This window comes from Pseudomonas syringae pv. tomato str. DC3000, from assembly GCF_000007805.1.
Taxonomy (GTDB): domain Bacteria; phylum Pseudomonadota; class Gammaproteobacteria; order Pseudomonadales; family Pseudomonadaceae; genus Aquipseudomonas; species Aquipseudomonas avellanae.
This window is the reverse complement of the sequence record NC_004578.1, coordinates 1593230-1650900: the sequence shown is the minus strand read 5'-3', so window position 1 is coordinate 1650900 and position 57671 is coordinate 1593230. Positions and strand designations below refer to the sequence as shown.

Annotated in this window: 45 protein-coding genes (2 of these 45 running past the window's edge); 15 read left to right on the top strand and 30 right to left on the bottom strand. The window is 58.7% G+C overall.

What is annotated here, in order from left to right; translation table 11 throughout:
• The 3 genes in view from PSPTO_RS07845 to PSPTO_RS07835 are tightly spaced (at most 7 nt apart) and all read right to left on the bottom strand, a layout consistent with a single transcriptional unit that may run on beyond the window.
• Positions 1–382 carry the 5' end (the start) of a CheR family methyltransferase gene (locus PSPTO_RS07845; protein WP_011103578.1) on the bottom strand. 899 nt of this gene lie to the left of the window's left edge, so 382 of the gene's 1281 nt are visible here — the first part of the coding sequence; its start codon is at positions 380–382; its stop codon lies beyond the left edge, outside the window.
• Complete coding sequence (locus PSPTO_RS07840; RefSeq protein WP_003377717.1) at positions 379–915, bottom strand: chemotaxis protein CheW; 537 nt, start codon at positions 913–915, stop codon at positions 379–381. The genes PSPTO_RS07845 and PSPTO_RS07840 overlap by 4 nt, the downstream gene beginning before the upstream one ends.
• Positions 916–922: 7 nt before the next feature.
• A complete protein-coding gene (locus PSPTO_RS07835; RefSeq protein WP_005765904.1) occupies positions 923–2545 on the bottom strand; it encodes a methyl-accepting chemotaxis protein in 1623 nt (540 codons plus the stop codon).
• Between the two features lie 269 nt (positions 2546–2814).
• Between PSPTO_RS07835 and PSPTO_RS07830 the strand changes: the two genes are divergently transcribed.
• Positions 2815–8769 carry an NEL-type E3 ubiquitin ligase domain-containing protein gene (locus tag PSPTO_RS07830; protein WP_011103577.1) on the top strand — a complete coding sequence of 1985 codons (5955 nt, stop codon included), beginning with the start codon at positions 2815–2817 and terminating at the stop codon, positions 8767–8769.
• A gap of 57 nt (positions 8770–8826) precedes the next feature.
• Here PSPTO_RS07830 and PSPTO_RS07825 read toward each other — a convergent pair whose 3' ends face one another.
• Positions 8827–9573 (bottom strand): tellurite resistance TerB family protein, encoded by a 747-nt coding sequence (locus tag PSPTO_RS07825; RefSeq protein WP_005765900.1) that lies wholly within the window; start codon positions 9571–9573, stop codon positions 8827–8829.
• Between the two features lie 293 nt (positions 9574–9866).
• Here PSPTO_RS07825 and PSPTO_RS07820 point away from each other — a divergent pair, with 293 nt between their 5' ends.
• Positions 9867–11954 (top strand): response regulator, encoded by a 2088-nt coding sequence (locus PSPTO_RS07820; protein WP_011103576.1) that lies wholly within the window; start codon positions 9867–9869, stop codon positions 11952–11954.
• Between the two features lie 63 nt (positions 11955–12017).
• Here the strand turns inward: PSPTO_RS07820 and PSPTO_RS07815 are convergent, their stop codons facing one another.
• The 3 genes from PSPTO_RS07815 to PSPTO_RS07805 all read right to left on the bottom strand — a co-directional run bounded on the left by PSPTO_RS07815 (position 12018) and on the right by PSPTO_RS07805 (position 15564).
• On the bottom strand, positions 12018–13124 hold the full coding sequence (locus tag PSPTO_RS07815) for an NADH:flavin oxidoreductase/NADH oxidase (protein ID WP_011103575.1): 1107 nt from the start codon (positions 13122–13124) through the stop codon (positions 12018–12020).
• A 114-nt stretch (positions 13125–13238) separates the two neighbouring features.
• The gene (recJ, locus tag PSPTO_RS07810; RefSeq protein WP_011103574.1) at positions 13239–14948 is read right to left on the bottom strand and encodes a single-stranded-DNA-specific exonuclease RecJ; all 1710 of its coding nucleotides are present in this window, start codon (positions 14946–14948) and stop codon (positions 13239–13241) included.
• A gap of 73 nt (positions 14949–15021) precedes the next feature.
• Positions 15022–15564 (bottom strand): YaeQ family protein, encoded by a 543-nt coding sequence (locus PSPTO_RS07805; protein ID WP_003377703.1) that lies wholly within the window; start codon positions 15562–15564, stop codon positions 15022–15024.
• Between the two features lie 333 nt (positions 15565–15897).
• On the opposite strand from PSPTO_RS07805, the gene PSPTO_RS07800 reads away from it, so the two are divergent.
• Positions 15898–16737, top strand: coding sequence for a TIGR02285 family protein (locus tag PSPTO_RS07800; protein ID WP_005765892.1), 840 nt, complete (start codon positions 15898–15900; stop codon positions 16735–16737).
• A 172-nt stretch (positions 16738–16909) separates the two neighbouring features.
• Here the strand turns inward: PSPTO_RS07800 and PSPTO_RS07795 are convergent, their stop codons facing one another.
• On the bottom strand, positions 16910–17206 hold the full coding sequence (locus tag PSPTO_RS07795) for a DUF3509 domain-containing protein (RefSeq protein ID WP_007245377.1): 297 nt from the start codon (positions 17204–17206) through the stop codon (positions 16910–16912).
• 287 nt (positions 17207–17493) lie between these two features.
• Between PSPTO_RS07795 and PSPTO_RS07790 the strand changes: the two genes are divergently transcribed.
• Positions 17494–18156, top strand: coding sequence for a response regulator transcription factor (locus PSPTO_RS07790; RefSeq protein WP_005765888.1), 663 nt, complete (start codon positions 17494–17496; stop codon positions 18154–18156).
• On the opposite strand, the gene PSPTO_RS07785 is transcribed toward PSPTO_RS07790, so the two are convergent.
• From PSPTO_RS07785 to xerD, 6 genes are all read right to left on the bottom strand, one after another.
• Positions 18129–19460: an EAL domain-containing response regulator gene (locus PSPTO_RS07785; protein ID WP_161797770.1), complete on the bottom strand. Its 1332-nt coding sequence runs from the start codon at positions 19458–19460 to the stop codon at positions 18129–18131. The two genes, PSPTO_RS07790 and PSPTO_RS07785, sit on opposite strands and share 28 nt — an antisense overlap.
• A gap of 81 nt (positions 19461–19541) precedes the next feature.
• Entirely contained in the window at positions 19542–23129 is a 3588-nt protein-coding gene (locus PSPTO_RS07780) for an ATP-binding protein (protein ID WP_046463398.1), read from the bottom strand.
• Positions 23130–23303: 174 nt separating this feature from the next.
• Positions 23304–24713 (bottom strand): threonine synthase, encoded by a 1410-nt coding sequence (gene thrC / locus PSPTO_RS07775; protein WP_011103569.1) that lies wholly within the window; start codon positions 24711–24713, stop codon positions 23304–23306.
• Between the two features lie 104 nt (positions 24714–24817).
• Positions 24818–26122 (bottom strand): homoserine dehydrogenase, encoded by a 1305-nt coding sequence (locus PSPTO_RS07770; protein WP_005765880.1) that lies wholly within the window; start codon positions 26120–26122, stop codon positions 24818–24820.
• Between the two features lie 146 nt (positions 26123–26268).
• Positions 26269–27009: a bifunctional protein-disulfide isomerase/oxidoreductase DsbC gene (gene dsbC / locus PSPTO_RS07765; RefSeq protein ID WP_007245372.1), complete on the bottom strand. Its 741-nt coding sequence runs from the start codon at positions 27007–27009 to the stop codon at positions 26269–26271.
• Positions 27010–27154: 145 nt separating this feature from the next.
• Complete coding sequence (gene xerD / locus PSPTO_RS07760; RefSeq protein WP_005765876.1) at positions 27155–28051, bottom strand: site-specific tyrosine recombinase XerD; 897 nt, start codon at positions 28049–28051, stop codon at positions 27155–27157.
• A gap of 152 nt (positions 28052–28203) precedes the next feature.
• On the opposite strand from xerD, the gene PSPTO_RS07755 reads away from it, so the two are divergent.
• Positions 28204–29628, top strand: a complete 1425-nt coding sequence (locus PSPTO_RS07755; RefSeq protein ID WP_054082654.1) for an IS1182-like element ISPsy6 family transposase — start codon at positions 28204–28206, stop codon at positions 29626–29628.
• A 133-nt stretch (positions 29629–29761) separates the two neighbouring features.
• On the opposite strand, the gene rplS is transcribed toward PSPTO_RS07755, so the two are convergent.
• The 5 genes from rplS to ffh all read right to left on the bottom strand — a co-directional run bounded on the left by rplS (position 29762) and on the right by ffh (position 33342).
• A complete protein-coding gene (gene rplS / locus PSPTO_RS07750) occupies positions 29762–30112 on the bottom strand; it encodes a 50S ribosomal protein L19 (protein ID WP_002552524.1) in 351 nt (116 codons plus the stop codon).
• A gap of 44 nt (positions 30113–30156) precedes the next feature.
• On the bottom strand, positions 30157–30909 hold the full coding sequence (gene trmD, locus PSPTO_RS07745) for a tRNA (guanosine(37)-N1)-methyltransferase TrmD (protein WP_005765874.1): 753 nt from the start codon (positions 30907–30909) through the stop codon (positions 30157–30159).
• 5 nt (positions 30910–30914) lie between these two features.
• Positions 30915–31454, bottom strand: a complete 540-nt coding sequence (gene rimM / locus PSPTO_RS07740; RefSeq protein WP_005765872.1) for a ribosome maturation factor RimM — start codon at positions 31452–31454, stop codon at positions 30915–30917.
• 5 nt (positions 31455–31459) lie between these two features.
• Entirely contained in the window at positions 31460–31717 is a 258-nt protein-coding gene (rpsP, locus tag PSPTO_RS07735) for a 30S ribosomal protein S16 (protein WP_003377687.1), read from the bottom strand.
• Between the two features lie 248 nt (positions 31718–31965).
• Positions 31966–33342, bottom strand: coding sequence for a signal recognition particle protein (ffh, locus tag PSPTO_RS07730; RefSeq protein WP_007245370.1), 1377 nt, complete (start codon positions 33340–33342; stop codon positions 31966–31968).
• A 215-nt stretch (positions 33343–33557) separates the two neighbouring features.
• Here ffh and PSPTO_RS07725 point away from each other — a divergent pair, with 215 nt between their 5' ends.
• The 3 genes from PSPTO_RS07725 to PSPTO_RS07715 all read left to right on the top strand — a co-directional run bounded on the left by PSPTO_RS07725 (position 33558) and on the right by PSPTO_RS07715 (position 37077).
• Entirely contained in the window at positions 33558–34370 is an 813-nt protein-coding gene (locus PSPTO_RS07725; RefSeq protein WP_005765867.1) for a cytochrome C assembly family protein, read from the top strand.
• A gap of 12 nt (positions 34371–34382) precedes the next feature.
• Positions 34383–35630, top strand: a complete 1248-nt coding sequence (locus tag PSPTO_RS07720) for a CNNM domain-containing protein (protein ID WP_007245369.1) — start codon at positions 34383–34385, stop codon at positions 35628–35630.
• Positions 35631–35760: 130 nt separating this feature from the next.
• Entirely contained in the window at positions 35761–37077 is a 1317-nt protein-coding gene (locus PSPTO_RS07715; RefSeq protein ID WP_011103567.1) for an MFS transporter, read from the top strand.
• Positions 37078–37189: 112 nt separating this feature from the next.
• On the opposite strand, the gene purT is transcribed toward PSPTO_RS07715, so the two are convergent.
• The 5 genes from purT to PSPTO_RS07675 form a co-directional block, all read right to left on the bottom strand.
• Positions 37190–38371 (bottom strand): formate-dependent phosphoribosylglycinamide formyltransferase, encoded by a 1182-nt coding sequence (gene purT / locus PSPTO_RS07710; protein ID WP_005765861.1) that lies wholly within the window; start codon positions 38369–38371, stop codon positions 37190–37192.
• Positions 38372–38474: 103 nt separating this feature from the next.
• Entirely contained in the window at positions 38475–38942 is a 468-nt protein-coding gene (locus tag PSPTO_RS07705) for a preQ0 transporter (RefSeq protein ID WP_005765859.1), read from the bottom strand.
• 631 nt (positions 38943–39573) lie between these two features.
• Positions 39574–39792: a DUF1289 domain-containing protein gene (locus tag PSPTO_RS07685; protein ID WP_005771683.1), complete on the bottom strand. Its 219-nt coding sequence runs from the start codon at positions 39790–39792 to the stop codon at positions 39574–39576.
• Entirely contained in the window at positions 39792–40316 is a 525-nt protein-coding gene (locus tag PSPTO_RS07680; RefSeq protein WP_005615845.1) for a gamma carbonic anhydrase family protein, read from the bottom strand. The genes PSPTO_RS07685 and PSPTO_RS07680 overlap by 1 nt, the downstream gene beginning before the upstream one ends.
• A gap of 58 nt (positions 40317–40374) precedes the next feature.
• Positions 40375–40971, bottom strand: a complete 597-nt coding sequence (locus PSPTO_RS07675) for a CoA pyrophosphatase (protein ID WP_011103566.1) — start codon at positions 40969–40971, stop codon at positions 40375–40377.
• A 150-nt stretch (positions 40972–41121) separates the two neighbouring features.
• Here PSPTO_RS07675 and PSPTO_RS07670 point away from each other — a divergent pair, with 150 nt between their 5' ends.
• Positions 41122–41673 (top strand): NUDIX hydrolase, encoded by a 552-nt coding sequence (locus tag PSPTO_RS07670; RefSeq protein WP_011103564.1) that lies wholly within the window; start codon positions 41122–41124, stop codon positions 41671–41673.
• 59 nt (positions 41674–41732) lie between these two features.
• Positions 41733–42296 carry a L,D-transpeptidase family protein gene (locus PSPTO_RS07665; protein ID WP_005771689.1) on the top strand — a complete coding sequence of 188 codons (564 nt, stop codon included), beginning with the start codon at positions 41733–41735 and terminating at the stop codon, positions 42294–42296.
• Positions 42297–42434: 138 nt separating this feature from the next.
• Here the strand turns inward: PSPTO_RS07665 and PSPTO_RS07660 are convergent, their stop codons facing one another.
• Positions 42435–42746, bottom strand: coding sequence for a Nif3-like dinuclear metal center hexameric protein (locus PSPTO_RS07660; RefSeq protein ID WP_005771691.1), 312 nt, complete (start codon positions 42744–42746; stop codon positions 42435–42437).
• Between the two features lie 5 nt (positions 42747–42751).
• Complete coding sequence (gene purL, locus PSPTO_RS07655; RefSeq protein WP_011103562.1) at positions 42752–46648, bottom strand: phosphoribosylformylglycinamidine synthase; 3897 nt, start codon at positions 46646–46648, stop codon at positions 42752–42754.
• A gap of 212 nt (positions 46649–46860) precedes the next feature.
• Here purL and mltF point away from each other — a divergent pair, with 212 nt between their 5' ends.
• A complete protein-coding gene (mltF, locus tag PSPTO_RS07650; RefSeq protein WP_080546580.1) occupies positions 46861–48354 on the top strand; it encodes a membrane-bound lytic murein transglycosylase MltF in 1494 nt (497 codons plus the stop codon).
• Here the strand turns inward: mltF and tadA are convergent.
• From tadA to PSPTO_RS30200, 4 genes are all read right to left on the bottom strand, one after another.
• Positions 48351–48860, bottom strand: a complete 510-nt coding sequence (tadA, locus tag PSPTO_RS07645; protein ID WP_007247479.1) for a tRNA adenosine(34) deaminase TadA — start codon at positions 48858–48860, stop codon at positions 48351–48353. The genes mltF and tadA overlap by 4 nt on opposite strands.
• Positions 48860–50233 (bottom strand): multicopper oxidase family protein, encoded by a 1374-nt coding sequence (locus PSPTO_RS07640; protein ID WP_011103560.1) that lies wholly within the window; start codon positions 50231–50233, stop codon positions 48860–48862. The genes tadA and PSPTO_RS07640 overlap by 1 nt, the downstream gene beginning before the upstream one ends.
• A gap of 329 nt (positions 50234–50562) precedes the next feature.
• Complete coding sequence (locus PSPTO_RS07635) at positions 50563–53286, bottom strand: AAA domain-containing protein (protein WP_046463912.1); 2724 nt, start codon at positions 53284–53286, stop codon at positions 50563–50565.
• Positions 53287–53645: 359 nt separating this feature from the next.
• Complete coding sequence (locus tag PSPTO_RS30200) at positions 53646–54407, bottom strand: hypothetical protein (protein ID WP_226992684.1); 762 nt, start codon at positions 54405–54407, stop codon at positions 53646–53648.
• Between PSPTO_RS30200 and PSPTO_RS07625 the strand changes: the two genes are divergently transcribed.
• The 4 genes from PSPTO_RS07625 to PSPTO_RS07610 form a co-directional block, all read left to right on the top strand.
• Complete coding sequence (locus PSPTO_RS07625) at positions 54367–55356, top strand: dipeptidase (RefSeq protein ID WP_011103558.1); 990 nt, start codon at positions 54367–54369, stop codon at positions 55354–55356. The genes PSPTO_RS30200 and PSPTO_RS07625 overlap by 41 nt on opposite strands.
• 417 nt (positions 55357–55773) lie before the next feature.
• Complete coding sequence (locus PSPTO_RS07620) at positions 55774–55965, top strand: Com family DNA-binding transcriptional regulator (protein WP_172679556.1); 192 nt, start codon at positions 55774–55776, stop codon at positions 55963–55965.
• A gap of 11 nt (positions 55966–55976) precedes the next feature.
• Positions 55977–57272 carry a glycoside hydrolase family 68 protein gene (locus PSPTO_RS07615; RefSeq protein ID WP_011103557.1) on the top strand — a complete coding sequence of 432 codons (1296 nt, stop codon included), beginning with the start codon at positions 55977–55979 and terminating at the stop codon, positions 57270–57272.
• Between the two features lie 219 nt (positions 57273–57491).
• Positions 57492–57671: the 5' portion of a glycoside hydrolase family 10 protein gene (locus tag PSPTO_RS07610; RefSeq protein ID WP_011103555.1), read on the top strand. It continues 1002 nt past the right edge of the window; only the first 180 of its 1182 coding nucleotides appear in the window; the start codon lies at positions 57492–57494; the stop codon falls past the right edge of the window.

The following is a 57671-nucleotide window of genomic DNA, read 5'->3' as shown; positions in this document are numbered from 1 at the left end:
GCCGGGCATCGACCCCCGCATCGAACAACGCCATGGCGATGGAGTAAGGCTCCTCGCCGGTCGAGCACGGCAGACTGAGAATGCGCAGCGGGCGCACGCCGGCAAGGCTTGCGATGCGCTCACGGGCGAGCATGCCCAATGTCACGAAAGATTCAGGGTAACGAAAAAACCAGGTCTCGGGCACGATCACTGCTTCGATCAGCGCCTGCTGCTCTTGCGGCGACGAGATCAGCAGGTGCCAATAGTCGTCACTGTCAGCGCAGTTGGCCGCCTTCGCGCGCTGGCGCAAGGCGCGCTCGATGATCGCCTCGCCGACCGAGGTCACGTCCAGGCCGATGCGGTCCTTGAGGAAGCTGAAAAAGCGCGAGTCATCGGCTTTCATGACGCGTCCTCAAGCAGGTCGAGGTCGATTGGTGGCACCGGGTACAGCAACTCGCGAACCGGCTCGCTCAACAACTCCTGAACGTGAATCCATTGCAGCAGGCCCTGTTCGTCCTCGCGAACCGGCCCCAGATAAGGCGACAGTCGATTGTCCAGCCCGTATGCCTTGAACTGCGCGACCGGGCAGCGCAGGGTTTCGGTCGCCTGTTCGAGGATCAGCCCGAGCAACTGCGCCGGATGCGCATCATCATACCGATAGTGCACCAGCACCATACGTGTGCTGGTGCGCAAGCGCGCGGGCTGACCGGAGTTAAGCGCGCTGATGTCAATGACCGGCACGATCTCGCCGCGATGGGCGAAGATCCCCGCCACCCAGTGCGGAGCCCGGGCAATCGCCTTGAGCTTCACACGCGGCAGGATTTCAGCGATCTCGGTCGCGTCCAGTGCATAGCGGTCTTCGCCGATACAGAACAGCAGGAAGAGTTTGCTTGCAGTCAGTGGCGTGCCGTTGCGCCTCGGCGATTGTTCCGTCATGGGTGTGTCAGACCTTGAAACGCGACACGCCACCGCGCAGCCCGACCGCTACCTGACTCAACTCGTCAATGGCGAAGCTGGCTTGACGCAGTGAGTCGACGGTCTGGCTGCTGGCATCGGCCAGTTGCACCAGCGCCTGATTGATCTGCTCGGCGCCCGTGGCCTGCGCCTGCATCCCTTCATTGACCATCAGCACGCGCGGTGCCAGGGCCTGAACCTGATGAATGATCTGCGACAACTGTTCGCCGACCTGAGTGACCTCGAACATGCCGCGGCGCACTTCTTCGGAGAACTTGTCCATGCCCATCACGCCTGCGGACACCGCTGACTGGATCTCACGCACCATCTGCTCGATGTCGTAGGTGGCGACAGCGGTCTGGTCGGCCAGACGGCGCACCTCGGTGGCCACCACGGCAAAACCGCGACCGTATTCACCGGCTTTCTCGGCCTCGATGGCCGCGTTCAACGACAGCAGATTGGTCTGGTCGGCCACCTTGACGATGGTGACGACCACCTGATTGATGTTACCGGCCTTCTCGTTGAGGATCGCCAGTTTGGCGTTGACCAGATTGGCCGCGCCCATCACCTGATGCATGGTGTCTTCCATACGCGCCAGGCCCTGCTGGCCGGAACCGGCGAGCACCGAGGCCTGATCGGCCGCCGAGGTAACTTCGGTCATGGTGCGTACCAGGTCCCGCGAAGTGGCGGCAATTTCCCGCGAAGTTGCGCCGATCTCGGTGGTGGTTGCGGCGGTCTCGGTGGCCGTGGCCTGTTGTTGACGGGACGTCGCGGCGATTTCGGTAACTGACGTGGTGACCTGTACCGACGAACGCTGCGCCTGGGCGACCAGCGTGGTGAGGTCGGTCATCATGTCGTTGAAGCCGGTCTCGACCGCATTGAACTCGTCCTTGCGGGACAGGTTCAAGCGCGTGCTCAGGTCGCCGGTACGCATGATGTCGAGGATCCGCACGATCAGTTGCATCGGTGCCATGATCGAACGCATCAGCAGCAGACCGCAGGCCGCAGCCGCCAGCACGGCGACCAGCAGCGACAGGATCATGCTGATCTTGGCAGCCAGTACGGCGTTGACAATGTTGGCGGTAGCCTGATCAGCCAGCTGTTTATTGGCCACGATGAGCTCATTGAGCTGTTTGCGGCCGGCGAGCCAGACCGGGTTTACATCGCTATAGAACTCGGCGCGTGCGCCAGCGTAGTCGCCTCGATCATACTTGGAGTGAACCTCGGCAAGCATGCGCGAATAAGCCTCGCGGCGCTTCTCGAAAATTGCGAAGCCGTCTCGGTCTTCATCAGTGAAGATAGACTTCTTGTAGCCATCCATCTGTGCCTGCAGGTTTTCGTCAAAGCTCTGAAACTGGTCTTTTTCCTGCTTGGTCAGCGGACGCCCCTGCCCTTCGGCAATCAGCTCCAGCGTGCGGATGTAACTTTCACCCCACGCGCTGCGCACCAGCGTGCTGTAGTAAACACCGGGCAACGCATCGAGACGGACATCTTCCTCGCTGGACTCGATGGACAACAGTCGTGAATACGACACAACCACCATCAGCAGCATGATTGCGATGATGACGGCAAAACTCGCCAGAATCCGTTGGCGCAAGGTCCAGTTCTTCACAGTCAGCCCTCAAGAGTTCAACGACGGCGTCGGGCCGTGTTCAAGAAGCGGACCGACGAACGGTCCAAGCGGCGTGAGTATAGCCCAGCCATTGGCAGGCAAGCGGTCCATACACAGATGAACATCATGCGCCTGCCGATAACCGAGCCTCACTGCCCTTTTTGTCGGCCAGCGCCAACACTACTTGAGCGCCCATACATAGTTACCACTTGCAGGCCGGATCACAAACGTAAGCTTTGTCGACTATTCATTCATGACAAGGCAGTCCAATGCTAGATCCATCCCTGGCGGGCATTGCTCCAGCAAACCCGCACGTGCAACTTATAGAAGACCACTCGCCTGACTGGCTGCTTGAGGCAGAACCCGCCACTCATGCGGCCTTGCGCAAGGCGTCCGCTGTCGCGCCGCAATGGCTGGCCAACGCACGCGAGTCCAGCCCCGAACAGGGCGCGGCATTGCAACGCCTGTACGCCGAACACCGCGAGAACGAACAAAAGGTCCGCCCGACGCTCGATCGTCTGTCCACGCTTGAAGACTTTGCCAGGCCCTTGCTGACGGCAGCCATCAACGAGCGCTTCGGCGTAGACGTGGATGTTGACAAGACCTGGCTGTTCCATGCGGGCCGGGCAACGGTCGACCAGTCGTTCATTTCGGCCTCCAAAGACCCGCTGGCCCAAGCCAGCATCGCCCTGAGGGCCGCCACCCAGAGCCTGCTCAAGGCGGCGTTGCAAAATTTCGAGGCCTGGGAAACAGCAAACGGCGCGATGGACTCGGACTCCGGCATCAAGGCCGCGGTGTTTTCCGCATATGAAATCATCGGTACGCAGATGACCGGCAAGTCGGTACCGATCTCCCCCACCGGGTTTGCAGCGCTGTGCCGTGAACTGGACCTGGGCGGCAAGTATCAGACGCACCTCGAATCCGCATTCAGTACGCCTGCGACACTAGGAGAAACGGCCGACAGGATCCGAGACAACTTCATACAACTGGAGTCGTCATCCATCAGGCTTCAGTTACAAATAGCCACGTTGAAGGGGCTGATCAGCCAGCCGCTACATGACGCGGTACTGGACATTGTTGCGGGCAAGCGCAACGTTCAACTCGATAACCTGCCCGTGAAGTGCAGCGTGCTGCGCTTATGGGATGTCGAACTGACCGGCATTGTGGTGTTTGGCAAAGATCGCGAGGTGGCCACTCAGGTGGAAAAAATCGTCGTTTATATACCCGACGATCCCATTGCGCCGCTGAAAGAATATGACTCGGCTGAAGCATTCCTGAGTTCATTGCGCGACCGGATGTTCGTTGACGGGTACCTGAACTTCTTCCAGCGTTTCATTCCGGCGCGACACCGAAGTACGCTGTATGGAAAATTGCTTGAACGCCTGCACCCCAAGGTCAAGAAAGGCGGTTTCTTCGAGGGCCAGTGGTTAGAACAGGAAGCAGACCGAAACGCCCGGCTGGACCTGAGAGAAACCCCGCTCGGCGGCGTGTTGCTCGACAACCTGCACGATCGCAAGCTTGCCGCCCTGCGCGACGACGCATTGTTCCACGGCGTGCCCACTGCGTCAGAGGACCAAAAGACCTTCGATGAGCGTGTGCAGTATTTCAAGGACACTGCATTCAATGTGCTGAATATCGCAGCCTTCGTCGTCCCCGGGCTGGGCGAAGTCATGCTGGCCGTGACAGCCGCGCAACTGATCCACGAAGTGTATGACGGCGCACAAAGCTGGGCGCATGGCGAACGACAGCAGGCCTTTGCCTACCTGTTCGATGTAGTAGAGAACATCGCATTGATGTCAGCCCTGGGCGCAGCCGTGGCCAGTGGTTCGGGCATTCCAGCCGTGCAGGTGCCTGAGTTCGTCAGCAGTCTGCAGGCGGTGGAGCTGCCGGACGGCGCGACGCGGCTTTGGAAACCGGACCTGTCACCGTTCGCCCATGACATCGTGCTGCCGAAGGGTTTGCAGCCCGATGAACTGGGCCTCTACCACTGGCAAGGCAAACAGTGGCTGCCTGTCGACGGGCAGACCTATTCGGTCAAACCGGCGGCAACCGACGGCGATTATCTGATCGAGCACCCTACCCGGACCAACAGCTATCAGCCGGCCTTGCGGCATAACGGCGCGGGAGCCTGGTTGCATGAACTTGATCGGCCACTGGAGATGGAGGGCCTGACCCTGTTTCGGCGGCTTGGGTACTCCAGGGACGCGTTTTCCGATGTCACGGCGCGACGCATCCTGCGCGTCAGTGACACAACCGAATCAGTCATGCGCCGCGCACTCCATGAGCAACAACCCGCGCCTGCCCTGCTGGAAGACACTGCACGCCGGTTCAGGCTGGATCAGCAAATCGATCGCGTCATCGAACAGATGGAAGCCGGTGACATCCACGCGGACGCCTCCCTCCAGCTGGATTTGCTGAGTCAGGAACCCGCCTGGCCCGGCAATCGTGCGCTGGTGCTGGTGGATGGCGACGGCAACACCCTCGGTACATTTCCACCGGCACGCCAGGCTACTCCCGATAACGTTCTGCGCATTCGTGCCGACCAGCCGGACGCGCTGCGCCAGGCGCTTGAAGGCTTAAGCAATAACGAGATCAGAACCCTGCTCGATGAAGAGTTCGGCGCAGGCCAGCTCGGCATGTCGCCCAGGTTGACCACGCTGCGGACCCGCCTGGTTGCCAGCGCCCGAAGGAGCAGAGCCTGGCTGTTTGAATCCCGTTACCGCACACTGAAAATCGGCGATGTGGACGGCACTCCAACCCTCCAGAAAGCCTTTGGCGGGCTGCCTCCCATGGTTGCGCAAGAGCTTGCCAGCCACGCATTGCCTGCGGAACGGGTTCAGCTTGTAAAAGATCACCGCGTACCGTTGCGAATGGCCGAGGAAGCCACTGTTTATCTGCAAAAGACACGTTTGGCACGTGCCTACGAAGGGCTTTACCTGACGTCGGTTTCCAGCGCCGATAGCGAGTGTCTTGCCCTTCACAGCCTTGAGGCCCTGCCGCAATGGCCAGCACAGGTCCGACTGGAAGTCCGCAATCGTTATTTCAGCGGTGCATTGATCGACAGCATCGGCCCGCAGGACGCTCCGATTCGCAAAGTGCTGATCAGCGATGGCAGCCGTTATGAAGTCCGTGACGCTGACGATCAGCACCTGCATGGCCTGGACGACCTCTATGCGTCCGTACTCCACGCCTTGCCGGATGCCCAGCGCAGCCAGTTGGGTTTTCCCCATGCAGGTCAGGGGCAGGACCTGAAGAGACTGGTTCAGGAAAATCCTTTATCCCGTCAGAAACTCGCACCCTTGCTGAAAATGCAGGCTATCAAGCCTGGCTCCAGATCGCCCATGCGCCTGGCCGACGGCCGCCTGGGTTACCCGTTGAGCGGACGCGGCAGGATCGACTGGTACACGACCGACGAAAGCCTGCTGGACAAGATCCGCACGCTGGAGCTGGAAGATGCCTTCCCGGAAGACATTCTCAACCGCCTGCGCCACACCGGCTGGGACAACAGGGCCATCGATGATCGACTCAACACGCTGCTGGGCGAACAGCTGGATCTGCGTGCAAGCCTTATCGTCTGGACCGATGAAGTCACCACATTTCTACAGATGAGCCAGGCACATGTGGACAGTCGAGAGCGCATCAGTGAGGCCATCTGGAGCCACTGGCGCCTCAACAATCTGCCCGAGATCGGGCGTACGTTCGAGCCGCTGCGTTTGCAGTACGTGTCCCTGACAGATTTCCCCCGACACTTGCCGGACTTTGTCTATAACCGCGTCACCGCGTTGCACCTGGAAAACATCTCGATTGAAACCCGAGTACGTCCCGGTGTTGAGAGCACAACGCCTGCCGAGCCGAATCTGCCCCGGCAATTGACCAACACGTTCGAGCTGGGGCATTTCCTGCGACGCTTCCCGCAGGCGCAATCACTGAACCTGGTCAGTGAGCCCAGCGCAGGGCTCGACCCTGAAACCTCGACATTCATCAACCTGCCCCAGCAAATATCCAGCGTGCTGCCACAGCTCACCGAGCTGGGGCTGATCAATCAGGGCATCTTTCTCGATCAGCCGCAGATGAGTCACTTTCGCGATATGCCTGCTCTTAGAACGCTGGACCTCAGCGGCAATCGTCTGGTCAGCCTGTTGCCTATGGACCTTGGCTGGCTGCGTCTCGATCGACTGGTGCTTGAGCGGGTCGGTATGTACCGTTGGCCTTCATGGCTGACTGACATGATCCCGAGCAATATTCGTGAGCTTTCGGTGGCTCACAATAACCTGACCGAACTGCCTGGCTGGATTCTCGACAACCCGCCCAGCCTGGAACATCAGACGCTGATCGACTTGCGCGGTAACAGTCTGTCCCGGCACACCGCAATACAGGCGCGCATCAACGAGGCAGTTTCCGGCCGCGCCTTCAGGTTTGTCATGGACACCCCGCTCGCGGTGCAGGCCGCGGTGAACATGCAACTGCAGCAGGGCGCCGAGTTGGTAGTGGCGCTTGATCAGTGGACAAATGCGTCAAGCTCACTGGCGATACCGAGCGAGCAGACAATAGCGGCGCGACGCCAGATCGGTTTGCTGCTGATTGATCACTGGCGCACGTTCAGCCTGGGGCATATCCATACGCCGCTGCGCCTGGTCGATATTGCCCTGGCGGATTTTCCCCGACAGTTGCCGGACTTCTTCTGTCGTCAGGTGCGCTACCTGCACCTGAGCAGAGTCACCGGAACAGCGTCTGACCTCGACCAGTTGCTGCGGCGCATGACTGATCTGAATTCGCTGGAAATGAGCGGCCATGTGATACCGCTGACCCGGCTGCCGGAAGCGCTGCTGGAACTTCGCGCACTGCGTTCGTTGTGCCTCAACGATCAGGGCCTGCTTCTCGAGCAACAACACATCGATTTTTTCAGCCGTATTCCGACGCTTGAACGGCTGGAACTCGATGGCAATCGGATAGGTGCCATTACCGACCTCTCCAGCCTCAACTACACCGCCCTCAACTGGCTGTCGCTGAACAATGTCGGGCTGAGCGAATGGCCAACCTGGATCGATGAAATGATTCCGTCGCCCCTGAAAACGCTTCTGCTGGAGGGCAATCTGATCACTGACTTGCCGGAAAACATTCTCGCCAATCCCGCTAGCCAGCATTCGCACACGGAAATAAGCCTGCTGAACAACCCGCTTTCCGAAGCAACCATGCGCAGTGCGCAGATGTCGGAGCGTTACGGACGTGCCTTCACCTTCGACATGGACCTACCGCCCGAACTCAGCGGCATGGACTGGACAGAAAGCCGTGACTCCGACGGGTCAATATCGGATTACATGCCTTCCGACGAGAGCCGCTCTTCCACCCCGGAGCCCGTTACTGTCGAGCCTTGGCTGGAAGAATCGCACCCCATGAGCGCAGAGCGCCTCCAGATCTGGGAGCAACTGGAAGCCGGTGAACACACACGCAATCTTCTGGAGCTGATCGATTCACTGCGTCTCAGCGCCGATTACCGCAACATGGCCAGTCGATCAGCATTACGAGAGCGTGTCTGGACAGTGCTCGCCACCGCGAATCAGGACCCACAGTTGTGCATGACCCTCAACGCTATTGCCGAAGAGCCGCTCAGGCTGTTTCACGATAACGCTACCTGCTCGGACGGCATCGTTCTGGAGTTCAATCAGATGGAGGTGCTGATCTTCACTCGCCAGTCCTTGCAAAACGTCGTTACCGAGCAGCGCGGTGCAACGCTTTATCAGTTGGCTGTCCGGCTTTATAGGTTATCCGAGCTGGACGCGGCTGCTCGCGAACAGGCTGGAGACAGAGACGAGGCCGAAGTCCGCCTGGCGTATCGCGTGCACTGGGCAAGTGCACTGAACCTGCCCGTGCCGCCGGAGCACATGCTGTTCGAGGTCCACGCGCGTATTCGACCGGGGGAACTCGACACTGCCCTGCTTCGCGTGCGGACCGGCGAACAGGGCGAGCCGTTCCTGAGTTTTGCGGCGCAACAGGATTTCTGGGTCAGTTATTTGCGGGAAATTCATGCAGGCCGTTTTGAGGCACTTGAACGCGTCTATCGAACCGACCTGACCCGACTTACCGACGAATTCGAGCGACGTAATATCAGCCTCGACAACCCGGAATACGAAAATCGAATTCAAGAGTTCGAAGCCCGGTTCAAGCAGCAACAGGCCACGCTCATCCGTGAGCTGACCAATGCCGAGGGGCTGGAACACCCTTGACCTGGCATTGTCTCGATAACACGAGAACTGTCCGCAAGCCGATCAGGTACCTGCAGATCACTCGGTGTCTCTGACCTGCCCCTCCAGTTCGGCCTTGAGGCCCGGATCCAGTTTCAATTGGCGCGCCAGCTCATCGAGATAGGCGCGCTCCATGAAATGCTCGTCATCAACCAGCATCACGCTGGCGATGTACATTTCCGCTGCCATTTCAGGCGTGGTCGCAGCGCGGGCCACTTCTGCAGGGTCCAGCGGTTTGTTCAGTTCGGCCTGAAGCCAGTGCTGAAGCGCTTGGTCGTTATTGAGCTTGCTGAACTCGCCCTCGATCAACGCACGCTCGCGCTCATCGACGTGACCGTCAGCTTTGGCTGCAGCAACAAGCGCTCGCAGAATGGCCTGGCTATGCTGCTCGGCTTCAGCCTCGGGCAAGCGGTCGATGGTCTGCGGTTCGCGCTGACCGGTCAGCCCCTGACTGGCCTGCCAGTTGTTGTACGCTTTGTAGGCCAGTACACCCAACGCTGCCAGGCCACCATACGTCAGCACTTTGCCGCCCATGCCACGCGAGCGTTTGCCGCGCAGCAGGCCCATGGCGCCTGCGGCCAGCGCACCACCTCCTGCGCCAGACAACAAGCCACCCAGCCCGCCCGAAGAAGACCCTTTGCCTTTATTGCCGCCGAGCAAGCTGCCCAGACCATTGATCAATGAATCGCTGCCCGACGATTGCTTGCCGGATTTGCCGTTGCTCTTGTCCTGCAGCATGCTTTGGCCAGACTTGAGCAACTGATCGAGTAAACCACGCGTATTCACAGAGAGCCTCCTACAAGGTTAGTCAGATAAGTCATTGACCCGCAGGTTAAAGAGAAGTGACCTGTCGTCCCCTAACAGTATGCTTCCGAATGTTACAGACCCACGTAACGCCCGCTCATCTCCTTGTCCGTCATATCGATAAAACGTGTGCAACCGGCGCCAGTGAAACAGGGTCAATACAAGTATTCGCAGAGTTACCAACAGAACTCACCCGCATAGATGGTTTGGCCAGGTAAGCACAGTCATATGAATGCTTTTGCATCCAGAAGCAGTCCGTCAGGAGCTTGCCTCACGTGATATCCCCAATTGATTTTCCGGCAGGTGCAAGCAAGGCGGCCGGGATTATTCGATCAAAGGACTGGAGCCCGACGTCACTCGGGCCAATCGAACACTGGCCAGCAGCGCTGAAAAGCACCCTGAATCTGCTCCTCAACTCGCCGGAATCGATGTACCTGCTTTGGGGACCGGAGCTGGTGTTTTTCCATAACGACGCTTACGCACCCATTCTTGGCCCGCGCCAACGTGGGGCAATCGGCTCGCCGGTTGCCGAGCTGTGGGCTGACGTCTGGGATCAGGTCGCACCGCTGGCCGCCGATGCGCTGGCTGGTACGCCGTGTCGCTACGTGGACATGCCCCTGAGCATGGCGCGTTTTGGCGAAGTCGAGCAGACGTGGTGGTCATTTTCCTTCTCGCCGGTGATCGACGAGAACGGTGTTATCACTGGGGTTTTCTGTATCACCAACGAGACCACTCAGCATGTTCTCGACCACCACGCGCTGCGCGACAGCGAACGCAAGCGTCAGGAGTTGATCGACAAGCTGGTCAGGCAGGAACGGCAACAGACTGCAAGGCTGAAACAACGCACGCTGGAGCTGAACACATTCTGGGAGATGTCGCCCGACCCACTGGCAATACTCGATTTCAACGGCATGTTTCTGCGGGTCAATCCAGCCTGGACGGCGATCCTCGGGCGCACGGAACAGGAACTGGCGGGCAGCTCGATCATGACCCTGCTGCACCCGGACGACGTCGGCAATACCCGGAGCGCGCTGAAACGCACGGTGAATCAGGTGCTCCCGCTGTTTGAGAACCGCTATCAACATGTGGACGGGACGTATAACTGGTTCGGCTGGACTGCTGCACCCGGCAATGGAATCATTTTCGCACTGGGCAAACACCTGACCCACGAGAAGCAACGCATCGAGGCCCTGCACATTGCCGAAGAAGCGCTGCGTCAGTCGCAGAAAATGGAAGCCGTCGGCCAGCTCACCGGCGGCCTGGCACACGACTTCAATAATCTGCTGATGGGCGTGACCGGCAACATGGAGCTGCTGCTGTCGAGGATTCGCCAGGAACGCTTTACCGGGCTGGACCGCTACATCAATGCAGCACTGGAGGGCTCCAGGCGCGCGGCGTCTTTGACCCATCGACTGCTGGCCTTCTCGCGCCGCCAGACCCTGGCCCCCAAAGCTACTGATGTCGATGTGCTGATTGCCGGCATGGATGAGCTGATCAGGCGCACCGTAGGCCCGGCCATCGACATGCAGGTGGTTGCGTCACGCGGCCTGTGGTCGACGCTGGTTGACCCGCATCAACTGGAAAACTCGCTGCTCAATCTGTGCCTGAATGCCAGGGATGCGATGCCTGATGGCGGCCGATTGCTGATCCAGACTGCCAATCGCCATCTGAATGCATCTGCGGCGACTCAATACGAGCTGCCCCCCGGCCGGTACGTGGAGTTGTCTGTCACCGATACTGGCACCGGCATGGCGAAAGAGGTTATCGACCGCGCCTTCGACCCGTTTTTCACGACCAAGCCGACGGGCATGGGCACCGGCCTGGGGTTGTCGATGATTTACGGATTTGCGCGACAATCCGGCGGTGGCGTGCGCATCGGCTCGACCCTCGGGGAAGGGTCACGCATATGCATCCTGCTGCCGATGCACGAAGGCGATGCAGAATCGGTCGCACTGGATGACGGTCTGTTGACGATTGCGCCGCAAAGCGCGGGTGACGAGACCATTCTGGTCGTCGATGACGAACCGGCGGTACGCCTGCTGATCGCCGAACTGCTTGAGGACCTGGGTTACGCCGTGTTGCAGGCCGAACGGGGCGCCGACGCCCTGGTCGTCCTGCAATCGAAGGCGGCCATCGATCTGTTGATTACCGACGTCGGCCTGCCGGGCGGCATGAATGGTCGTCAGGTTGCCGATGCGGCCAGAGAGGTACGACCCGACCTGAAAGTCCTGTTCGTGACCGGTTACGCTGAAAACGCCGCGTTAGCCCACGACACCCTGGAACCGGGCATGCACGTGCTGCCCAAACCGTTTGCCATCGCCGAACTGATCGGGCGTGTGACCGAGTTACTGGAAAGCGAGTGACAAAAAACCGAGCGCTTTGCGGCGCTCGGTTTACGGTTGTCACGACATCAGTCAGTTTGATGATCAGTCGCGCAAATCAGACTCATGAATCGGCTGATCGCGATGGGTCGCGCGCTGGTACTGCGCAGGCCACGTCGCCAGGCGTCCACCCAGGTCCTCATCGGCACGCAGCGGCCAGTACGGGTCACGCAACAGCTCTCGTGCCAACAGAATGATGTCGGCCTGGCCCGTACGCAGAATATGCTCTGCCTGGGCAGGATCGGTAATCATGCCCACCGTGCCTGTGGCAATGTCGGACTCCTTGCGCACGCGCTCGGCAAACCGCGTCTGATAGCCCGGGCCTACCGGGATTTCCGCGTTGGCCGACGTTCCGCCCGACGACACATCGATCAGGTCGGTGCCCAGCGCTTTCAAGCGACGCGCCAGCTCGACGGTTTCATCAGCGTTCCAGCCGTCTTCCACCCAATCGGTGGCAGACACACGGACGAACAAGGGCAGCTCTTCAGGCCACACCGCGTGCACCGCTTCGGTCACTTGCAGGGTCAGGCGAATCCGGTTCTCGAACGAGCCGCCGTACTGGTCGGTGCGCTGATTGCTCAAGGGCGACAGGAACTGGTGCAGCAGGTAGCCGTGCGCAGCGTGAATTTCCACCACTTTGAAGCCCGCGGTCAGGGCACGGCGTGCGGACTCGACGAATGCCTCGATCAGTTCCTTGATCTGCGTTTCGCTGAGTTGCACAGGTGCGGTGTGCTGCGGATCGAAGGCAATCGCCGATGGCCCGACCGGCGTCCAGCCACCTTCATTGAGCGGCACACTACCGTGTTTGCCCAGCCACGGGCGCCAAGTGCTGGCCTTGCGCCCGGCGTGAGCCAGTTGAATACCTGCAACCGCGCCTTGGGCATTGATGAAGCGCGTAATGCGTTGCAGCGGCTCGATCTGTTCATCGTTCCACAGGCCGAGGTCTTCGGGCGTGATCCGACCGTCCGGCGTCACGGCCATCGCTTCGCTCATGACCAGCCCGGCACCGCCCACCGCGCGACTTCCCAGGTGGACCAGGTGCCAGTCATTGGCCAGGCCGTCGACACTGGAATATTGGCACATGGGTGAAACGGCAATGCGGTTGCGCAGGGTCAATTGACGCAGCGTGTAGGGTTCTAACAGCAGGCTCATGGCAACCTCTCGTAATGAAAATTCAGGTGTCCAGGCTCTGTTCACACTCTGAACAGGTTTTAACAGCCAGTCTGTTGTCGACAACCCGATAACGAGAGGGGTTCCTGCTGATTGTCAGCGTGGCGCGATGTGCACCACCATCAATTGCACGGTTTCGTTGCCGCGAAACTCGTTGAGGTCGAGTTTATAAGCCAGCTCGACCCAGCGAATATTGGGGTTGGGCCAGATGTCGCGGTCGACGCTGAACGCGATACCGTCCAGCCTCACGCTGCCACATTCGGTCTTGAGCACCATCTTCAAATGTCGTTCGCCCACGACGCGTTGCTCGACCAGCTGAAATACACCATGAAACAGCGGCTCAGGGAAATGCTGACCCCAAGGGCCTGCATTGCGCAGGGCGCGGGCCAGCTCCAGGTGAAACTCTTCGACCGCCAGCGAGCCGTCAGACAGCAGGCGCCCGGTAAGGTCCTGTTCATCCAGCTGGCGGCGCACTTCCAGGTCGAACGCCTCGGCAAACGCCGGAAAGTTATCTTCGGGCAGCGAGAGGCCTGCCGCCATGGCGTGCCCGCCAAACTTGCTGATCAAGTGAGGGTGACCCGCGGCCACGGCGTCCAGCGCGTCACGGATGTGAAAACCCGGCACCGAGCGTGCCGAGCCCTTGAGCACGCCCTCCCCGGCACTGGCAAACGCGATGGTGGGCCGGTGGTAACGCTCCTTGAGCCGCGAGGCGAGAATACCGATGACGCCCTGATGCCACTCCGCATCGAACAGGCACAGCCCGAACGGCATGGACTCCATCGGCAGGTCCTTGAGCTGCGCAAGTGCTTCGCGCTGCATGCCCTGCTCGATGGACTTGCGGTCCTGATTCAGTTCGTCCAGTTGCACGGCCATTTCCCGCGCCCGTGTCGGATCGTCGCAGAGCAGGCATTCGATGCCCAGGCTCATGTCATCCAGACGCCCCGCCGCGTTCAGGCGCGGGCCCAGAATGAACCCCAGGTCCGTTGAAGTGATGCGCGCAGGCTCACGCCGTGCGACTTCCAGAATCGCGCGCAGCCCGGGGCGGGCGCGGCCCGCACGGATACGCATCAGCCCCTGGTGCACCAGAATGCGGTTATTGGCGTCCAGCGGCACGACGTCAGCGACGCTGCCCAGCGCCACCAGATCGAGCAGTTCGCCCAGATTGGGCTGGGCACGCTGATCGAACCAGCCGGTGTCACGCAAGCGTGCTCGCAGGGCCATCAACACGTAAAAGATCACCCCCACGCCCGCCAGCGATTTACTGGGAAAGGTGCACCCTGGCTGATTTGGGTTGACGATGGCGTCTGCCGCCGGAAGCTCGTGACCGGGCAAGTGGTGGTCGGTGACCAGCACTTGCAAGCCTGCCGCCTTGGCCGCCGCCACGCCCTCGACACTTGAAATGCCGTTATCCACGGTGATCAGCAGCTGCGGCTCGCGCTGCAGAGCTACTTCGACGATTTCCGGGGTCAGGCCGTAGCCGTATTCAAAGCGGTTGGGCACCAGATAATCAACGTGCGCCGCACCCAGCAAACGCAGGCCCAGCACTCCGACCGTACAGGCGGTCGCGCCGTCGGCATCGAAGTCGCAGACGATCAGCATGCGCTGACCTTCACGCAGGGCGGTCACCAGCAGGTCTACAGCTGCATCTATACCTTTGAGCTGCTGATAGGGGATCAGTCGCGCCAGGCTTTTGTCCAGCTCGGCCTCGCATGCCACACCTCTGGCCGCGTACAGACGTGTGAGCAAGGGCGGCAGGTCGCCAAGAAACGGCAAAGTGTCGGGCAACGGACGAGGTTCAATGCGCATGCGGGTCAGCTGATTCTCTTGAGGGTGTCGATTAACGTTTTGTCGCCAGGCAGGCGGTCAGCGCGGGCCTTTATCAGCCGCGCTCGCCTGTCAGCCATTGCAATTGCACTTCATGCTGACCACGGTCGTCAGTCACGAACACCGTGCCTTCGCTGATCATCACATCCCATTTGATGACCCGCGGCATGTCTTTGGCGAGCACTTCCAGCACATCCTGCGGCACTGCCGCGATGTTGACGTTTTTCAGGTTCTTGATCGCCGGGATGACCTTGCCTTCCCAGACGCGCAAGCTTCCGTAGGCAAGCAGGCTGGTGCGCTCGGTGCGACGCGAACACCAGGTCAGGCGATCGGCATCCGGCTGCCCGACTTCGATCCAGTGCAGGACGCGATCATCCAGGCTTTTTTCCCACAGTGCGGGCTCGTCTACATCAGACAGACCGCGACCGAACGCCAGTTGTTCGTTGTACCAGAAGGCGTAGGCCAGCAAACGCACGGTCATGCGCTCTTCGGTTTCCGAAGGATGCCGGGCAATGGTCTGCTTGACGCTCTCATAAACCCCACGATCAAGGTCGGTAAGGTTGAGTTCGAATTTGTAGGTCGTGGACGGCTGGGCCATGAACGGGCTTCTAGAGTCTGGAGGGAAGACGGCAAGTCTAACCGATGCCGGGCCTGTGAACGAACTTGCTCACGCAGACGCCGTGATTGCACTGATGTGCAGGAACAGAAAAATCGATAGTCTGAAACAAAATCCTGATACAAATTAGCCCATGCAGCCATCTGCAGCGAGCAACCGGACTCCCGGCAAGGGGTTGACGGGGCATTTGAATGTGACGCCACTGGCGCAGCGCCACTCAAAGACCTGCCTCCCCACTTCAGATTGTTGACCCCTTTTCGAGGATGACACCCGCGAATGCCCCCTCCTGCCTCGCACTGCACAACGGCTCGATTGATGCTCGCCCTGTCGCTGGTGGCCCTGTCGTGTGCCAGCCAGGCAAAGGAGACGCTGACCTGGCTGATGCGCGACATACCGCCTTCGACGATTTTCTCCGGGACGATGCGCGGGCAAGGTGCCATTGATCAGCTCATGCCTCTGCTGACCGCACGAATGCCCGAATACGACCATGTGTTGATGCGGGTCAACCGTGCCAGAAGCCTGCAAATGCTCAACGACGCCTCGTCACTGAACTGCGACCCCACGATGTTATGGACCGCCGAAAGGGCCAAAACCCTGCTTTTCTCGATCCCTATCGTCGCCATAATCAGCAGTGGCCTGATTGTGCGCAAAGAAGAAATGTCGACGTTCGAGCCCTATATGGCGGATGGCAAAATCGACTTTGCGGCGCTGATGGCCAGCAATGCCATCAAATTGGGCGTGGTTGCCGAACGCAGTTATGGGGAGCTGATCGACCACACGCTGCAAGGCGTCAACGAAAACGCTCTGATAGCGCACTACGGTAACGATGCCACCGGCAGCCTTTTGCAAATGGAACGCCTGGGCCGTTTGCAGGCCTTTATCAGTTTCTGGCCGGAAGCGCGCTACCAGGCCATGCAGCAAGGCATATCGCCGGATGAGTTGAGTTTTTTACCGATTCAGGGCAATCCGGCCTATCAATTCATTTACATCAGTTGCAGCCATACGCCCGAAGGCGAGCAGGCCATCGCAAAGATCAATCAGCAAATGCGCGAGCTGCGTGAAAGCAGCCTGATGGACTTTTATGCTCAATGGCTGGACCCCTCCCAGCGGGCGAGCTATCTGGAAGACGTCAAGGCGCTGTTCCAGCAGCACTGAGCTGGCAAAAAGAAACCCCGAACAGAGGGGTGGCTGTCCGGGGTCAATATGACCATGACGGTCAGTACGCCAGCCACTGATCACCGGAGCGCAATGATCAAACCTGACGTAATCAATATGAGTACAACTGTCTCCCCTGGTTCAAATACCGTTGACGGCGGTTAAGCAACTGTTAAGCAAAAGACGGAACACCGACAAACGGGCGACTGATCGCAGCGTTGCGCATTGCAGCGATGACACACGGCTCGATCCGCCCTTCTGCGACCATCAGGTCCCGGCGCAGACCGTCTACCACGTCGGTCAGCTGACGTTTGTCGTTCAGTTGATCAGCGCCAAATTCACGCTCGATCACACGGGCACCCGCTTTATCTTTCAGAGTCACCAAACGTTCACCCCGAGAACCCGCCGGACCAATACTGGCCTGATAGGGCGCCAGCGCTTCGCTTAGCAGTAAGCTGATATTTTCCATCCGGATCACCACTCAACAGTTTGAATGCAAAGGTGCTAATCAATGACCGTTGGCGATAAGAGAAAGTTCTATCTATCGCCTGATCGCAGCACCCGTGTGTTATTTCGAGCATGCCTGCTGAATGTGACAAGGAAAAAACCTGAGGCCGGCGACCATAAAAAGCGGGTTTGTAGGAAAAACCGACATAAATTAGCCACGCGTCCTACAGATGCCTATGATCATGATCGCTGCGTTAAACGCTCCCATCCTCTGCAATACCCGACAGCCCTTTCTGATGGAGCCCGGTCTTGAGCGATTCCACTGATCGACCGTTGCGCGTCATCGTGGCTGACGACCACCCTATTTTCCTGATTGGCCTGCGCGCGGTACTGGAACAGGACGACCTGGCGCACGTGGTTGCCGAAGCCGGCAATCCGGACGCACTGCTGCAGGCACTCGCAAGCCTCGCCTGCGATGTGCTGGTGACTGACTTCATGATGCCCGTCGAGCGTCAGAATGACGGCCTGCGCCTGCTGCAGCGTGTGCGCCGGGATTTTCCGGTACTGCCGGTGATTGTCGTGACGACGTTGAGCAATGCCGGGCTTTTTCAGTCCATGCTCGACCTCGGTGTGCGTGGCCTGTTGAGCAAGGCCAGCCTGGCCGGAGAACTGCCTGCTGCGGTCAGGGGCGCGTTGCGCGGGGAAGTTTTTGTCGCCGATTCCGTGCGTCGGGTTTTGCGCGAGGCACAGCAATACGGGCCTGATGCGCTGCTGGCGGCCGAACGCTTGTCCCCAAGAGAGCTGGAAGTGTTACGCCTGTTCTCGGCAGGCCATACGGTTGGCCAGATCGCGGCGCAACTCAATCGCAGCAAACAGACTGTCAGCGCGCAGAAAGTCGGTGCCATGCGCAAGCTCGGCCTGGCCAACGACGCCGCGCTGTTTATCTATTTGCAGGAAAGCGGCATGTCCTGAACCCCGGAGGCCGTTGACCCGTCTTGCAGACGGGAATCACCACGTTCGGCGGCCCAGCGCAGGAACGCTGACGCGGCCATCGGACGTGCAATGAAATACCCCTGAACCGCAGGGTTGCCCAGCGCCAGCAGGCTGTGGAAGTCATCAATCGTCTCGACGCCTTCAACCACCACCGACATCGACAGGCGCTGCGCCATGAGCATGGCCCCGGCCACCACCGCAGATTTGCGCGCATCGTCGGCCATGCCGCGCACGAACTCGGTGGGTATTTTCAGTTCACTGAACGGCAACTGCAAAAGCCGCTCGATGTTCGAAGCGCCCATGCCAAAGTCGTCGATGGACAATTTGCAGCCCTGCATGCACAACCTCAACAGTGCTTCGAGTTGCCAGGTTTCAGGTCGGGCGGCATCCTGCTCGAGAATTTCCAGCGTCAGGGCACTTGCCGGTACGTCATGACGGTCCAGCGCCTGCATGATCTGCTCGGCGAAATCCGCGTGTTGCAGGACTTGCGGATCGATGTTGACGGCGACTGATAACGCCGTTCCCTGCGCTTGCAAGACCTGTGCAGACAACCGCAGCGCCTGATCCAGCACACGCCAGGTCAGCGCGACGGTCAGGCCTTCGGCTTCGATGGTGTCCATGAACCGCCCGGGTGCCAGCAGGCCATGCACGGGGTGCTGCCAGCGAACCAGCGCCTCGACGCCGAGTACTTCGCCTTGCAGGCTGACCTTGGGTTGAAAATAGGCAATCCACTGCTCGGCGACAGAGCGGGCGCCCGCTGCGTCCTGAGGTCCGCCGCCTGTCACGGCAAACAACTCCCGTGCAGACAGCGCGCCCGGAGCGTTCTTTACCGGCGTTGGCGAGGCAAGCTCGGCCCGACTCGGGCCGTAGGCCTTGAGCAGTTCGCAAAGGGCGGTGGCCGAAGCGGGCTTCTGCAGGTAACCCAGCACGGTCAGCCCTTGATTGAGCGCCAGTTGCGCGACGCCCTCCAGCACACATGCAGCGGAAGCACTGAGGATGATCAGCGCCCTAGCCTGCCCGCTTTCAGCCAGAAAGCGAATCAGCTCCAGACCATCAGGTCCGTCCATCTGCAGGTCGCAGATAGCGATATCGACAGGACCGCGGCTGTGCAAGGACTGCTTCGCAGCCTCGACGCTGTCAGCAGCCAGCACATCGAAGACCTGATTGGCGTTGAGCATCTGGTGCAGCGCCATCAACTGGAACGGGTGATCTTCGAGAATCAGAACCTTGAGTGAGTGCACAGTCGCGCCTACGGAATTGGAGCCATCGGGACAGCAATACATTTACTTTAGTCCCTTGTGCAGACATGCCCCATAAGACGTGTCTTAAAAAGCGTTGGCGATCACGATGCTTTTCTGCAGGACTCAATCGCGAGGGGGCGCAGTTTCAGGCACTGCCACCAATTGCATTTCGATATCAGCGCGCAATCCGGTCATCGCGTTCTCCAGTGCCAGCCAGCGCTCGTGCACATCGCTCATACGCTGCTGCCGAACACTGTCGTCCAGCGCCGCGCACGCTCTGGCCAGAGGCACCGCATCAACCAGGCTGGCCGCACCTTTGAGCCGATGCAGGCTGGCGCTCATGGTCTTCCAGTCATTTGCGGTCACGGCTGGCTCCAGCAAGGCGTGCTCATGGCGCAGGTTTTTCCACAGTTCGCTCAACAAGCGCTGCATCTGATCCGGATTGGCGCGCGTCATGTTTTGCAGCGTGCGTATGTCGAAGGTTGGCTCACGCACCCTATCCGCCAGCTCCCGGGCCAGACGTGCCAGTGAAAGCGGTTTGATCAGCAGCCCGTCCATGCCGGCCTGCTCACATCGCGCGGCCTCGTCAGTCATCGCATTGGCGGTACAGCCAATCACCGGGCAGCGCTGTCGTTGCTCCGTCTCTTCTATCTGGCGAATGGCTTCGGTCAATGCATACCCGCTGATGCCTGGCATGTTGCAATCGGTGATGAGCGCATCGAAAGGCTCTTTGCGCCAGATCGACAGTGCCGCCTCACCGCCTTCGACAGGCACGACCCGATGCCCCAGAAACTCGAGCTGCCGGGTCAACACCAGTCGATTCGCCGACATGTCATCGACCACCAGCAGGTTCAGAATGCGCGTATCAGGGAGTGCATCAAGGGTTGCATCCAGGGCCTCGGCAGAAGGCAAAACCGGTTCGGTCACCCTGGCCAGCGGCACGTCGACGGTGACCCGCGTCCCCTTGCCGGGTTCGCTGTGCAGGCTGATATCGCCCTTCATCAGCTCCACCAGTTGCCGGGTGATGCTCAGCCCCAGGCCACTGCCTCCGTAGCGTGCAGCCGTGTCATCGGCAGCTTGTGTGAACGGCTGGAATATCTGCTGCTGACGTGCCGGTTCAATGCCCACTCCGCTGTCCATGATGCCGATGCGCACCCGTGAAGCGTCCGGCGGGTCATCTGATACCTCAACCTTCACGACCACCGCCCCTTGCCGGGTGAATTTCAAGGCATTGCCCAACACGTTATGCACGACCTGACGCAACCTCAGCGGGTCGAGCCAATAGTCGCCACGCGCCTGTTCGGCAAGTTCTAGCCGCAACTCCAGGCCTTTCTCCCTGGCCTGGGCTGAAAAAAGCGCGAGAACGCCCTCGAAAAAAGTCTGCAGAGGCGTGACAACCAATGACAACTGCATGCCACCGGCTTCGATTCTGGCAAGGTCAAGGCTTTCGCCAATCAGCGCCACCAGCTCCGTCGCGGAACGATGAGCCACCTGCAGGCCTTGCGTCGGTTCTTCACCCCGACGCAAGGCCTGCTCACATTCCAGCTCCAGCAAACCGATGATCGCCCCCATCGGTGTCCGGATTTCGTGGCTCATGCTGGCCAGAAAGACACTTTTGGCCTCGTTGGCCTGAGCCGCCAGGCGTACTGCTTGCTCGAGCTGCTGTTCCAGCAGCTTGCGCTCGGTGATGTCGATCCAGCCCCCCAACAAACCCTGCAACTGCCCATCTGCGGCAAAGAAAGGCACCGTCCATTGCCAGACGTTCATGCGCTTGCCGGACAGTTCGATTGTGCGGTCGGAAAAGACCGGCTGATGGTTTTCCAGCAGTGCGAGGTAATCGGCATGCATCTGTTCGGCCAGCGGCCGCGGGATCACTTCGACATCAAGAAGGCGCCGGCCATTCATCTGCTCGAAACTGACGCCCAGGCTCTGCTCGTAGCTGCGGTTGCAGGAAATCAGGCGTCCCTTGAGGTCGCGCACGTAAATCGGATTGGGAATACCGTCGAGCAGGGCATGCTTGAAAGCCAGTTGATCATTGAGCTGGCGTTCAGCCTTGAGGCGTTGGCGAATCTGCACCTTGAGGCGACTGCTCCAGGCCAGCGACACCAGCCCGGTCAACAACGCGAGGGCCACGACCCAGAACACCCACCGCGGAATACGCCCCCACAACGAGGGCTGAGGCAACGACGACCCCAGCCACTTCAGACGAATCGAACGCAACTCAGCAACCGGAAACTCTTCCAGCGCCTTGTTCAGAATGCCCAGCAGCTCGGGCTGGGTCTTGATCACCGAAAACCTGTCGGGCGACCATTTGCCATCGACGCTGCGGGCCACCTTCAGTTGCCCCGACGGAAACAGGTACGCACCGGCCTCATTTTGAATGGTCGCATCGGCCGCACCGCTTTCAACCAGCGCGCGGGCCTGATCGTAGGTCTCGACCAGCCGTAGCTTGATCAACGGGTACTCTCGCTTGATCATGTCCTCGAGCGCATGCCGGGCAGGCAGGGCGAGTACCTGGCCTGACAGGCTGTCGAGCGATACCTGAGAAGATCGATCGGAGTGCACCACGAACATCCAGCTGTTGCCGCCGAACGAATAGGTAAAGTCCAAAAACTTTCGGCGCTCTGCGTTTTCCGCCAGTGTGGTGTTCATGTCGGCCCGGCCGGCGCGCAACACCTCAATGCTCTGCTGCGTGGAGGCTGCTTCCTTGTGTACGAACTGCAAGCCGGTCATGCGCGAGATACGCGCCAGTAAATCCGCGTTCAACCCCACCCAGTGACCATTTTTGTCTTTGTAGATGTAGGGTGGATGTTGCGTGGTGGAGATCGTCACACTCGGATGCTTGAGCAGCCAGCGTCGTTCTGCGCCGCTAAGGCGAATCCGCTGGCCTTCCACATCCGCGCCAAGGCCGATGGTCCAGCGGACGAGCACCTCACGACCGACCGCAGGATCAATACTGTTCAATGCACGATCAATCAACGCCAGCAAGCGCTGTTCATCCTGGCGAGCCGCAAAGGCAAAACCCACCGGGGGCAACTGGCTTTCGAACTTGATCTGCAACCCGAGGTACGGGCGCAGCGCGATGTAGGCCCGGACAATCACTTCGTTACCGATAAAGATGTCGACTTCACCCTGACTCAAAGCCTCCAGCGCGCTGTAGAGGTTAGGCGCGATAATGATCTCGCTGTTCGGGTAAACCCGGTGCACCACATCTGAATCAGCATAACCATCAAGCAGCACCACCTTTTTATCGGCCAGGCTCGATGGTGGGCTCACGTCGTTGCCACGGCCGACCACCACAGATCGATCAGGCATGTACTCGCTGGAAAACGACAGCCCCCTCACACCTCGCTCAAACCCGTTGGCGCTGGTCAGCAGGTCGATTCTGCCTTCGCGCAGCGCCTCGATGGCCTCATCGCGTTTGGCAAACCCCGTTACCTGCGTCGAAATGTTCAGTTGGTCACTGACCAGCCCAAGGTAGTCGGCGCTGATGCCCTGATAGCGATTGCGATCACTGGTGATATCAATGGGTTCGTAATCGGCAATCGCAATGCCGACCCGAAGCACCTTGCGCTGGTCGAGCCATGCCCGGTCACTGGCATCAAGATCAAGGTCTTGCGACACCACGAAAGGCGCTGTCAGGGTGAACGGCAAGCTTTGCGCGGCATCGATTGACCGGGCGAAAACCAGCGCCAACAGCACCCATACCATGCGCCATGCGCGGCCTCTCATTGTGCTGCCTGTCTCCCTGACTCTGCTTTGCATGCTTGCCTGCTTCACCACAAATGACTCAACGCTCTGGTTTGAAAAACCAGCGAAGTTTGCCACGTAGAAACAGAAAGGCCCGCCAAGTGGCGGGCCCAAAGTTGTTACACGACGCTTCTGTCAGAGCGGTTTGCCGCGATTGCCATGCTGGCTGACAAACGCCTGTATGGCTTTCAGGTCATTTGGCAACACGGTGCAACGTTCGTCACGCTCGAACAAATCAGACAAATGTGCAGGTAGCTCCAGCGCTTTTCCTACACCGGCCTTCTCCACTGACTCAGCGAACTTGACCGGATGTGCCGTCCCCAGAATCACCATCGGGGTGTCAAGGCTGCGACGGCATTCGCGGGCAGCCTTCACACCGATAGCAGTGTGCGGGTCGAGCAGCTCGCCGGTGCTGGCGAACACCTCGGCGATGGTCTTGCAGGTGTCTTCGTCGCTGACCGCCAGCGAGTCGAACAGTTTGCGGGTTTCGGTCCAGCGCTCTTCTTCGACACTGAAACCGCCGCCCTGCCTGAAATTGCTCATCAGATCGGCAATCGCCGAGCCGTTGCGACCGTGCATGTCGAACAGCAGGCGCTCGAAATTCGACGAGACCATGATGTCCATCGACGGCGACAACGTTGCGTGCAGGGTTTCCTTGACGTACTGATTGCCGCTCATGAAGCGGTGCAGAATGTCATTGCGGTTGGTGGCAACGATCAGTTGATTGACCGGCAGCCCCATGTTGCGCGCCAGGTAACCGGCGAAGATGTCGCCGAAGTTGCCGGTCGGCACCGAGAACGATACCGAACGCGCCGGGCCGCCCAACTGCAGCGATGCATGGAAGTAGTAGACGATCTGGGCCATGATCCGCGCCCAGTTGATCGAGTTGACCGCCACCAGACGCGTGCCCTTGAGGAAGCTCTGATCGGCGAAGCTGTCCTTGACCATTTCCTGGCAGTCGTCGAAGTTGCCTTCCACTGCGATGTTATGAATGTTATCGCCAAAGATGGTGGTCATCTGCCGACGCTGAACATCCGATACACGGTTGTTCGGGTGCAGGATGAAGATATCGACGTTATCGCAGCGACGGCAGCCTTCGATGGCCGCAGAACCGGTATCGCCCGAAGTGGCACCGATGATCACCACACGCTCGCCGCGCTTGGCCAGCACGTAGTCCAGCAAACGACCGAGCAATTGCAGGGCAAAGTCCTTGAACGCCAGGGTCGGGCCGTGGAACAGCTCAAGCACCCACTCGTTGCCGTTCAACTGGCGCAACGGCGCGACCGAGCTGTGGGCGAAGACACCATAGGTTTCTTCCAGGATCTTCTTGAAATCGGCGTCCGGAATGCTTCCGGCGACGAACGGGCGCATCACCTTGAAGGCCAGCTCGTGATACGGCAGGCCGGCCCAGGAAGCGATCTCTTCCTGTGTGAAACGTGGCAGGTTTTCCGGCACATACAGACCACCATCGCTGGCCAGACCAGTCAACAGCACGTCTTCGAAATTCAATGCAGGCGCTTGCCCGCGAGTACTGATATAGCGCATGGGATCAAACCTTCGGTTTGAGCTGCAAGCTGGAAGCTGGAAGCTGCAAGTCCAAAACGATCGGCGTCTGACTTGTAGCGTGTAGCTGACCGCTTGCGGCTGCCTTAATTAAGATGTTCGACGCGAATACGGACTACCGGGCCCACCACATCCTGCAACGCTTCGAGCGCCTGAATGGCGTCGTTGATGCGTTGTTCAACGACACGGTGGGTCAGCAGAATCATCGGCACCAGGCCGTCGTGTTCTTCGACTTCCTTTTGCATGATCGATTCGATGTTTATGCCGCGCTCGGACAGGATGCTTGCCACCTGAGCCAGCACGCCCGGATGATCCTTGGCCTGGATGCGCAGGTAATAGGCGCTTTCGCACGCCTCGATCGGCAAGATCGGATGCGCGGACAGCGAATCAGGCTGGAAGGCCAGATGAGGCACGCGGTTTTCCGGGTCAGAGGTCATGGCACGCACCACGTCCACCAGATCGGCCACGACGGAAGACGCGGTAGGCTCCATACCGGCACCAGCACCGTAGAACAGCGTCGAACCGGAGGCATCACCGTTGACCATCACGGCGTTCATGACGCCATTGACGTTGGCGATCAGACGATCGGCCGGGATCAGCGTCGGGTGTACGCGCAATTCGATGCCCTGGGCGGTGCTGCGCGCAACACCCAGATGCTTGATGCGGTAGCCCAGCGCTTCGGCGTAGTTCACGTCCGCCGTCGTCAGCTTGGTGATGCCTTCGGTGTAAGCCTTGTCGAACTGCAACGGAATGCCAAAGGCAATGGAAGCCAGGATGGTCAGCTTGTGCGCCGCATCGATCCCCTCGACGTCAAAGGTCGGGTCGACTTCGGCGTAACCCAGCGCCTGGGCTTCAGCCAGCACATCCGGGAACGTGCGGCCTTTCTCGCGCATTTCAGTAAGGATGAAGTTACCCGTGCCGTTGATGATGCCCGCCACCCAGTTGATACGGTTCGCCGACAGGCCTTCACGAATGGCCTTGATGACCGGAATACCACCGGCAACAGCCGCTTCAAACGCCACGATCACGCCCTTCTCACGCGCCTTGGCGAAGATTTCGTTGCCGTGCACCGCGATCAGCGCCTTGTTGGCAGTGACCACGTGCTTGCCGTTTTCGATGGCCTTGAGGACCAGTTCACGGGCAAGAGTGTATCCGCCGATCAGTTCGACGACGATGTCGATTTCAGGGTTGGTCGCAACGGCGAACACATCGCTGGTGGTAGGCGTACTGCCAATCTGGCAGTTGGGGTTTGGTGTACGAACTGCAATTTGCGCCACTTCGATTCCACGCCCGGCGCGGCGGGCAATCTCCTCGGCGTTACGCTGAAGTACGTTGAAAGTACCGCCACCGACAGTACCCAGCCCACATATGCCTACTTTGACCGGTTTCACTGATGAACTCCCCGAAAAACGGCCGATCCTTGATCAGCCGTGAAATCCGCCGCATGTTGCCATGTGGCTACAAATTTGAAGAGGCGCCAAAGGCCCGGGCCTCGTATCACGCACGCTCCTGTAAAGCATGCTTGAGTGCCAAGGAATTACTTGGCGCCCATTGCCAGTTTGGCAACCTGAGCAGCAGGCTGATAACCCGGAATCACCTGACCGTCGGCGAGGACAATCGCAGGGGTGCCGTTGACGCCGATCGACTGACCGATTTCATACTGCTTGCTCACCGGATTGTCGCACTTGGCAGCTTTGATGTCCTTGCCATCGACCATGCGATCCATGGCGCTTTTACGGTCCTTGGAACACCAGACGGCCTGCAACTGTTCGTCACCCGGAGAACCCAGACCCTGGCGCGGGAAGGCCATGTAACGGACTTCAACGCCCATTTTGTTCAACTGCCCGACTTCTTCATGCAGCTTGTGGCAGTACGGGCAGGTGGTGTCGGTGAACACCGTAATGTGCGATTTGGTCTCGCCCACCGCCGGGTAGACGACCATGTCGGAAAGCGGAATGGCATTGATGGTCTTGGAAATGGCCAGACGCTCGGTCTTTTCGGTCAGGTTGACCGGCTTGCCGTTCTGCACCTGAAACAGATAACCCTGCACCACGAACTGACCGTCGGCGCTGGCGTACAGCACGCGACCGCCCTTGAGTTTGACCTCGTAAAGGCCATTGAGCGGGCTCGGCGAAATGCTCTCGACCGGCAGCTCCAGCTGGAGCGAATCCAGTGTCTTGCGAATGGCCTGATCGGGGGCAGCATCTGCAACGGCAAACATACTGAATGTGCTGGCCAGCATGACAGCGGCGGCAGCGAAAATCTGATGCAAACGCATGAAAACTCCTATGACGGCGGACAGGCTGACGGTTGTCGAAAAAAGGAGAGTCAGCCTGGGTATGCGAAACCGGCAAAGCCTATCACATAAGGCTCGCGGGGCCGACCTGGACTGACGTAAGACTCTTCGCAAAATACTTCAATAATCATCCCCGAGGATGATGCTTCGCGTGCATTTCCTGCAGCCGTGCACGCGCCACATGGGTGTAGATCTGGGTCGTCGACAGATCGCTGTGCCCGAGCAACATCTGCACTACACGCAAGTCGGCGCCGTGATTGAGCAAATGAGTCGCGAAGGCGTGACGCAGGGTGTGCGGTGACAGGGATTTGCCGATGCCGGCAACCGTCGCCTGATGCTTGATACGGTGCCAGAAAGTCTGCCGGGTCATCTGGTCGCCGCGGGTGCTGGGGAACAGGACGTCGCTGGGCTTGCCGCCCAACAACTCGTCGCGGGCACCACGCATGTAGCGTTCGACCCAGACGATGGCCTCTTCACCCATCGGCACCAGCCGCTCCTTGCTTCCCTTGCCCATGACCCGCAGCACGCCCTGGCGCAGGTTGACCTGCTCCAGGGTCAGGCTGATCAACTCAGTCACGCGCAGACCGCAGGCATACAGCACTTCAAGCATGGCACGGTCACGTTCGCCGATGGGCTCGCTCAGGTCGGGAGCAGCAAGCAATGCTTCGACATCGGCTTCGGAAAGCGATTTGGGCAACGGTTTGCCCAACTGAGGCATGTCGATCTGCAGGGTAGGATCGACGGAAATCAGCTTTTCGCGCAGCAGGTAGCGGTAGAAGCCACGCGCGCCGGACAGAAAACGCGCAGTGGAACGTGGCTTGTAGGCATTTTCCACGCGCCACGCAAGGTGATCGAGGATCACTTCGCGCCCGGCACCGGGCAGATCGACGTTGCGCTCCTGCAACCAGCCGTTGAACAGCGCAAGGTCACTGCGGTATGAGTCACGGGTATTATCGGACAGGCCCTTTTCGAGCCAGAGCGCGTCGAGAAACCGGTCAATCAGCGGGTGGTCGATGGCAGCCATTTTTACTCATTACGTGTGGAGATACGACAGGAGCGAATCATCAAACAGCAGGCAACAAAAAGGCAGCCCTGACAGACTGTGTGAAAACCTAGCAATCTGCGCAGCGCTCAAAGAAAATGCTCCGTATCGAAAGATACAGAGCATTTTTCGTTATGGCCTACATCCAAGGTGAGTCCCGCAGCCAGACCAGCCTATTCCCGGTCTCGCTGGAAGAGTTGATCCCCGAGGATCACCTCGTTCGTGTCATTGACCTGTACGTTGCCAAGCTCGATCTGGTGCAACTGGGCTTCGATAAAGCGATTCCAAAAAGCACGGGGCGCCCTGCTTATGATCCCGCCGATCAGCTAAAACTCTACCTCTACGGCTATTTTCAGCGGATTCGCTCATCGCGACGTCTTGAAGCCGAGTGTCAGCGCAACATCGAAGTGATGTGGCTGATCAACCGGCTCAAGCCCGACTTCAAGACCATCGCCGACTTTCGCAAGAACAATAAACCCGCCTTCATCGCGACCTGCCGTGCTTTCGTTCGATTTTGTCGCACAGCAGGCTTGATCGCCGGTGAATTGGTGGCCATCGACGGCAGCAAGTTTCAGGCGGTCGCCTCCTCACGGCGTCATGTGAATTTGAAGCAGCTCAAGCGCCAGGAAGAAAAACTGGATAAGCGCATCGCTCAGTATCTGGCCGAGCTGGATGAGGCCGACAAGGCTGAAACCACAGATTCAATTGATCGCAGCGCAATCAAAGCAGCACTGGCACAGCTTGAGGCTCGACAACAGGATAATCAGAGTTGCCAGGCACTGATGCGTTCGATGGGCATCGAGCAGTTCAACACTCATGAAAGCGATGCCCGAATGATGCGCACGGCCAAAGGGCCACGTGTGGCCTACAACGTGCAAACCGTCGTGGACGCCGAGCATTGCCTGATTTTGCATCATGAGGTCACCCAGGATGGCGATGACCGAAAGCAACTGGAGCCGATGGCCAAGGCCGCCAAAGCAGAGTTACAGCAAGATGAGCTGACGGTCACTGCCGATGCCGGCTACTCCAATGGCAAGCAGTTTCAGGCCTGCGAGGATGCTTCGATTACGGCCTATGTACCGCCCAATCGTTCGAAAAACCCTGGCAGTCATGAAGAGCAGCTCTTTGAGCGAAAAGACTTTATCTATGAGGCCGGACACGATCGTTTCCAGTGTCCGGCAGGCAAATGGTTAACGCTAAAACAGCACAACAAAGGTGATCGGATCTATCAGGCTGAGGTCGATGACTGCGCCAACTGCGCGCTGAAAACGCAATGCACTCGAGCCCAGCGCCGTTATGTCTCACGACATGCCCATGAAGAGGCTTTCGAGCGGATGGAGCAAAGAATGCAGGCGCATCCTGAGATGATGGCCAACCGAAGATCCATCGTTGAGCACCCCTTCGGCAACCTCAAGCAATGGCTATTTGGTAATGGCCGTTTCTTGCTGCGACAACTGGAGGGGACAAAAGCTGAAATGGCCTTGGCGGTGAATGCTTATAACCTGAAACGAGCGATTAAAGTGCTCGGTGTGCGCCATCTGATGGCTTTGATGGGCTGAGCGGTCATTTTTTCGTCTGCTGCCAATACAAAACAAAACGCCCCGAACAAGTCGGGGCGTTTGCTTGGGCCTTCATCAGTGTGTTTTCACACAGTCTGCTGAGGCTGCCTTTTTTATGCATCGAAAAACTGTATCAGGACAGTTTTTCCTTGATGCGCGCTGCTTTACCGGACAGGTCACGCAGGTAGTACAGTTTGGCCTTGCGAACGTCACCGCGACGTTTCACAGCCATGCTGTCGATTTGCGGGCTGTAAGTCTGGAAAGTACGCTCAACGCCAACACCGTTGGAGATTTTACGAACAGTGAAAGCACTGTTCACGCCACGGTTACGCTTGGCAATGACAACGCCTTCGAATGCTTGCAGACGAGCGCGGTCGCCTTCCTTCACTTTAACCTGGACGACGATGGTGTCGCCTGGTGCAAAGGTAGGGATCTCTTTGGTCATCTGCTCTGCTTCGAGGGCAAGAATGATTTTGTTAGTCATGCTGGTGCTCCTAAGGTAATCCGTATGGATCGACCATCGATACGTTAACTATCGTCCCGCTCACGGATGTATTCCGCCAGCAGCTTCTTCTCTTCTCCAGAAAGCGAGCGGCTTTCCAGAAGATCAGCGCGTCGTTCATAGGTCCGCCCAAGGGACTGCTGTAAACGCCAACGCCGGATGTGCGCGTGATTGCCACTTAGCAACACGTCGGGAACACGCTGATCCGCATACACCTCAGGTCGGGTGTAGTGCGGGCAATCCAGCAGACCATCCGTGAAGGAATCTTCCTCCGCGGAGTCCACATGCCCTAAAGCTCCGGGCAGCAGCCGCGTAACCGCGTCAATCAGGACCATCGCCGGCAGCTCGCCACCGGAAAGAACATAGTCACCAATCGACCACTCTTCATCGACATGAGCTTCAATGAAACGCTCGTCAATGCCTTCATAACGACCGGCGATGAGGATAATCGCTTCCTCCTGCGCCAGTTCGCGTACCGCAGCCTGATTCAGCTGGCGGCCTTGTGGCGACAGGTAAATCACCTTCGCCGCATCCCCTGCCGCCTGCCTGGCCTGAACCAGAGCATCTTCAAGGGGCTTGATCTTCATCACCATGCCCGGACCACCGCCAAATGGGCGATCATCCACAGTGTGATGGCGATCAGTGGTGTAATCCCGCGGATTCCAACAAGTCAGCTGCAACAGCCCTTGTTTCACCGCACGGCTGGTAATGCCGTATTCGCTGATGGCGGAAAACATCTCGGGAAACAGACTGATGACTTCTATGCGCAGGCTGGCCATGGCATTCAGAAGTCCGCGTCCCATTCCACCTTCATCTCGCCAGCGGCCATGTCGATTGCCAACACGCATTGCTCTGTATAGGGCAACAGGCGTTCACGATCATCAAGGCTGCCCGCGCAGGGCTTTACAACCATTACATCGTTCGAACCGGTTTCGAGCAGGTGATCGATTTTTCCGAGCAATTGCCCGAGTTGGTCGATGACCTTGAGGCCTTCAAGCTGGTACCAGTAGTACTCGCCGTCGTCCAGATCAGGGAACAGGTTGCGCGGCACGCAGATTTCGTAACCGGAGAGAAGACGGGCTTCTTCACGATCATCGAGACCCTTGAGCTTTACGACCAGAAACTTGCTCTGCAAGCGTCCGCTGACCAGCTCCACCTGTTTCTCAACGCTGCCTTCGCGCCGAAGCGTCCAGGTTTTGTAGTCCAACAGGTTTCCAATCGGATCAGTAAAGGAATAGACCTTCACTTCGCCGCGAACGCCATGAACCGAGTAAATCTTGCCAATGACGATCAGATCGTCGGCAGATGCAGGCGTCGCGTTCATAAGACTCAGGCCGCGGCCTTGGTCTTGTTGTGCTCTTTGAGCAGCTGGGCAACGCGCTCGGAAGTTTGTGCACCCACGCTCAACCAGTAGTTGACGCGCTCTTCGTTAACGGACAAACGGATTTCCTGACCACGGGCAACCGGGTTGAAGAAACCAATTTGTTCCTTGTGGGAACCGTCACGAGCGTTGCGGCTGTCGGTTACGGTCAAGTGGTAGAACGGGCGCTTTTTGGAGCCGCCAAGGGCAAGACGGATGGTAAGCATTGAACATCATTCCTGTAGTCGGTGCTGCAAATCTAAGATGCACAGCGGGCATAGGTGCCCGAAAGGCCGCATATTCTAAGGAATATCCCGACTTTTGCAAATGTCTTTTTCCGGCGCCTATCGGCATGCCTTCCAGATTTGCCAAGAAGCTGTCGGTATGACAGCAGGTAAAAGCCCGCATAGCGCGGGCTGGCCGGGGGGTCACCCCCCAGATGGGCAGCGTGCAAAGTGTCTTGCACGCCACGCAATTACATTTTCGGCATGCCGCCGCCGGGGAGCATTCCACCCATGCCGCGCATCATTTTCGCCATTCCGCCCTTGGCGGAGAACTTCTTCATCATCTTCTGCATCTGTTTGTGCTGCTTGATCAGACGCCCGATATCCTGAACCTGAGTGCCCGACCCCTGAGAGATACGGCGCTTGCGCGAGCCGCTGATCAGGTCCGGGTCGCGGCGCTCGGCTGGCGTCATCGAGTTGATGATCGCTTCCATCTGCTTGAACTGTTTCTCGGCTGCGCCCTGGGCGTTGCCCATCTGCGACAGGTTGACGCCGCCGATGCTTGGCAGTTTGTCCATGAGGCCACCAAGGCCGCCCATGTTTTTCATCTGCTGCAACTGGTCGCGGAAGTCTTCGAGATCGAAGCCTTTGCCCTTCTTGAGTTTTTTCGCCAGTTTGTCGGCTTTGTCCTTGTCGAGGGTCTGTTCGGCCTGCTCGATCAGACTGAGCACGTCGCCCATGCCGAGGATTCGCGAAGCGATACGGTCCGGGTGGAACGGCTCCAGCGCCTCGCTCTTCTCGCCCATACCGATGAACTTGATCGGCTTGCCGGTGATTGCACGCACCGACAGTGCAGCACCGCCACGAGCATCACCGTCGACCTTGGTCAGGATGACACCGGTCAGCGGCAGCGCATCGCCGAATGCCTTGGCGGTGTTGGCCGCATCCTGACCGGTCATGGCATCGACCACGAACAGCGTTTCGGCTGGCTTGGTCGCAGCGTGCAGCGCCTGGATCTCGCCCATCATCTCGACATCGACGTGCAGACGACCGGCGGTATCGACGATGACCACGTCGATGAACTTCAGCCTGGCTTCCTTGATGGCAGCCAGGGCGATGTCCACCGGCTTCTGGCTGATGTCGGACGCGAAGAACGTCACGCCGATGTCGTTGGCCAGGGTTTCAAGCTGCTTGATGGCGGCGGGACGGTAAACGTCGACCGACACCACCATCACGGTTTTCTTTTTGCGCTCTTTAAGGAACCGCGCCAGCTTGCCGGCAGTGGTGGTCTTGCCCGCACCCTGCAAGCCAGCCATGAGGATGACCGCAGGCGGCGTGACATTGAGCACCAGGTCTTCGTTGGCGGCGCCCATCAGGCTTTCGAGTTCGGCCTGGACGATCTTCACGAACGCCTGGCCCGGCGTCAGGCTGCGCGACACCTCGGTGCCGACAGCACGCTCCTTGACGCTGTTGACGAAGTCTTTGACCACCGGCAAGGCGACGTCGGCTTCGAGCAACGCCATACGCACTTCGCGCAAGGTATCTTTGATGTTGTCCTCGTTCAGCTTGGCCTTGCCAGTAACGTGGCGCAGCGTCTGTGAGAGGCGGTCAGTCAGATTTTCAAACATGCGCGATCCTTTCAGGCTCTCATCGAGCCCCGGTTGGTGCGGCCCGGCCCGTTATGCAGAAAATGGCGCTCGGCGAGCCTGCGGCTTGAGCAGGTCGCGGATTATAGCGAAGACTCCGCCGCACGGACACCATGCAGACTGCTTCTGTGGTCTTTCGTGATTTGCCGGTTGTATGCCAAACTCAGCGTCTTTATCAGGCCCGTCCATCAGGATCTATGTCCCCTTTGCCACCCAGCCTGCTTCCCAGCCTCGCCGCCGCCGCTCTTTATGCCGCTGCGACCGCCTATCAAGGTGTGCGTCTGAGTCAGACCGCCCGGCCCGACAAACGGCTACTGTGCCTGCTCGGCGCGCTTGCGGTTATCGCGCACGCCATCGGCCTTTATTCCCAGATGACGCATTCTGTCGGCCTTGGCCTGGACTTTTTCAATTCGGCCAGCCTGATCGCCGCTTCGGTGATTGTCGTGACATTGATCGCCACGTCGCGCATTCCGGTGGAAAACCTGCTGGTGCTGCTCTTCCCGCTCGGGATGATCACCGTGCTGCTCGCCCAGTTCGCACCCAGCGGCACGGTGCAGCCGATCATGGAAGAGCCCGGCATCCTCAGCCATATTCTGCTGTCGCTGCTGGCCTACGGCATGTTCACCATTGCGGTGTTTCAGGCCTTGCTGTTGCTGTTGCAGGACTACCGGCTCAAGCACAAACACCCTTCCGGGCTGATCAAGAACTTCCCGCCCCTGCAAACCATGGAAAGCCTGCTGTTCGGCTTCCTCTGGGCTGGCTGGACGCTGCTCTCGCTGTCGCTGCTTTCCGGCTGGCTGTTCGTCGAAAACCTGTTTGCCCAGCATCTGGTGCACAAAACCCTGCTGGCGTTTCTGGCGTGGGTGGTGTTCAGCGTGTTGTTATGGGGACGCAATCGCCTCGGATGGCGCGGGCACAAGGCTATTCGCTGGACCCTGGGCGGCTTCTGCCTGCTGATGCTCGCCTACTTCGGCAGCAAGCTGGTACGCGAATTCATTCTGCACATCTGACGGGCTATGATCATGGATAATCTGCCCCTTGGCCCACTGCTCGGCGTTCTCGCCCTTCTGACGCTCTGGGCCGGCCTGCTGACAGCAGTGGAAGCTGCGCACCATCAGCTCAAGGCACTGCGCGCCGCCAACCGCCCGGACAAGGCTGCGACGCTTGCTGAACTTGCGTTCAACCTGAACAGCCTGATCCTGGTCAACACACTGATCAAAGTGCTGATCACTGTCATCGCCACGCTCATTGCCGTCAGTTACTGGCTGTACAACGGCGCGACCGTGGCATGGCTTGGCACAGTTGGCGTCATATTGGTGTTCGCCGAATACATACCTAGACGCCTGGCGAATCGCTATCCGGTCTCGACGCTGATGCTGGGCAACGGCGTACTGCGCATCCCGATGAAGCTAGTCTGGCCGCTGGCATACATCTTCAACGCGCTCGCCAAAGCGCTGCTGCGCCCGTTTCTGTCACGCCACGTTCAGCCGCAGGAACAGGCCTTCGATGACGATTCGCACACAGCACAGCCGCGCAGCATCGTCCAGGAGCATCACCCGCGCATCAACGTGCTGTCCGGCATCCGTGCGCTGGACAGCATCACCGTCAATGACATTCTGATCCCCCGCAATGAGGTGGACGGCGTCAACCTCGACGATTCGATCGAGCTGATCATCGAACGCCTGATCATCTCTCGCCACACCCGGCTGCCGGTTTACCACAACGACATCAATCAGGTGCAGGGCGTCATCAATACCCGAGACATCAGCCACCTGCTGCCCAAGGGCACCTTGACCAAAGAACAGCTGCTGGCCGTCTGCTACGAGCCGTATTTCGTCCCGGAGAGCACCCCGCTGCAGCTGCAACTGCTGAACTTTCATAAACAGCAGCGTCGTTTGGGTGTTGTAGTGGATGAATATGGCGAAGTGCTGGGCATTGTGACCCTTGAAGACATCCTCGAAGAAATCGTCGGCGAATTCGAAAGCGAGCAGAAGCTCGACAACCCGCACGTCAAGCCTCAGGAAGACGGACGCCTTGAAGTGGAAGGTGCTGCGTCCATTCGCGAACTGAATAAAAGCCTTGGCTGGCACCTGCCGTGCGATGGCCCGAAAACCCTTAACGGGCTGGTGACCGAAGCGCTGGAAACCATCCCGCAGGCGCCGGTCTGCCTGAAAATCGGGCCTTACCGGCTGGAAATTCTCGAAACCGAAGACAATCGCGTAAAGCGTGTGGCTATGTGGCAGAACACGCTCGTACGCACTTTCAAATAGATTCCTGGCCCCGATTACCTCCCGGCCCATTCGGGTTACTCTGCTCGATGCTGCACCCACAATCACAATAATGAACACTTGCCGGAGCCCGGCACCGGCCGACCGGTGAGACGACAGCCAGGGAATCCGCATGACCAGCACCCCGCTCTCTCGCGAAGATAACGACGCACCCGCACAACCGGTGAACTCGGCGACCCGCGTCGCCACTGCCAGCTTCATCGGCACCGCCATCGAGTTCTACGACTTCTATGTCTACGCCACCGCCGCCGCACTGGTGATCGGTCCGGTGTTTTTCCCGCAGACCTCAGGCACGGCACAAATGCTGTCGTCATTTCTGACATTCGGTATCGCCTTTCTCGCACGTCCACTGGGCTCGGCACTGTTTGGTCACTTCGGCGACCGGATCGGCCGCAAGTCGACGCTGGTTGCATCGCTACTGCTGATGGGGGTCTGCACCACGCTGATCGGCGTACTGCCTGGCTACGCAACCATCGGCGCATGGGCACCGATTCTGTTGTGCGTGCTGCGCTTCGGCCAAGGGCTTGGTCTGGGCGGGGAATGGGGCGGGGCGGCCTTGCTGGCGACTGAAAATGCCCCCAAAGGCCAGCGCGCGTGGTTCGGCATGTTTCCGCAACTAGGGCCATCGATCGGCTTTCTGGCGGCCAATGGTCTGTTTCTGGCGCTGGCAATGATCCTGGATGACGAACAGTTTCGTTCGTGGGGCTGGCGAATTCCGTTTCTGCTCAGCGCCGTGCTGGTCATGGTCATGGTCGGGCTCTACGTGCGCCTGAAACTGGAAGAAACACCCGTGTTCGCCAAAGCGATGGCGCGTCACCAGCGCGTCAGTCTGCCGATAGTTGAAACCGTCAGCCAGCACTGGAAGCCCATGTTGCTCGGCGCAGCATCAATGGTGGTCTGTTATGCGCTGTTTTATATCTCGACCGTGTTTTCGCTGAGCTACGGCGTGTCTACGCTGGGCTATACCCGCGAGATATTCCTCGGGCTGCTGTGCTTCGCGGTGCTGTTCATGGCGGCAGCAACGCCATTGGCTGCGCTGGCGAGTGACCGATTCGGGCGCAAGCCGGTGCTGATTGTCGGCGGCGTGCTGGCGATCCTCTCAGGTTTCACCATGGAACCGCTGTTGACACATGGCAGTACCTGGGCCGTGGCGCTGTTTCTGTGCATCGAGCCTTTCTTGATGGGTGTGACTTTTGCTCCGATGGGCGCCCTGCTACCGGAACTATTCCCGACGCACGTGCGCTACACAGGCGCATCGGCGGCCTACAACCTGGGCGGAATCGTGGGCGCATCGGTCGCCCCCTTCTTCGCCCAGAAACTGGTGGCGATGGGCGGCTTGAGCTGGGTTGGCGGGTATGTGTCTGCCGCGGCGCTGATCAGCGTGCTGGCGGTGCTGAGCTTGAAGGAGACGAGAGATAGGGAGCTTTGAGCTGCAAGCTGCAAGCTGCAAGCTGCAAGCTGCAAGCTGCAAGCCTCAAGCCTCAAGCCTCAAGAAAAAGCGTGGTGCTCTTTCTTGTAGCTTGAGGCTTGCAGCTACCAACCTACAACTCGACGACTACCGCACTGGATGCCCGGGTCGCCTTGGCCCGAGCCGCTTCGATGGACTCGTCTCGTGCCAGGGCTACGCCCATGCGGCGCTGACCGTTGACTTCCGGCTTGCCGAACAGACGCAAGGCGGTGTCGGGCTCTGCCAGAGCAGCGCCAAGGTTGGCGAAAGCGGTCTGCGTGGACTGACCCTCGACCAGAATCACCGCAGAGGCCGATGGCCCGAACTGGCGGATCAGCGGGATCGGCAGGCCCAGAATCGCGCGAGCGTGCAGGGCAAACTGCGACAGGTCCTGAGAAATCAGGGTCACCAGGCCAGTGTCATGCGGGCGTGGCGAGACTTCGCTGAACCACACCTGATCGCCTTTGATGAACAGCTCGACGCCGAACATGCCACGACCGCCCAAGGACTCGGTCACCGCCTTGGCGACGCGTTCGGACTCGGCCAGTGCGGCCGGGCTCATGGCCTGTGGCTGCCAGGATTCCTGATAGTCGCCCTTCTCCTGACGATGCCCCACCGGCGCGCAGAAGGTGGTGCCGCCGATGTGGCGCACGGTCAGCAGGGTGATTTCGTAATCGAAGTCGATAAAGCCTTCAATGATCACGCGGCCCTTGCCGGCTCGACCGCCTTCCTGCGCGTAATCCCAGGCTTTCTGTACGTCATCAGCGCTCTTGAGCAGGCTCTGCCCCTTGCCCGAAGAACTCATGACCGGCTTGACCACGCATGGGAAACCGAGGTCTTCGACGGCCTTGCTGTACGCCTCGAAGGTGTCGGCAAAGTGGTACGGCGAGGTCGGCAGCTTCAACTCTTCAGCGGCCAGACGGCGAATACCTTCACGGTTCATGGTCAGCTGTGCCGCACGCGCGGTCGGAATCACCGTGAAGCCTTCGGCCTCAAGCTCCACCAGCGTAGCGGTGGCGATGGCTTCGATTTCAGGGACGATAAAGTGCGGTTTTTCAAGCTCGATGACAGCGCGCAAGGCAGCACCGTCAAGCATGTTGATCACATGACTGCGATGAGCGACCTGCATCGCCGGCGCGTTCTCGTAACGGTCAACAGCGATCACTTCAACGCCCAGGCGCTGCAATTCGATCACGACTTCCTTGCCCAGTTCGCCGCTGCCGCAGAACAGTACGCGAGTCGCGGTAGGCGACAGTGGAGTTCCGATTCGGGTCATCTCAAGTCCTCGTGAAACAGATATCGAGAGCTGCCTGCTTTATGCGGGCAACCGCTGTGAAGAAAGGCGCGCAATTTACCACGAAGCCCCGCCAAACGGGGGCCTAACCCGGACAAGCGTTGTTGCGCGCACGCCAGGCCATGATCATCCACACAATGCTCACACCGGCGAACTTCGAGGCCAGCGCGGTCACGACGACAGGCGCTGTCAGGGCGTCGATCATGCCGAAGAAGATAAAAGTATCCAGCGGGATGCTCAGCGCCGAGCTGATCCACAAGCGATCACGCAGCGGACGCTTGGTGATGCTGAAGACCAGCCAGTCGATGCACTCGGATACGGCAAACGCCGTGGCGCTGGCCAGGGCAATGGAGGGATCGCTGGTGACATAAGACAGCACCAGCGCCGCCAGCATGGCGAGGATCGCGCCATGACCGAAGCGAATCTGCACCATGTCGCGCAATACAAACACCAACCCGCCCCAGGCAGACCAGATGACGTCCAGATGCGGCGCACTGGAAAAGGCGAAGTTGATCAGCACGACACTGCTGATGTAGACGAGCAGGAAAAACATGACGGGTTACACGCCTGGAGAAACGGATGGCAATGATAACTCAACTATCGTGCGACGCTCCGCGTCGGCATGCCGTTCAGGACGCTCAGCGTCCTCTTTGCGACGCAGAGCGTCGAGAACTGCATTCCCACGCTGGAGCGTAGGGAACGATAATCTCAACTACGACCACTATCGTGCGACGCTCCGCGTCGACATGCCGTTCAGGACGCTATGCGTACTCTTTGCGACGCAGAGCGTCGAGAACTGCATTCCCACGCTGGAGCGTAGGGAACGAGAATCTCAGCTACGACCACTATCGTGCGACGCTCCGCGTCGGGCATGCCGTTCAGGATGCTCAGCGTCCTCTTTGCGACGCAGAGCGTCGAGAACTGCATTCCCACGCTGGAGCGTAGGGAACGAGAATCTCAGCTACGACCACTATCGTGCGACGCTCCGCGTCGACATGCCGTTCAGGATGCTCAGCGTCCTCTTTGCGACGCAGAGCGTCGAGAACTGCATTCCCACGCTGGAGCGTAGGGAACGAGAATCTCAGCCACGACCACTATCGTGCGACGCTCCGCGTCGGCATGCCGTTCAGGATGCTCAGCGTCCTCTTCGCAAACACGTTCGCTCCCACGTGGCCACGTGAACGTCAGCGTGACCCGCCCACCGTCCACATCAATCCGCTGGCCCGTGCGCGCTCGTCGCACAGGCCCAGCACCACTCGGCGCTCGTCGTTGCTCATTCGGCTCCATTGGGTGATTTCGCTCACGGTGCGTTGGCACCCGGTGCAGATATCCTGTTCATCCAGCGCGCAGATGCTGACGCAGGGAGAACGGACTGGTTTCTCAATCGGGGCATCAGTACTCATCAGTCTTCCTGCACGGCCAGGTCACGGGCGTAACGCCGGGCGTTGTGTACGTAATGGGCGGCGCTGGCTTCCAGCATTTTCTTCTGCACGTCGGTGAGCTCGCGCACCACTTTACCCGGCGACCCCATGACCAGCGAGCCATCGGGGATGACTTTGCCTTCACCGATCAGCGAATTGGCGCCGATGATGCAGTACTTTCCGATTCTTGCCCCGTTGAGAATCACCGCATTGATGCCGATCAGGCTGTAATCGTCAACGCTGCACCCATGCAGCATGGCGTTATGGCCAATGGTCACGCCCTTGCCGATCGCAAGCGGCGAGCCCATGTCCGTGTGCATAACTGTGCCATCCTGCACGTTGCTGTTTTCACCGATGTGAATCAGTTCGTTATCGCCGCGCAGCACTGCGTTGAACCAGACACTGGCGCCAGCCTCAAGCTTCACATTGCCAATGAGCACCGCGCTGGGCGCAACCCAGCTCTGCGGATCGGTCTGGACACTGGAATCTCCCAGGCGAAATTTCATGCAGCCTCCTCGGGCCGAGCGTACTCGTAGGTGCGAATTGTTATGTACGCCACTTGAATCAGTTGGTCGAGCGCTCGGGCGGATGGTGCAGGCTGATCCTGGTGTCGTACAGTACGTTGACCAGCTCGACGATCATGATCGCGGTCAGCCCCCAGATCTTGTATTCGCCGTATCGATAACTGGGCACGTACCAGCTGCGACCTTCGTAATCGATACGGTGAGTGTGTTCGCGGGTGTCCTGACGAAAGAACTCCAGCGGCACACTGAACACCGCCGCGATCTCGCCGTCATTGGGCCGGTACTCGACAAAGTCGGGGATAACCCCCACATAAGGGGTGACTTTGATGCCGTGTTTGGAGATCAGCGGGCTAAGCGGTCCGATGACTTCAACCAGCCCCGGAGGCAGACCGATCTCTTCATCGGCTTCGCGCAGGGCCGTGAAGATCAGATCGGGATCACCCGGATCGCGACGACCGCCCGGAAAAGCAACTTCGCCCCCGTGAGTCGACAAGCCACTGGCACGCAAGGTCAGGATCAGCTCGGGCTGCTCACTGCGGGTGACAGGCACCAGAACAGCGGCCTCGGGGAATTGTCGATCCGAGTCCAAGGTTTCTGGCGTATGACTGACTACACGGCGAAGTAGCTCATCCAGCATGGGAAATCTCGATCTGTTGCCTGTCTGGCATCATGCACCAAAGCGGCGGCGCGCCCAACCCCTTGCAGAACAACTCATCAGCTACGAAAGGTTGCCGACCTGCTGCACGACAGGCCAAGATAGCGACTGCGTTCACTACCGACTGACCCCATGAAATTTTGCAGCCAGTGTGGCAACACCGTTATCCAGCGTATCCCCGAAGGCGACAGCCGTCTGCGGTACGTCTGCGAGCATTGCCAGACCATTCATTATCAGAACCCCAATATTGTTGCGGGCTGCCTGGTGACGCTGGGCGACAAGGTTCTGCTGTGCCGCCGGGCCATCGAACCACGCCTGGGTTTCTGGACGTTGCCGGCCGGCTTCATGGAAAACGGCGAAACCATCGAACAGGCCGCGCGCCGCGAAACCCAGGAAGAAGCCTGCGCCACGCTGACTGATCTGCACCTGTACACGCTGATCGACGTGCCGCACATCAATCAGGTGCACGTGTTTTATCGGGCAGAAATGGCCACCGAAGCGTTCGCCGCAGGTATCGAGAGCCTTGAAGTGCAGTTATTCGACGAAGCCGACATTCCGTGGGCAGACCTGGCTTTCATGACGGTCGGGCGTACCCTAGAATACTTCTTCGCGGATCGGCGTCGGCAGGTCTACCCGGTTCATACCAGCGCCCTTCCTCCGTCAAGCCCACTGCTGGACACTTGAAACGGGTTCGCAAACACCATCGGCGCTTTTTATCGAAAAGTACTTTCAGGGATATCGTAATGCGCTGGTTGCTCGCCCTCTTCTATGTGTCGTTCATTCCGCTTTCGCAGGCGGCGTTTACTCAGACCATCGTGCCCAAGGGCAGCGAACAGAAAATCATCAATAATAAAGTCATCAACACCGAAAGTATTGCCAGCAAGAAGATAGACAAGGTGCTGGTGCTCAAATCTGCACGTCAGTTGCAATTGATCAGCGGCGGCGAAGCCCTGAAGACGTATCGCGTCTCGCTGGGTAAAAACCCTACGGGCACCAAGTTGCAGGAAGGCGACCAGCGCACGCCGGAAGGCTTTTACTGGCTCGACTGGCGCAAGCCCAGCAATAACTACAACCTGTCGATGCACATTTCCTACCCGAACATCTCAGACTCGGCACGTGCTCGTCGCGAAGGCGTGAAACCGGGCAGCATGATCATGATTCATGGCACGCCGGTGGATGAGGAGTACCCGGAATGGTATTTCCATACCCTGGACTGGACCAACGGCTGCATCGCGCTGAAGAACAACGACATGCGGGAAATCTGGGATCTGGTGAAAGACGGGACGATGATCGAGATTCGGCCTTGATCATTGCAGCTAGCAGTCAGGATCGGACGCAGAGCGTCCAGAACGGCATGCCGACGCGGGGCGTCGCACGATAGTTGTACACCGTGGGGGCGAGCCGGGCGACGCTTCGCTTGCTCGCGAAGAGACCAATACAGCCCCTCATAAATCTTCCAGCCGCCATACTTCGTAAGCAGGCGTTTCGTAGGGATGGCTCTGCTTGAGCGCCAGCACCGCTTGCTGAATCAGATCATCCGCCACGACCAACTCGACCTTCCACTCCTCCACCGACTCGACCACTCCGCCCTGCCCGATAAATGGCTGACTGCCATTCAGCGGGCGGAACTGACCTTGGCCGAGCACTTGCCACGAGCATTGATCGTAAGCGCCGATTCGCCCTGCCCCAGCAGCGAATACGGCGTTCTTGACCTTGTCCACATGGCTTGGTGGAACAAAGAAGGCAAGTTTGTACATGCGCCTTAGTTAACCCAGGCCCGCGCATTGCGGAACATACGCATCCAGGCAGCGTCTTCGTTCCAGTCCTCAGGACGCCATGAGTTCTGCACCGCGCGGAATACGCGCTCCGGGTGCGGCATCATGATGGTCACGCGACCGTCGAGGGTGGTCATGCCGCCGATACCGCGCGGCGAGCCGTTCGGGTTGGCCGGGTAGCTTTCAGTGACCTTGCCGTGGTTATCCACGAAACGCAGCGCCACAGTACCGGACACGTCCGCTTCAAGCAGTGCATCGTCGTTGCGGAATTCCGCATGCCCTTCGCCGTGAGCGATGGCGATCGGCATGCGCGAGCCGGCCATGCCCTGCAGGAAGATCGACGCCGACTCCTGAACCTGAACCATTGCCACACGCGCTTCGAACTGCTCGGAGCGGTTACGCACAAAGTGCGGCCAGAACTCGCTGCCCGGAATCAGTTCGTGCAGGTTGGAAAGCATCTGGCAACCGTTGCACACACCCAGCGTGAAGCTGTCGGAACGCTCGAAGAAGCCCTGGAACGCATCGCGGGCACGGCTGTTGAACAGTGCCGACTTGGCCCAACCCTCACCGGCACCCAGCACGTCGCCATAAGAGAAACCGCCACAGGCAACCATGCCCTTGAAGTCGTTCAGATCGACACGACCGGCCAGAATGTCACTCATGTGCACGTCAATCGCGTTGAAACCGGCGCGATCAAAGGCTGCGGCCATTTCGACCTGACCATTGACACCCTGCTCACGCAGAACGGCGACCTGAGGGCGCACGCCCGTCTTGATGTACGGTGCGGCGATGTCTTCGTTGACGTCGAAGCCCAGCTTGACGGTCAGGCCTGGATTGTCTTCTTCCAGCAGTGCGTCGAATTCCTGATCAGCGCACTCGGCGTTATCACGCAGACGCTGGATCTGGTAGCTGGTCTCGGCCCACTGGCGTTGCAACAGACGGCGCTGGCCACTGAATACCGGCTCGCCAAGGAAGCTGATCGACACTTCGTCATTGTTGATCGGCTGACCGATGACAGCGACGCAATCTTCCAGCCCGGCAGCGCTGAACTGCGCCAAGACCAGCGGCGTAGCGTCCTGACGCACCTGAATGACCGCACCCAGCTCTTCGTTGAACAGGATGGCGCTCAGCTCGGAAACATTGTCGGCCAGACCGTCGAGGTGCAGGTTCAGGCCGCAGTGACCGGCAAAGGCCATTTCCAGCGTGCTGACCAGCAGACCACCGTCGGAACGGTCGTGATAGGAGAGGATATGGCCATCTGAATTGAGGCCCTGAATCACGGCAAAGAAGGCTTTGAGGTCTTCAGCGTCATCGACGTCCGGTGCCACACGCCCCAGTTTGCCGTGGGTCTGGGCGAGAATCGACGCGCCCATGCGGTTCTGGCCACGACCCAGGTCGATCAGGATCAGGTCAGTGATGCCCTTGTCCATGCGCAGTTCGGGGGTCAGGGTCTTGCGGATATCGACCACTGGCGCAAAGCCGGTCACGATCAGCGACAGCGGCGAGGTCACGCTCTTCTCGGTGCCTTCGTCGCTCCAGCGGGTTTTCATGGACATCGAGTCCTTGCCCACCGGAATAGTGATGCCCAGTTCCGGACACAGCTCCATGCCGACCGCTTTCACGGTGTCATAAAGGCGCGCATCTTCGCCGGGATGGCCTGCCGCCGACATCCAGTTGGCCGACAGTTTGATGTCAGACAGCTTTTCAATGCGCGAAGCCGCGATGTTGGTCAGCGTCTCGCCGATCGCCATGCGCCCGGACGCCGGAGCATCCAGCAGGGCCAGCGGAGTACGCTCGCCCATCGCCATGGCTTCACCGGTGTTGACGTCGAAGCTGGTCGCGGTCACGGCGCAGTCAGCCACAGGCACCTGCCACGGGCCGACCATCTGATCGCGGGCTACCAGGCCCGTGATGCTGCGGTCGCCGATGGTGATCAAAAAGCTTTTGCTGGCAACGGCCGGGTGACGCAAGACGCGCTGTACGCTTTCTTCGATATCCAGTGTGCTCGGGTCGAAGTCGTCGCCGATTTCGGCTTCACGCGCAACCGAACGGTGCATGCGCGGCGCCTTGCCGAGCAAGACTTCCAGCGGCATGTCCACCGGGCTGTTGCCGAAGTGGCTGTCGGTTACAGTCAGTTGCGGCTCGGCAGTGGCTTCGCCGACCACTGCAAACGGGCAACGCTCGCGCTCGCAGATGGCCTTGAAGCGTTCGTAGTCTGCGACACCGACCGCCAGAACGTAACGCTCCTGGGACTCGTTGCTCCAGATTTCCAGCGGGGCCATCCCCGGCTCGTCATTAGGCACGTTACGCAGCTCGAAACGACCACCGCGATCGCCATCGTTGACCAGCTCGGGGAAGGCGTTGGACAGACCGCCAGCGCCGACGTCATGAATGAAGCTGATCGGGTTACGATCGCCCAACTGCCAGCAGCGGTCGATCACTTCCTGACAACGACGCTCCATCTCAGGGTTTTCACGCTGAACCGAAGCAAAATCCAGGTCTGCAGAACTGGTACCGGTTGCCATCGAGGACGCTGCACCGCCGCCCAGACCGATCAGCATGGCCGGGCCACCCAGCACGATCAGCTTGGAGCCGACAGTGATTTCGGCCTTCTGGACGTGATCTTCGCGGATATTGCCCATACCGCCTGCCAGCATGATCGGCTTGTGGTAACCACGCACCTCATCGCCATGCGGTGTGGTAATGGACTGCTCGAAGGTACGGAAGTAGCCAGTCAGCGCCGGGCGACCGAACTCGTTGTTGAACGCCGCGCCACCCAGCGGGCCTTCAATCATGATGTCCAGCGCGGTGACGATGCGCTCGGGTTTGCCGTACGGCACTTCCCAAGGCTGCACAAAACCGGGGATCTGCAGGTTGGACACGGTGAAACCGGTCAGACCCGCTTTCGGTTTGGCACCGCGACCGGTTGCACCTTCGTCGCGAATCTCGCCACCGGAGCCGGTCGCTGCGCCTGGAAACGGCGCAATGGCAGTCGGGTGATTGTGGGTTTCAACCTTCATCAGAATATGCACCGGCTCCTGCACCGCGCCGTACTGGCGGGTGTCAGGGTCCGGGAAGAAACGGCCGGCAACGCTGCCGACGATCACCGAGGCGTTGTCCTTGTAAGCGGACAGAACGCCTTCGCTGTGCATCTCATAGGTGTTCTTGATCATGCCGAACAGGCTTTTTTCCTGGCTCTGGCCGTCGATATCCCAACTGGCGTTGAAGATCTTGTGCCGGCAGTGCTCGGAGTTGGCCTGGGCAAACATCATCAGTTCGATGTCGTGTGGGTTGCGCCCCAGACCGTTGAAGCTGGTGATCAGGTAATCGATTTCATCTTCAGCCAGGGCCAGGCCCAGCTCGACGTTGGCTTTTTCCAGCGCCGCGCGGCCACCACCGAGGATGTCCACAGCGGTCAGCGGTTTGGGCTCGGCGTGGCTGAACAGACCGGCGGCCTGCGCATGGTCGCCCAATACCAGCTGCGTCATGCGGTCGTGCAGGCTGTCAGCAATGGCCTGAGCGTCTGCATCGCTGAACTGGCCTTCTACATAGAAGGCAATCCCGCGCTCGATACGCTGGATTTTAGTCAGGCCGCAATTGCGGGCGATGTCGCTGGCCTTGCTCGACCAGGGTGAAATAGTGCCAAAACGCGGCAACACCAGAAACAGACGGCCGGCAGGCTCTTGAACCGGCACACTCGGGCCGTATTTCAGGAGGCGGTCGAGAACCTGCTGTTCTTCGCCGGTCAACACGTCATTGACGTCAGCGAAGTGGGCGAATTCGGCGTACAGACCACTGACAGCTGAAACTTTTTGTTTCAGTTGTTCCAGCAATTTGCTGTGGCGAAAGGCAGAAAGGGCAGGAGCACCGCGCAGGATCAACATCTTCGGGACAGCCTCGAGAGGGGGGTGTGCTTTGAGGCCGCATATTCTAGCCTAAACCGGGACGTTGATCACCCAAAACGGCGGCATCCCGTGCGCCCAAATGTCGCCCCGCTCAAAAAAACACGAAAAAGCCGCTAAAGCGCCCTCGCCTATCAGACGCAAGCTTCACTGTCGAGATATGGCACCCGGTGCGCTTTGCGTATACTGCACCGATGTTCTTCAGACCAGATTTCCGCCCACGTTGTGCCAAGTGGCTCATCGCAACCGGACTCTTCCTGATGCTCGGCGCCTGTGTGGAGAAACCCACCACACTGGAGCGAGTCAAGGAGGACGGCGTGCTGCGCGTGATCACTCGTAACAGCCCGGCGACTTATTTTCAGGATCGCAACGGTGAAACCGGCTTCGAATACGAGCTGGTCAAGCGTTTCGCCGACGATCTGGGCGTCGAACTGAAGATCGAAACAGCCGACAATCTGGACGATCTGTTCGATCAGATGAACAAACCGGGCGGTCCGGTCCTCGGCGCAGCGGGCCTGATCGAGACGTCAAAGCGCAAGCAACAGGCGCGTTTCTCGCACTCTTACCTGGAAGTCACCCCTCAGGTTGTCTACCGCAACGGCCAGTCGCGCCCCACCGACCCCGGCGATCTGGTGGGTAAACGCATTGTGGTCCTCAAAGGCAGCGCGCACGCCGAGCAGCTTGCGGCACTCAAGGCGCAGACCCCCGCTATCGAATATGAAGAGTCGGACGCGGTCGAGGTCGTCGATCTCCTGCGTATGGTCGACGAAGGCCAGATTGACCTGACGCTGGTCGACTCCAATGAACTGGCGATGAACCAGGTGTACTTCCCCAATGTGCGTGTGGCGTTTGACCTGGGCGAAGCCCGTGAGCAGCGCTGGGCGGTGGCACCGGGTGAAGACAACAGCCTGCTCAACGAAATAAACGCTTACCTGGACAAGGTCGAGAAAAACGGCACGTTGCAGCGCCTCAAGGACCGCTATTACGGTCACGTTGACGTGCTCGGCTACGTCGGCGCCTACACCTTTGCCCAGCACCTGCAGGAACGCTTGCCCAAATACGAGAAACACTTCCAGACATCGGCCAAGAAAGAACAGGTCGACTGGAGGCTGCTGGCTGCCATCGGCTATCAGGAATCGATGTGGCAACCGGCCGTCACGTCGAAAACCGGCGTACGCGGCCTGATGATGCTGACCCAAAACACTGCTCAGGCGATGGGCGTGACCAACAGGCTAGATGCACGGCAAAGCATTCAGGGCGGGGCCAAGTACTTTGCCTACGTAAAGGATCAGCTGGACGACAAGATTCAAGAGCCCGATCGTACGTGGCTCGCTCTTGCTTCCTACAACATTGGTGGCGGTCATCTCGAAGATGCGCGAAAACTGGCTGAAAACGAGGGGCTGAACCCTAATAAATGGCTGGACGTTAAAAAAATGTTGCCGCGTCTGGCGCAGAAGAAGTGGTACAGCAAAACGCGTTACGGTTATGCCCGGGGCGGCGAGCCCGTGCATTTTGTCGCCAACATTCGCCGCTACTACGACATTCTGACCTGGGTCACGCAGCCGCAACTTGAAGGCAGCCAGGTCGCCGATGGCAACCTGCACGTTCCCGGCGTCGACAAGACCCAGCCACCTGCGCCGACCGCACCCGTTGTACCCGCTTCCAGCCCGGAAAAGCCCGCGCTCTAGACGTCGATCCTGCTTTTTCCTGCATCCCTGGCCGCCCGGCGCAGCCTGAAAAACTCGCTCAGCATTGCCCCACACTCCTCGCCCAGCACCCCACCTTCAAACAGTACGCGGTGATTGAGAAAGCCCTGGCTGAAAAACTGCCCCTGGCTCTGGACGATGCCCGCTTTGGGCTCCAGCGCCCCGTAAACTACACGTGCCACCCGCGAATGGACGATCAAACCGGCGCACATGCTGCACGGTTCCAGCGTCACGTAGAGCGTACTGCCCGGCAGCCGGTAATTGCCCAGCGCCCTGGCGGCGTCGCGAATGGCGACCATTTCGGCGTGCGCGCTCGGGTCGCTGCCGCTGATCGGGCAATTGTAGCCACGGCCGATGATCTCGCCGTTGTGCACCACAACTGCGCCGACCGGCACTTCGCCCAGCAGTGCGCCTTGCGCGGCGAGCGCCAGCGCCTCACGCATGAAGTGTTGATCGTTGCTGCGGTCGATGATTAGCGGCTGGCGCATCACGACACCTCAATGGCGGCCATGAGGCCGGTTTCCATATGATCGATCACGTGGCAGTGAAACATCCACACGCCGGGGTTATCCGCCACCAGCGCCACGCGCGCCCGTTCGTTGCGGCCCAGCAGAAAAGTGTCGGTGAAGTACGGAATGATCTTGCGCCGATTGGACGCGATCACCTTGAAACTCATGCCGTGCAAGTGAATAGGGTGCTGATACTGGGTCATGTTTTTCAGTTCGAAGATGTAACTCTTGCCCAGCTTCAATTTGGCGATGGGGCGATCAGCGCAGGTCTTGTCGGTGATGTCCCAGGCTTCACCGTTGATCTGCCACAGGCTCGGCGGCTTGCCGTTGTCGGTGTTGACCGACATGGAGCCGACCCACTCGAAGTTGAAATTGATCTTCTCGGCGTTAGCCATATCGGGCTCGGCCACCGGATTGGCCGGCAACTCAGGTGGCCACTGACCGGGCGCATCGCTGTTGGCAACCGAACGAAAGGTGCCCAGACGCACCGGGCCGTTACGCAACGAGATTTCCTCACCCGCAGGCGGAGCCTTGATCGCCAGGCAGATGCGCATGCCCGGCCCCAGCCAGTACTCGTCACCAAACGGGCGCGGCGTGACCGGGTTGCCATCCAGCGCATAAATCTGCGCCTCGGCATCCGGCAGGTTGAGCCGATAGGTCACGGTATTGTCGAGGTTGAGCAGGCGCACACGAGTGATCTGCCCGGCAGGCAGTTCGATGACTGCCTGAGGCACGCCGTTCAAGGTAGACAACCGCCCTGCCGTGCCTTCGCGCGCTGCTTCACGCAGCACACTGAACTCGGTGAATGCGCCCACGTCATCCACATGCCAGCTTTTCAGACTGACCGTGCGCTCATGGGCAAAACCGGTCGGCTCGCGCTCTTCGACGATCAGCGGCCCGACCAGCCCACGGCCCAGCTCTTCGCTGCTGCTGACGTGCGGGTGATACCAATAGCTGCCGGCATCCGGCACACGGAATTTGTAATCGAAGTATTCGCCCGGTTTGACCGGCAACTGCGACACATACGGCACGCCGTCCATCTCCAGCGGCAGCCGAATGCCATGCCAGTGAATGGTCGTCTCCACGGGCAACTGATTGATGAAGCGCAAGCGCAACCACTCGCCCTGCCGCACGCGCAACTCTGTGCCTGGAGCAGAACCGCCGAATGCCCAGGCAGGTGTCTTGTGACCCGATACCAGCTCTATATCCAGCGGTGCAGCGATCAGCACAAAGTCCGACCCCGCTTCAGACTCGCGGCGCCCCATCCAGTAACGCGAAGCACCGCCCGCGCCCAGGCCGACTACGGCAAGACCGGCGATGCCTGTGAGGATCTGACGACGGGTGAAGGACATGAACGGCGGGACCTCTGATACGAAAACGGGAGGCATCTGCAGGCAGATGCGCGGGGCGAATACGATACACCTGCATTTGCGGAAAGATAAGGGTCGATACCACGAACTGAAGTCGAGGCGTAAAAAAAGCCGGGCAAGGCAGTGGTGCCCGTTCCGGCTTTTCGCACCCCGCGTGCGCGCAGAGCTCGGCATTTCGTAAACCGTAACCTCGGACCGGTTTACCCAGCGCCAGCTTAATGATCGTCAAGCTGTCAGGATCGAGCCAGATCAACTCGATGATCTGGCTCTTGTTCTACACGTAAATTGCCTGCGTGATGCCAAGGCAATTTTCAACCTGATGAAGCGTTGCGACCGTCATCTGGTACAGGTGGCGTCCATTGATCCACAAACGCCGCGATCTTTTCTTCAATATGGCTCTCGATAGTCCGCAGACGAAGCAAAGGAATGCCGCACTTTTCCAGAATGCTGTTTTTCACGGTGTCTCGTTCGATCTGTACCAGATCGTTGTGGTGTCCACCGTCGACTTCAATCACGCCCAGCGGACGCTTCCCTACTTTGAAATAAAGTACGAAATCACAGCAGGAACCGTTGTTCATGAACTCCCGCTCTCGCTCCGTGAAGCTTGCACCGGCGGCCGATGCCAGCTGTATCAACAGAACTTCGCGATGAAACATGATCGATTGGCGAGCCTCCTGAGCCAGCGCCTCACGAAGTATCTGCGCTACGATCTGCTCGGACTTGAAGGGCGAGTCATCTGGCCTGAGCCTTTTATTCAGACGTTCCTGTGATCGATCATATTCCTTGTAAAGCAGATCGAACGCCGAAATGACCGGCGCCCGGTGGATGTGCCCGTCCTCTGCGTAATATTCCATATAGCGGATCAGCGCCGCGATATGTCCATTGCCGGCTTTGAAAACGCCGTCGCCTGTCACCAGCGTGAACCTGTTTTTAGCTCTGGATACCGCCACATTGACCATCCGCGCATCGTCTACAAAACTTAGGCGCTCCGGGCTTTTATGCTTATCCAGTACGGTAGAAAAGACAATTTCGTCGCATTCACGGCCTTGGAACTTGTGCACGGTGTCGTTGATGAAATCAGCTGGCAGACATGAGCCTGAAAGTGTTGCCTGATTCTTGAACGGCGCAATGAACCCTCTGCCATCCTCACCCTCCCAGATACTCTCACCACTCCCATCAAGCACTGCCAATAAAGAGTCCAGCTCACGGAGATTGGAGTTGTTGCGCGTATGGTTGCCCTTGGCGGTCACGAGCAGCGTCAACGATTGTTCGCCAGCGTCCTGAGTCATCGGGACGAGCTGGTTATCGTAGAACTGCTGATTGCAAAACTGAATGATGCGGGGGTGGCATCGGTAGTGCTCTTTGAGCAATGTCATTGGAATCGAATCACCGAACACACCCACGCATGAATCCAGCAAGCTGTACGTCTCACAGTCATACCAAGGAGCGGGGGCTTCCAGGCCCAACTTTTCCGGAATATGCGCAAGCTGTTTTCTGTCGCCGACAATAATCAGATTCTTCGCACAACTCAGCGCCAGCACACCCGGAACAATGTCCTGCTGCGAAGCCTCGTCGATGATGACGTAATCAAGGACAGCCTTGCCTCCCAAGGAATTGACGATCGAGTGCGTACTGCTGCCGATGACCGGATAGCGCTTCAGAAAGGCATCCAGGTGATTTCGGTACGTTATGTCGAAGTCATCATTAGGCGAAATGTGAAGATCCAGATGGTGCTTGAGGTGACGCATCGAAGAGGAGGTCAGTTCTTCCAGCAAGGCATTGAAATTACCGATGCGCAACGCTTCCTCATGGGCAGACAATTCCCTCTTCTTCTTTTGCAGGACCTTGTCGTAGTAATCGAGCTGCAAGCTGTAAAAGGCTGACATACGCTTGCCCCGGTCATTCAACTTGCCGGTGCGCAGAATCCTGAAGTTGAACAGCAACTCAATCCGGTCCTTGATCCGGATCCGGTCGCTGGGTATATGCGGTAGATACGCCATCAAGTCAGTAGTCTTTTGCGGCGATAATTTATACCTGTCATGCACAGGCACTATTCCATTGTCCTGTTGCCACTGCACGAGATAATGCCGTTCTATCTCCAGCTCGTTAATCTCGATCTGCAACTGCGCCACTGCATTGCGAGCACTCAGATAACGCCTGAGCCGCTGGAGAACGCCCTGAATATCTTCCATTGCAGGCGCAGGTTCAGATTCAGGGTCTACTGAAGGTCGCAAAGAGCGCTCGGCAAAAAACGTTTCCCGGTTTTCCTTATTGCCCAGTCTGGCGACCAGGTAATCCAGACCGCACTTGCCCAGCTTTTCATAAACATTCTTGACCGCAGCGTTGTTGTTGGACACCACCGCTACGGTTTTCCCCTGCAACAGGATATTGGCGATGATGTTCAGAATCGTCTGTGTCTTGCCAGTCCCGGGAGGTCCTTCGATGAGGCTTATCTGCGAACTGAAAGCCTGCTCTACCGCCTTGAGCTGACTTTCATTGAGACCAAAAGGAAAGATGAAGTTGCCCGGCGAGTCCTGCTGTACAGGCTGGCCTTTGCAATAGGCATTGAGCGCCGTAGCCGGGGACAATGAGAGTGTGCCCATCTGGCGATCAACGTTTTCGGCAATGCCTTTTTTTTGCTCATCGCCAGCCGCGTTGTTGACCCGAGCTGCGGCCACGGAGCGAAAGTAAGTGAATATGGGCTCGTCGGTAATCGAGGTCGGGGAAACGAACTCAATGTTATCCATATGGAACAGGTAGCTATCCGGACTCCCCGGAAACTGGACGAGCGCGTATTTCTCGCCGTAAACCAACGCTTTCTCGATGGGGCTTAAAACATGCCCTCCTGTTCTTAGAAGAAGCATGCCCTTGACCTCCCGGGTTGGATCGACCTTGCAGTCGCCAAGCGGGCGGGAGTAGGTTTTTTGAGAGGGGTAGTGGCAAGTCAGTCTGAACTCACCCTTGCCATTCTTTTTAATAACCCAGTCGCTGATCTGCCGGGTCTTGTCCTCGCCACACATATAGATAGAAACCATAAATCCCTTAATCAGGCGTAATCACCGCCTGTCCGCATCCGTGCCAAAAAATCCGAATTCATTGATTCGGGTAGTGGGTGCCATTTTGGCATTGCTGATCGGGTTGAGGCCAGGGCTGCTCTCATCGGTGTGATGACGATGGGAGCGTGATTGGCTTTGTGCGGGCCTGATGGCGCTGGCCGGTCTCAGGCTACCGAAAGCCAGCGGATACACAGCTTCAAGGACCCGATGCTGCCGCCACCAAGCGCTGCTTGGTAACTGATGATCCGATAGGCGGATCAACTATCGCGGACGCGCCCTCCCCCCTCCAAGGAGCCCCACAGGTGCGGGGCTTGGACGGTCGCGCGACACTTCCGTGATCAGTCTCGCACGAGCTTCAGCATTCCGCCGTCATACCAGGAAAGAGCCAAGGACCCATTCTGTGCTAGAAAAAATACCGGGCTTTCTTTATCGAGAGGACCCCAGCTTCCAGATGTGCACTCAACGCCATAAGGTACGGCTTTATCGATGCCAAGCTTATGAAGTTGTGGCTCCAGTTCAGCTCCACTGATCGTAGGAAGCTTGTGAAAAACAGGCCCCTTGCACACATCTTCCGTTGAGCCTGCCGACGCTTTCCATGCCAGTTGGTCGTGATTGAAACTGAGACGTCGCCCCATAAAACTCGGATCATTATCCTCCAGTGCTTGCACGCCCGAATCCGATACCGCTACACCTGCAACATGCCAACTGCCGTACAACGCGTTTTCTCCAGGCTGATCGCGCTTTGGAGTATCCATATTCACTGCACATCCTGTCAGCGACAACATGATCAGGAAGGATGAACAGCAAGAAAATCGAGATTTCATGAACGGGTTCCTTAGTTTTGGCGGATACGATATCGAATCCTTTTGCTGAGCTGCCCCTGCCTCGACGTTGGGGTTGAGGTGCATCTGAGCCACTTCTCCGTGACGATTTTCCTCGAACTTCAGGTCAGTTTCAAATGAGGTGCTTTGCGGATTGCTTAATGTACCGGCCTGCTCACCTTTGGTAGGTTTGGAGAGAGCCTGCTGATACGCGCCCCACGAATCCCGGAGTTGTGCGATGAATCCAAATACCGTGCCTACGCCTGCCCGCGGCGCCATTCGTTGGGAGGCCCATACCTGCCTGCCGCTGCTGCCCAATCAGGACATGTCTGCGCTGCTGCGCTACCGCGACAACGGCTTTCACCACGTCTCGGTCAATGTCGGCATGGACATGACCGCTGTTGGCGATGTGATGCAGGTCATCGCAGGCTTTCGCCAGTGGCTGATCAAGCATCCAGAGAACTTCATGCTGGCCGGTACCCTTGCAGATCTGCAACGCGCCCGCGTGCAGGACAAGCTGGCAGTGTCTTTCGACTTGGAAGGCTCCAACATGCTGCTGCAAGACCAGGCAATGGTCCGCTTGTATGCCGACCTGGGCGTCCGCCAGATGCTTCTGGCGTACAACCTCGATAACAGCTGTGCGGGCGGTTGCCACGGCAGTGGCATGGGATTAACCGCGCTGGGGCGGGAGTTTGTGGGAGCCATCAATTCGGCGGGTATCGTGATGGACTGCTCACATGCCAGCAAGCGCGCGAGTATGGAAATAATCGAGCTGTCACAGCGACCGGTTGTCTTTTCACACACTAATATCAAGGCAGTGTATGACCATCCACGCACGGTGGATGATGAGCAGATCATGGCCTGTGTTGAATCAGGTGGTGTGATCGGGCTGACCGGTATGGGGATTTTTCTGGGCGATCCGCAGGCATCGGTCGAAGCCTTCGTGCGCCAAATCGATTATCTGGCCGAACGAGCGGGAACGGCACATATCGGCCTGGGCCTGGACATCGAACTGCACCCCGACGATAAGGATTTGGCCGAGGGCGTGAATGAAGACGATTGGTGGCCAAAAGAATTCTATGGCGGCATCAACGGGCATCGTCAACTGCAGCCGGAAGCGCTGGGTCAGGTCGCAGAAGCATTGCTACGGATTGGCTATGACGCCGCGCAGATCAACGGCATTTTTGGCGGCAACTTTATGCGGGTCGCTCAGGCCACTTGGCCATAAGCGTCCGGTGATCACGCTGGGCGAACCGTGCTGTCGGTGTGCTGTGGAGAAATGAATTGTTTCATGGCTGTCATTAGCGCGATCGCCAGAACGGCGAGCCCACCGCAGAATCGGCTTAACGTACCTTCAATTCCGTTTTCTGAAGCGCCCCCAATGAAGCGCTGTTTCGCACCGTTTATCCGGGTCAATTGCGCAACTGCGGTCGAACTCGTGTTGAACTCCGGCCACACTCGACCTACCCCGAAACTGCCCCTTTCCAGCCTTTCCGGAGGGGGGGTAAAAAGGTACCACGATATGCGACTTTCGCCTCAGGGCAGCCGCCGGACACAGGCTTTTCAACAGCGCCAACCGGTAAATTACGATCCCCCAAACCCCGCCCAAGCGGTTTTTTTTATTGGGCGAAGCACAAGGAGACCAATGCAAATGTTGAAAGACTACCGATGCGGGCAGTGCAAGAAGCTGCTGGCCCGCATGGGTGACTACACCGAACTCCAGATCAAGTGCTCCCGCTGCGGGACGTTGAATCATGTGAAGGCCGTGAGCCTTGAGTTATCGCCTTTGAGCGACAGAGGTACAGCAGCGTCGCTGCTGCCTCCCAAAGCTATTTAAAGGTATTAATTATGTCCAATAGCAGCTCTGCTGTAAGCCAGCTCAAAAATAGTCCTCTAGTAGGTAACATCAACTACGCACCCACTGTCTGGTCCCGCGCCGATGCGCTGAAGGTCAATGAAAATGACCCGACCACCACGCAGCCACTGGTCAGTCCGGACTTTCCGGTCATGAGTGATACGGTATTCATCTGGGACACCATGCCGCTGCGCGAGCTGGATGGCACGGTGGTTTCGGTCAACGGCTGGTCGGTCATCCTGACCCTGACGGCTGACCGTCACCCCAATGATCCGCAATATCTCGACGCCAATGGCCGTTATGACATCAAGCGTGACTGGGAAGACCGTCATGGCCGCGCACGCATGTGCTACTGGTACTCGCGTACCGGCAAGGACTGGATCTTTGGTGGTCGTGTAATGGCCGAGGGGGTATCGCCCACCACTCGAGAGTGGGCGGGCACACCCATACTGTTGAATGACAAAGGCGATATTGATCTTTATTACACCTGCGTCACACCCGGCGCAGCGATCGCCAAAGTACGTGGCCGTATTGTGACGTCCGATCAGGGCGTGGAGTTGAAAGACTTTACCCAGGTCAAAAAACTGTTCGAGGCCGACGGCACCTATTATCAAACCGAAGCGCAGAACTCGAGCTGGAACTTTCGCGACCCCAGTCCGTTCATTGATCCTGAAGATGGCAAGTTGTATATGGTGTTTGAAGGCAACGTCGCCGGTGAACGCGGCTCGCACACAGTAGGGAGTGTCGAACTTGGCCCTGTGCCGCCGGGTCATGAAGACGTGGGGGGTGCCAGATTCCAGGTGGGTTGTATCGGTCTGGCGGTCGCAAAAGATCTCAGTGGTGAGGAGTGGGAAATACTTCCGCCGTTGGTGACGGCCGTCGGCGTGAACGATCAGACCGAGCGCCCGCACTATGTTTTTCAAGACGGCAAATATTACTTGTTCACCATCAGTCACAAGTTCACGTATGCCGATGGTGTTACAGGGCCAGACGGGGTGTACGGTTTTGTCGGCGAACATTTGTTCGGTCCGTACCGGCCAATGAACGCTTCCGGCCTGGTGCTCGGCAATCCGCCCGAGCAGCCTTTCCAGACGTATTCGCACTGCGTCATGCCGAACGGCCTGGTGACTTCGTTCATCGACAGCGTGCCCACCATAGGCGAGGATTACCGTATCGGCGGGACCGAAGCGCCGACGGTGAGAATCCTCTTGAAAGGGGATCGCTCGTTCGTGCAGGAAGAATATGACTACGGTTATATTCCTGCGATGAAGGACGTGACGCTGAGCTGACACGTCGTTCCCATGTGATGCCTAAAGAACGCTTGTGCGAGCAGGCGCTCTTCGTGCGTTCAGCCCAGCAGCTCGCTCATCGCGATAATCTGCTCGGCTATGGTCACATACCAGCGCCTTGGCAAGTGTAGTGCTCGTTCATGCATGGGCATTTCAAAATGCCCGTGCATGGACAGCATATTTTGTTCCCTCAGAACCATACCCAAAGGAGAAATCGCAATGGCGACTGCGAACAAAAATCTCAAGGCGACCTGGGTCGCAACAGTTACGAATCTTGACTGGCCGTCCGCCTCATCTCTGACCATCACTGATGAGGCTGCACGTGTCAGCACACAGAAAGAAGAGTTGACCGGCATTCTTGATGATATTGTGGCAATGAAAATGAATGCAGTGATATTC

Excerpts from the sequence above, each read along its gene's own strand:
- PSPTO_RS07840 (WP_003377717.1), bottom strand. The coding sequence starts at position 915 with ATGACGGAACAATCGCCGAGGCGCAACGGCACGCCACTGACTGCAAGC.
- PSPTO_RS07830 (WP_011103577.1), top strand. The coding sequence starts at position 2,815 with ATGCTAGATCCATCCCTGGCGGGCATTGCTCCAGCAAACCCGCACGTG.
- PSPTO_RS07815 (WP_011103575.1), bottom strand. The coding sequence starts at position 13,124 with ATGAGCCTGCTGTTAGAACCCTACACGCTGCGTCAATTGACCCTGCGC.
- recJ (WP_011103574.1), bottom strand. The coding sequence starts at position 14,948 with ATGCGCATTGAACCTCGTCCGTTGCCCGACACTTTGCCGTTTCTTGGC.
- PSPTO_RS07805 (WP_003377703.1), bottom strand. The coding sequence starts at position 15,564 with ATGGCCCAGCCGTCCACGACCTACAAATTCGAACTCAACCTTACCGAC.
- PSPTO_RS07800 (WP_005765892.1), top strand. The coding sequence starts at position 15,898 with ATGCTCGCCCTGTCGCTGGTGGCCCTGTCGTGTGCCAGCCAGGCAAAG.
- PSPTO_RS07795 (WP_007245377.1), bottom strand. The coding sequence starts at position 17,206 with ATGGAAAATATCAGCTTACTGCTAAGCGAAGCGCTGGCGCCCTATCAG.
- PSPTO_RS07785 (WP_161797770.1), bottom strand. The coding sequence starts at position 19,460 with ATGTATTGCTGTCCCGATGGCTCCAATTCCGTAGGCGCGACTGTGCAC.
- PSPTO_RS07780 (WP_046463398.1), bottom strand. The coding sequence starts at position 23,129 with ATGGTATGGGTGCTGTTGGCGCTGGTTTTCGCCCGGTCAATCGATGCC.
- thrC (WP_011103569.1), bottom strand. The coding sequence starts at position 24,713 with ATGCGCTATATCAGTACTCGCGGGCAAGCGCCTGCATTGAATTTCGAA.
- dsbC (WP_007245372.1), bottom strand. The coding sequence starts at position 27,009 with ATGCGTTTGCATCAGATTTTCGCTGCCGCCGCTGTCATGCTGGCCAGC.
- xerD (WP_005765876.1), bottom strand. The coding sequence starts at position 28,051 with ATGGCTGCCATCGACCACCCGCTGATTGACCGGTTTCTCGACGCGCTC.
- PSPTO_RS07755 (WP_054082654.1), top strand. The coding sequence starts at position 28,204 with ATGGCCTACATCCAAGGTGAGTCCCGCAGCCAGACCAGCCTATTCCCG.
- rplS (WP_002552524.1), bottom strand. The coding sequence starts at position 30,112 with ATGACTAACAAAATCATTCTTGCCCTCGAAGCAGAGCAGATGACCAAA.
- trmD (WP_005765874.1), bottom strand. The coding sequence starts at position 30,909 with ATGGCCAGCCTGCGCATAGAAGTCATCAGTCTGTTTCCCGAGATGTTT.
- rimM (WP_005765872.1), bottom strand. The coding sequence starts at position 31,454 with ATGAACGCGACGCCTGCATCTGCCGACGATCTGATCGTCATTGGCAAG.
- rpsP (WP_003377687.1), bottom strand. The coding sequence starts at position 31,717 with ATGCTTACCATCCGTCTTGCCCTTGGCGGCTCCAAAAAGCGCCCGTTC.
- ffh (WP_007245370.1), bottom strand. The coding sequence starts at position 33,342 with ATGTTTGAAAATCTGACTGACCGCCTCTCACAGACGCTGCGCCACGTT.
- PSPTO_RS07725 (WP_005765867.1), top strand. The coding sequence starts at position 33,558 with ATGTCCCCTTTGCCACCCAGCCTGCTTCCCAGCCTCGCCGCCGCCGCT.
- PSPTO_RS07720 (WP_007245369.1), top strand. The coding sequence starts at position 34,383 with ATGGATAATCTGCCCCTTGGCCCACTGCTCGGCGTTCTCGCCCTTCTG.
- PSPTO_RS07715 (WP_011103567.1), top strand. The coding sequence starts at position 35,761 with ATGACCAGCACCCCGCTCTCTCGCGAAGATAACGACGCACCCGCACAA.
- purT (WP_005765861.1), bottom strand. The coding sequence starts at position 38,371 with ATGACCCGAATCGGAACTCCACTGTCGCCTACCGCGACTCGCGTACTG.
- PSPTO_RS07705 (WP_005765859.1), bottom strand. The coding sequence starts at position 38,942 with ATGTTTTTCCTGCTCGTCTACATCAGCAGTGTCGTGCTGATCAACTTC.
- PSPTO_RS07685 (WP_005771683.1), bottom strand. The coding sequence starts at position 39,792 with ATGAGTACTGATGCCCCGATTGAGAAACCAGTCCGTTCTCCCTGCGTC.
- PSPTO_RS07680 (WP_005615845.1), bottom strand. The coding sequence starts at position 40,316 with ATGAAATTTCGCCTGGGAGATTCCAGTGTCCAGACCGATCCGCAGAGC.
- PSPTO_RS07675 (WP_011103566.1), bottom strand. The coding sequence starts at position 40,971 with ATGCTGGATGAGCTACTTCGCCGTGTAGTCAGTCATACGCCAGAAACC.
- PSPTO_RS07670 (WP_011103564.1), top strand. The coding sequence starts at position 41,122 with ATGAAATTTTGCAGCCAGTGTGGCAACACCGTTATCCAGCGTATCCCC.
- PSPTO_RS07665 (WP_005771689.1), top strand. The coding sequence starts at position 41,733 with ATGCGCTGGTTGCTCGCCCTCTTCTATGTGTCGTTCATTCCGCTTTCG.
- PSPTO_RS07660 (WP_005771691.1), bottom strand. The coding sequence starts at position 42,746 with ATGTACAAACTTGCCTTCTTTGTTCCACCAAGCCATGTGGACAAGGTC.
- purL (WP_011103562.1), bottom strand. The coding sequence starts at position 46,648 with ATGTTGATCCTGCGCGGTGCTCCTGCCCTTTCTGCCTTTCGCCACAGC.
- mltF (WP_080546580.1), top strand. The coding sequence starts at position 46,861 with ATGTTCTTCAGACCAGATTTCCGCCCACGTTGTGCCAAGTGGCTCATC.
- tadA (WP_007247479.1), bottom strand. The coding sequence starts at position 48,860 with ATGCGCCAGCCGCTAATCATCGACCGCAGCAACGATCAACACTTCATG.
- PSPTO_RS07640 (WP_011103560.1), bottom strand. The coding sequence starts at position 50,233 with ATGTCCTTCACCCGTCGTCAGATCCTCACAGGCATCGCCGGTCTTGCC.
- PSPTO_RS07635 (WP_046463912.1), bottom strand. The coding sequence starts at position 53,286 with ATGGTTTCTATCTATATGTGTGGCGAGGACAAGACCCGGCAGATCAGC.
- PSPTO_RS07625 (WP_011103558.1), top strand. The coding sequence starts at position 54,367 with ATGAATCCAAATACCGTGCCTACGCCTGCCCGCGGCGCCATTCGTTGG.
- PSPTO_RS30200 (WP_226992684.1), bottom strand. The coding sequence starts at position 54,407 with ATGGCGCCGCGGGCAGGCGTAGGCACGGTATTTGGATTCATCGCACAA.
- PSPTO_RS07620 (WP_172679556.1), top strand. The coding sequence starts at position 55,774 with ATGCAAATGTTGAAAGACTACCGATGCGGGCAGTGCAAGAAGCTGCTG.
- PSPTO_RS07615 (WP_011103557.1), top strand. The coding sequence starts at position 55,977 with ATGTCCAATAGCAGCTCTGCTGTAAGCCAGCTCAAAAATAGTCCTCTA.